This window comes from Ruegeria sp. AO1, assembly GCF_056535985.1.
Genome location: NZ_JBQFJC010000001.1, coordinates 2,872,724 through 2,928,222, shown reverse-complemented (window position 1 = coordinate 2,928,222; position 55,499 = coordinate 2,872,724). Strand labels below are relative to the sequence as shown.

Genomic DNA, 55,499 nt, shown 5'->3' with positions numbered 1-55,499 from the left:
CAGCTTGGCGTCCAGCACCTTGAGTTCGCCGCTGTCTGAGACGATCAGCGGGTTTATCTCCAGCATCTCCATGTCCTTCTCAACGAAGGCTTTGTAGAGGATGCCCATCAGGCGCACGCATTGCTTGACCTGCGCGCCTTCCAGACCCAGCGAGAACGCGATGCGGCGGCCGTGATAGGCCTGATAGCCGGTTACAGGGTCCACCGAGAAGGACAGGATTTTTTCGGGCGTGGACGCGGCCACTTCTTCGATATCCATGCCACCTTCGGTCGAGCAGACAAAAGAGATGCGGCTGGTCTGGCGATCCACCAGCAGGGCCAGGTACAGTTCACGCTCAATGCCGGAACCGGCTTCGATATAGATGCGGTTGACCTGCTTGCCCGCGGGGCCAGTCTGGTGGGTGACAAGAGTGCGACCCAGCATCTTCTTTGCTTCCTCGGCTGCTTCTTCCACCGACTTGGTCAGACGGACACCGCCTTTTTCACCTGCGTCTGCCTCTTTGAAGCTGCCCTTGCCACGTCCACCTGCATGGATCTGGGCCTTAACAACCCAAAGAGGGCCGTCCAGTTCACCGGCTGCGGTTTTGGCTTCCTCGGCGCGCAGAACCGCGCGACCGTCGGAGACCGGAGCGCCATAGCTGCGAAGAAGCGCCTTGGCTTGGTATTCGTGAATGTTCATCGAAATTGTCCCGTCTGACTACGATTAAACCGATATAGAGGTGTCTAGGGCGCAATTATAAAGGCTTTTTTGACCTCGGAGTGGTTTTTAGTGAAGATTTTTTCGATTTGTGATCACAGTATTTTAGGGTGTGATCACAAAATTCAACGGATTGACGTTTGATTCGAATCCACGTCGAAGGGAGTTTCAAAACCGCTTCAAAATAGGCGGTTGCGACGTTTGCCCTAACATTCCAGGCGGCGGATTAGTGACGTAATGGGCCCGCCGCATAAAAAAACCGGCCCCATTTAGGGCCGATTCTGAGATTGAGTCTTAGAGCGCTTAAGCCAGCGAGCCGTCGATACCTTTGCAAGCCTCAATCAGACCTTTGACGGCGTTGACCGAGTTTTCAAAGCCCGCTTGTTCGTCTTCGTTCAGCTTGATGTCGACGATACGCTCGATGCCGCCGGCGCCGATGACAGTCGGAACGCCGACATACATGCCGTCAACGCCGAACTCGCCGTTGCAATAGGCCGCGCAAGGCAGAACGCGCTTCTGATCTTTCAGGTAGGCTTCAGCCATTTCGATCGCCGAGGTCGCAGGCGCATAGAAGGCCGAGCCAGTTTTCAGCAGGCCAACGATCTCGGCGCCGCCGTCACGGGTGCGCTGAACGATTGCGTCCAGTTTCTCTTGCGTGGTCCAGCCCATCTCGACCAGATCGGGCAGTGGGATACCGGCGACGGTCGAATAGCGCACCGACGGCACCATTGTGTCGCCGTGGCCGCCCAGAACAAAGGCGGTGACGTCGCGCATCGAGACTTTGAACTCTTCCGAAAGGAAGTGTGCGAAACGGGCCGAATCCAGAACGCCCGCCATGCCGCAGACCTTGTTGTGCGGCAGGCCCGAGAATTCGCGCAGAGCCCAAACCATCGCGTCCAGCGGGTTGGTGATGCAGATCACGAATGCGTCGGGCGCGTGAGCTGCGATGCCTTCGCCGACCGATTTCATGACTTTCAGGTTGATGCCCAGCAGGTCATCGCGGCTCATCCCCGGTTTACGGGCGACACCTGCGGTGACGATGCACACGTCTGCGCCTGCGATGTCCGCATAGTCGCTAGAACCTGACATTGCGGCGTCAAAGCCTTCGGACGGGCCGGACTCGGCGATGTCGAGCGCCTTGCCCTGAGGCAGTCCGTCAGCGATGTCAAAAAGGACGACGTCACCGAGTTCTTTGACAGCTGCAAGATGCGCAAGCGTGCCGCCGATGTTCCCAGCGCCGATCAGCGCAATCTTGGGTCTGGCCATTTGGAATATCTCCGGTCGGTATTGAAATCGCGGGTTTGCTAGTCGTTAAATGGCATTTGCGCAAGGGTCCTGCGGCGCGGCATGCCACCGCATACCGTTTGCCATCCCCAATCCGGTTGCGCTAAACCGCCTGTGAATCAAGCCAATTCCCGGGACGCTGCATGTTTGAATTGAACCTGATGTTTTTTGCAGTCGCGATCCCGGCGGTGATTTTTGCAGGCATCTCGAAGGGTGGGTTCGGCTCGGGCGTTGCCTTTGCATCGTCGTCGATTCTGGCTTTGATCCTGACACCGGGGCAGGCGCTGGCTCTGATGCTTCCGATCCTCATGGTGATCGACGTAGCCACGCTGGGCCCCTATTGGAAACGCTGGAGCTGGCCAGATTCGCGTCTGCTGATCCTGGGCGCGGTTCCGGGTGTTCTGCTGGGCACCTGGCTATACCGCGTAACGGATGACGACCTGCTGCGCCTGCTGATCGGAGGGATCTCGATCGGGTTTGTGATCTGGCACGTCGCCCAAAGCAAAGGTTGGATTCGCGGTTTCACCCGCCGGTTGCCTGCGTCTGCAGGTCTGTTCGCGGGGCTTGTCGCCGGGTTTACCAGCTTTGTCAGCCATGCAGGAGGTCCACCGGCTGCCGTCTATCTGTTGTCCCAGCGCCTGTCGAAGACCGAGTTTCAGGCCTCGACCGTTTTGGTGTTCTGGGTGATCAACGCCGCGAAATTCGTGCCCTATGCCTATCTTGGCCTGTTCACATGGCACACGGCGCTGGCGGATCTTCTGCTGACCCCGTTCGCCATATTGGGGGCCTGGTTGGGTGTCCGGGCGCATTTCATGCTGTCCGAACGCCTGTTCTTTGGCATCGCCTATGTGTTGCTGACCCTGACCGGAGGCAAGCTGATCTGGGACGCACTGACTTAGGTGTTTGGCGGCAGGACATCGGCCATCTGCTCATAGGCCCGCCCCGAGGCTACAAGGCAGGTCATTCCGTCCGGCAGGGTCACCGTGATCGTCCAGCTGCCAGATTGGTCCGAGGCAAACAGCTCCATCACCGCACACTGACGGGCAATGCCGATCCCCCGACGCGTTTCGCCATAGGCTTCCGTAAGGCGCTGCAACACATCGGCCCGAGGGGCGCAGTTGCGGGCCTGCGCCTGAACCTGTTGCGCCGCGAGGACCATGATTCCCAGCCCGATTGTCATCTTCAAAACTGTCTTTTTCATCTCTGACCCCATCTGTCACCAGTCGTTCCAAGCCTGCGGGCAAGAGGGCGATATTGCGTTAAAGCAAAGAGCGTTGCGTCACTAATGCTGCGTTGCGGCGATTTTTACCTTGAACTTTCCTGAGAAAAATGCCCCTTTCTGCGCAACATTATTACAACGGGAGAGGCCAATGCACCCGCGTCAGCGCCCTTATCGCTCGGTTCTATACATCCCCGGTTCGCGTGACCGGGCCTTGGACAAGGCCCGCACCTTGCCGGTTGATGCCATTATCTTCGATCTCGAAGACGCGGTGGCCGCCGACGAAAAGGCCAATGCACGCGAGACCCTCAAGGCGGCGCTTGCCGCTGGCGGATACGGCCCTCGGGTCAAGATCGTGCGCATCAACGGGCTGGATACTCCGTGGGGTGCAGACGACGCGAAAGCCGTGCGCGAGATGGATGCGGATGCTGTTCTGTTGCCGAAGGTGAACTCGGCTGCAGATGTGGATGCTTTGGCCGCGATCACCGGGGACCTGCCGATCTGGGCGATGATGGAGACCCCGCGCGGTATGCTGAACGCAGCCGAGATTGCAGCGCATCCGCTGATGGCGGGCTTTGTGATGGGGACAAACGATCTGGCCAAGGACCTGCAAACGCGTTTCCGTCCGGACCGTCTGCCGCTGATGACCTCGCTTGGTCTATGCCTGCTTGCGGCCAAGGCCGAGGGGCTGATCATCGTTGACGGCGTCTACAACGCCTTCAAGGACACCGATGGTTTGGCGGCGGAATGCGAACAGGGCCGCGATATGGGCTTTGATGGCAAGACTCTGATCCACCCGGCGCAGATTGAGGTCACCAATGCAGCCTTCGCTCCGTCGGATGACGAGATAGACCTCGCCCGCCGCCAGATCAGCGCGTTTGAGGAAACCGAGGCGCAAGGGCAGGGTGTTGCCGTTGTCGACGGTAAGATCGTCGAAAACCTGCATGTTGTAACTGCCCGCGAAATTCTGGCAAAAGCGGAGGCGATTTCAGCTTTGCAAGCGGGGTAAGCCAGCATGGGCTTTGTTCTTCTGATCCTTGGTGTGGCGCTATGGTGGGCCGCACATCTGTTCAAACGCGTCCTGCCTGCGCAGCGCGCGGCCATTGGCGATGGCGGCAAGGGGGCTGTGGCGCTCGCGCTGGTGGCCGCGATTCTGCTGATGATCTTCGGCTACCGCATGACCGAGTTCATCTATGTCTGGGCACCGCCAAGCTTCATGACCCATATCAACAACCTGTTGGTGCTGATCGCGATCTACATGATGAGCCCAGCCCCCAAAAAAGGCCGTCTGCTGCATAAGCTGCGCCATCCGATGCTGGGCGGGTTCAAGCTATGGGCCTTTGCGCATCTGCTGGTGAACGGCGATTTGGCCTCGATCATCTTGTTCGGCGGGCTTTTGGCCTGGGCCGTGGTCGAAGTGATCGTGATCAACAAATCCGAACCCGACTGGACCCCTGGCGAACCCGGCACCTATGGCATGGACGCGATGTTCTTTGTTGCCTCGATCGTGCTGCTGGGTGTGATCGGCTATATCCACGGGCTGGTCGGCCCGTCTCCATTCGGATGATAAGGACCTGTACGAATGGCAAAACTCTATCGCCTCCTGACCGAGGAGGACACCTCGGCCTTCTGTCACAAGGTGTCGGACGCCTTGGCAAAAGGGTGGGAGCTCTATGGCGATCCCTCCTACGCCTTCGATCAGGCCAACAACGTCATGCGGTGCGCGCAGGCCGTGACCAAAGAGGTCGACGCGGACTATTCACCTGAGATGAAACTGGGGCAGCAATAATGGCAAAAACCAATCCGGGCCGCTTTTTTGAGGACTATTCCGTCGGGCAGGTGCTGCCGCACGCTGTCCCTCGCACCGTGACGGAGGGAGAGCGTGGCCTCTACCATGCGCTCTATCCTGCGCGCCATGCGCTGTATTCCTCGGATGAGTTCGCGCGGTCCTGTGGTTTGCAGGAAAGCCCGATTGATGATCTGGCGGCCTTCCACGTGGTGTTCGGCAAAACGGTGCCCGATATCTCGCTGAACGCAGTGGCCAATCTGGGATATGCCGAAGGGCGTTGGCTGTTACCGGTTCATGCGGGCGATACGCTGCGGTCGGTGTCCGAGGTGATCGGGGTCAAGCAGAACTCGAACGGCAAGACTGGCGTGGTCTGGGTGCGGACGCGTGGTCTGAACCAGTTGGACGAAGTGGTCATGGAATATGTCCGCTGGGTGATGGTGCGCAAGGCAAACCCGGATGCGCCAGCACCGGAAACACTCGTGCCCAAGTTGAAGAAAGTGCTGGAGCCAAGCGATTTGGTCATCCCCGAGGGGCTTGATTTCTCGAATTACGATTTCACCCTGGCGGGTGAGCCGCATCGTTGGGGGGACTATGAGATCGGTGAAACCATCGACCATGTGGACGGCGTGACAGTGGAAGAGGCCGAGCATATGCTGGCTACGCGCCTGTGGCAGAACACGGCCAAGGTGCATTTTGACCTGACCTTCCGCCCCGAAGGCCGCCTGATTTATGGCGGTCACGTGATCTCGATGGCGCGGGCTTTGTCGTTCAACGGTCTGGCCAATGCGCAGATGATCGTGGGTCTGAATGGCGGCGCACATGCCAACCCCTGTTTCGCAGGAGACACGATCAAGGCGTGGTCCGAGGTTCTGGACAAGGCTGAAACCGACGTGCCCGGGGTCGGAGCGATCCGCCTGCGCCTGGTGGCGACCAAAGGCGGCGCGCCGTTCGAGCTGCGCGGTGAAGACGGAAAATACACGTCGGACGTGCTGCTGGACCTCGACTATTGGGCCTTGATGCCGATCTAAAGCGTTTCGGGTTTACCTGAATCATCAAGTGACACGAATGTCCCGAGAACGCTGCAAGCGTGGCAGGGTATTCTTGTCACAGGTATAACCCGAAACGCTAAAATCGGGTTACAGTGATGTGAACACAGCGCCCGCAATCCGTGCTAGGGTGGCGGCATGTTGCTGCGTTTTCTCACCCTTTTCCTGTGCCTTACACGCCCCGCCGTGGCCTGTGATTTGGCGCTAGCCTTGGCGGTGGATGTCTCTGGCTCTGTCGATAGCAGCGAATATCGCATTCAGATGGATGGCCTTGCCGCAGGACTGCGTGACCCCGTGGTGTCCGAGGCCTTGGTACGCGGTCAGGCACAGGTGATGCTGGTGCAATGGACGGGCGAATCCCGCCAGCGGGTGACGATCCCGTGGACGAAAATCGACAGCTTTATCGCTCTGGAGAAGTTCGCTGATCAAGTTGCACAGGACCCAAGGGTCTGGCGAAACTTCTCAACCGCGATCGGAGAAGCTTTAGAGGCCACCCTGCTGCGGTTTGACGAAGTGGCAGAGTGCAGGCGACTGCTGATTGATATCTCGGGAGACGGAGTTTCCAACGAAGGGATTGAGCCGACGCAGATTCATGGCCTTCTGAAAGATCGAGGCGTGACGGTAAACGCAATTGCCATCGAAGAAAGCGAACCGGATCTGACGGCCTACTTCTTTGAGAACGTCATCTTCGGAGAGGGGGCGTTTGTCGTGTCGGCTTCGGGTTTTGCTGATTACCCGGAGCGCATACGAAAAAAGTTGCTGCGCGAGGTGACGCAGCAATCTGCCGGTTTTCGATGATCTGTAGGGATTCGTGATCACAATGCTTCTGCGTTGAAAACGCTAACATAGAATGATCGCATTGTATTTTGTGATCACACTTTTAAAGTGCGTGATCACAATTGGTCAAAATCACCGTTTTTGAGGCAATTTTACCTGTTTTTGCAGGTGCAGCACGTGACAGAAGCGCAAAAACAAGTAAAAAGTCTGGTAGCCAAAGTAAGAGGAGCCGCCATGGCCGATGTCAATCGGGGCAACCGCCCGCTCTCGCCACATATTATGATCTATCGCCCACAGATGACTTCCATGTCGTCCATCATGGTTCGGTTTTCCGGCCTCGGGGTGTTTGCCGTTGCCATTCTGGTCGTCTGGTGGCTGCTGGCAACGTCAACTTCGGAAAGTGCATTTGCGCTGATCGACGGGTTCCTGACCAGCTGGTTCGGCAAGCTGATCCTCATCGTCGCGACCTGGGCACTTTGGTATCACACGCTGGGCCGCCTGCGTCACGTTTTCTGGGACCTCGGCTACTGCCTCGACGTGAATACCTCGGAAAAACTGGGGATGGGCATGTTCATCGGGGCCACAGTCCTGACCATTCTCACCGTGCTTGTGGTTTAAGGAGACGGAGATGCGATATCTGACCGACCGCAAACGCGCGCAGGGCCTGGGCGCAGGGAAATCGGGAACACAAACCCATTGGCGTACCATGGTGCGCGCGATGATCCTGACCGTGCTGGTTCCCATATTTATCATCACCTTCGGACTGGGTCTCGGCGGCACGTATGAAGAGGTTCTGGCCTATTTCAGCCGTCCTTTCCCTGCGATTGTCACCGCCCTGACGCTAGTCGTGGGCCTGCAGCAGCTTATGTATGAGGCGCAGGAAACCATCGAAGACTATATCCATGGCATTCTTGAGAAAATCTCTCTCGTTGCGATGTGGGCGCTTGGTTACACGCTGATGGCTACGGGGCTGTTTGCCTTGGTCAAGCTGGCCCTGTGACGCGCGATAAGGAACAAGAACAATGACAGCAGCATATGAATATGAAACCCACGAATACGACGTGGTCGTCGTAGGTGCAGGTGGGGCCGGTCTGCGGGCGACATTGGGCATGGCCGAGCAGGGCCTACGTACAGCCTGTGTCACCAAAGTGTTCCCGACACGCTCACATACGGTTGCCGCGCAAGGTGGAATTGCCGCGTCCCTGTCCAACATGGGGCCTGACCATTGGCAATGGCACATGTACGACACCGTAAAGGGTTCGGACTGGCTGGGTGACACCGATGCGATGGAGTACCTTGCGCGCGAAGCTCCCAAGGCCGTTTACGAGCTGGAACACTACGGCGTACCCTTCAGCCGTACGGAAGAGGGTAAAATCTATCAACGCCCCTTCGGCGGTCACACCACCGAGTTTGGCGAAGGTCCCGCCGTGCAGCGCACCTGTGCAGCCGCAGACCGGACCGGTCACGCGATCCTGCATACGCTTTATGGACAATCGCTGAAAAACAACGCTGAATTCTACATCGAATATTTCGCCATTGACCTGATCATCTCCGAGGACGGGCAGTGTCAGGGCGTCGTCTGCTGGAAGCTGGACGACGGCACGATGCATGTCTTCAACGCCAAGATGGTTGTACTGGCGACCGGCGGCTATGGGCGCGCCTATTTCAGCGCCACCTCGGCCCATACCTGCACCGGCGATGGCGGCGGCATGGTGGCGCGTGCCGGTCTGGCGCTTCAGGATATGGAGTTCGTTCAGTTCCACCCAACCGGCATCTACGGCTCGGGTTGCCTAATCACCGAGGGTGCTCGAGGTGAAGGCGGTTACTTGACCAACTCTGAAGGTGAACGGTTCATGGAGCGCTATGCTCCCCAGTATAAGGACTTGGCGCCGCGCGACTATGTCTCGCGTTCGATGACGATGGAGATCCGCGAAGGTCGTGGTCACGGCGATGATGGCGACCATATTCATTTGAACCTGAGCCACCTGCCAGCCGAGGCGTTGGCGGAAAGGCTGCCGGGAATCTCGGAATCGGCACGTGTCTTTGCTGGTGTGGACGTTACCAAGGAACCGATCCCGGTTCTGCCGACCGTGCACTACAATATGGGCGGTATTCCGACGAACTATTGGGGTGAGGTTCTCAACCCCACCGCCGACAACCCAACCGCAGTTGTTCCCGGCCTGATGGCAGTGGGCGAAGCGGGTTGTGCTTCGGTCCACGGTGCCAACCGTCTGGGATCTAACTCTCTGATCGATCTGGTGGTCTTTGGTCGCGCGGCGGCAATCCGGGCCGGTAAAGTAGTGGACGCAGACGCGCCGAACCCTGTGCTGAATCAGGCATCGGTTGACAAAGCATTTGATCGGTTTGACGCCGTACGGAACGCCTCGGGCGCAGTCCCGACCGCTGACCTGCGGCTTGAAATGCAAAAGACCATGCAGCAGGACGCGGCTGTGTTCCGGACCGCCAAGACCATGGCGGAGGGCGTCGAAAAGATGACGGCGATCGCGGCTAAGATGGACGATCTGAAGGTTTCGGACCGGTCGCTGGTTTGGAACAGTGACCTGATGGAGTCACTGGAACTGACCAACCTGATGCCAAGCGCTCTGGCCACCATCGTGGGGGCCGAAGCACGCAAAGAGTCCCGTGGCGCACATGCGCATGAGGATTTCGCAGAGCGCGACGATGAGAACTGGCGTGTCCACACCGTCAGCCGGGTCGAGGGTAACAAAGTTGAACTCAGTTACCGTCCGGTGATCGTTGATCCTCTGACCAACGAGGATCAGGGCGGCATCAGCCTCAAAAAAATCGCGCCAAAAGCGCGGACGTTCTAAGTAGGAGCAACCATCAGGCAATGCGGTGCAAGCGCCACATACCCACCGACACGACCAACGCCCCTTTCGGGCGTGGTGAGGGGTGCTTGCCATGACAGTTGAACAGCTGCCTTCGGGTCCGCGAGACCCCAAGATCATCCTGATCGGCTTAAATCGCTGTGCAACCACGTCACTGCACAAACTGTTTCAGAACAGCGGCATCGCGTCGGTGCATTGGGTGGATGATCAGGGGTATAATCTGGCCCAGAAAATGGTGACGAATATCGCCATGGGTCGGAAACCGTTGGATGGGTTCGGCTCGGTCCGGGCCTTTACCGACATTGCCTTTGTGAATGCACGGTTCATGCTGGATGGCACGCGGTTCTTCCGTGAATTGCACGCCGCATATCCGGATGCCTATTTCCTGCTGAACACGCGCGATCGCGAGGATTGGATTTCGTCGCGCGCGCTGCACAGCAATGGCGGCTATCTCGAACGCTGCTGTAAGGCCAACGGGATGGGCGCAGACGAGGTGAAACAGGGCTGGCGCCGGATGTACGACGTACACCATGCCGAGGTGCAGGCCCATTTCGACGGGGACCCAAGGTTCCTGCGCTTTGATATCGACTGCGACGGCCCTCAGGCGATTGCCGACTGGTTGTCTGCGGACTTTGACGTGAATACTGCCCATTGGGGGCACTACAATCGAGGCGCGTCTGACCGCGCCCGGACAGGCTGAATGGAGAATTGACATGGTTCAACTGACCCTGCCCAAGAATTCCCGGATCACCACCGGTAAGACATGGCCCAAACCGGACGGCGCGAAGAACCTGCGCAAGTTCCAGATCTATCGCTGGAACCCCGATGACGGCCAGAACCCGCGTGTCGACACGTATTTCGTCGATATGGACACCTGCGGTCCGATGATTCTGGACGCGCTGATCAAGATCAAGAACGAGATCGATCCAACCCTGACCTTCCGCCGTTCGTGCCGGGAAGGGATCTGTGGCTCCTGCGCGATGAATATCGATGGGATCAACACGCTGGCCTGTATCTACGGCATGGATGAGATCAAGGGCGACGTGAAAATCTACCCGCTGCCGCATATGCCGGTGGTCAAGGATCTGATCCCCGATCTGACGCATTTCTACGCGCAGCATGCTTCGATCATGCCATGGCTGGAAACCAAGACAAACCGCCCCGCGAAAGAGTGGAAGCAGTCCATTGAAGACCGCAAGAAGCTGGACGGCTTGTATGAATGCGTAATGTGCGCCAGCTGCTCGACCTCGTGCCCGAGCTACTGGTGGAACGGCGACCGCTATCTTGGCCCCGCAGCTTTGCTGCATGCCTACCGCTGGATCATCGACAGCCGTGATGAAGCCACGGGCGAGCGTCTGGATGAGCTAGAAGATCCCTTCAAGCTGTATCGCTGCCACACGATCATGAACTGCGCCAAGACCTGCCCGAAGGGTCTGAACCCGGCAGCAGCGATCGCGCAGATCAAGAAGATGATGGTCGAACGCTCTGTCTGATCGACCGATGCGCTTGCCGTGCTGCGGCAAGCGCATGCCCCCTTTGCAAAAACGTCCGATGTCGTCGGTCCACCGACGCCGTATATTTGCGGAAGGGAGGAGTGATGAAATCAGGATCACTCCGATGAGTACACAAGCAAACACACCGAAAACCGACGCCAAGGAAGCTCTGACCTTGTTGGAGCAAGCGTGGGCGTATTACACGCCAGAACCGGTTGGCGCGCACGATCAACGAGAGCCTGAGTTGTTCGAATACGCCAACGCGGCGTGACACCGGCCTTGCCATTTGCGGCTGGAACGGGCCAAACAGATCTATGCCTGTTCTTCTGCTTCTTCTGGCCGCTGGGGTTTTCGCCTATTTCTTCTGGCGGTCCCGCACGTCTTCGCTGACACGCGACTGTCGCTGGCGATTGCATCGTGACGAAGATCTGTGGGTTTGTGCCTATTGCGGCGCGCGATCCGACGGTTCAGATCGTCCTTCGAAATGTCTGCGGCAATCAATCGGCAAATAGAAATCGGGCCGAGACATGCTCGGCCCGTTTCACTCTATGCTGCGTCCGGGAAGGCCGCTTGCAGTGCGATCTCGACCATGTCGCCAAAACTACGCTCCCGTTCAGATGAGGGCAGGGCTTCACCCGTCAGCAGGTGGTCCGAGACGGTTAGAACCGCAAGAGCACGGCATTTGTGTCTGGCGGCGAGGATATACAGCTCGGCCGCTTCCATCTCGACCCCCAGGATGCCGTGACGCACCATCTGTTCGTTCAGATCAGGGCGCTCATCATAGAACACGTCGGACGAATAGATCCCGCCCACATGGGTCGGCGTTCCCTTTGCTGCCGCCGCATTGGCCGCGGCCTGCAACAGGCCCCAATCGGCGCAGGGGGCGAAGTTCAGCTCCTTCATGATGCCTCGGGATGGCGTGCTAAGTGTGGTCGACGTCATTGCTAGAATAACATCGCGGACATTGACGCTGTCCTGCATACCACCACAGGAGCCGATGCGGATCAGTGTCTTTGCGCCGAAATCCCGGATCAATTCGTTCACGTAAATGGAAAGTGAAGGCATCCCCATGCCGCTGCCCTGAATGTTGACAGGGTTCCCTTTCCACGTACCGGTAAACCCGAGCATGCCGCGCACGTCACTGACCAACCTAACGTCATCCAAAAACGTTTCCGCCGCCCATTTCGCCCGATAGGGATCTCCGGGCAATAGAACGGTTTCTGCGATGTCGCCTTTTTCTGCGCCAATGTGGATTGTCATTTCTGAAACGACCTCTAATTCAGATTTCCAACTCGGCGATTTCGGTGCCGGAATTCAGCGCGTCATGCACCCATTGAGGTTTGCGCCCACGACCCGTCCAGGTTTGTTCCGGGGCGTTTGGATTGCGGTATTTCGCTTTTGATTTCTGTGACTTGGCGCTTCTTGGCCCGGTGTCCGAAAGCTCGGACAAGGAAAACCCGAATTCGGCTGCGGCTTTTTCGGCAGCTTCCAGAGCGGCTTTGCGCTCGCGCTTTTCAGCATCTACCAGGGCTTTATCTATATCGTCGCGCAATTGCAGAAGTTCATTGCGTGACACTTTTTCAAGCTCAAGTCCCATTACTTTTCCTCTTTCAGGCGTGAGTGGCTACGGTTGAAAAATACAAGCCGTATTTCCATACGCCGATATAGGCTATTCCCGGTATTTCGGGAATAGCCATCAAGAGTTTTTCAAAACGGGTGTTATTCGGCGGCGATTTCCTGCGGGTCCACCAGCGCGACGATGTCGCCCATGATTGCGTTCAATTCGAAATTCTTGGGCGTGTAGATTCTGGCGACACCCATTTTCTTCAAAGCGTCTGCGTCATCGTCCGGAATAATCCCGCCGACAATGACAGGCACATGCGACAGGCCTGCCTGTTTCAGGCGGGTTATTACGTCTTCGACAAGGGGCAGATGACTGCCAGATAGGATCGACAAGCCGATCACATGGGCATCATCCTCGGACGCGGCCGAGACGATTTCTTCTGGTGTCAGGCGAATGCCCTCATAGCTGATATCCATGCCACAGTCACGGGCGCGGAAGGCAATCTGCTCGGCTCCGTTGGAATGGCCATCCAAGCCCGGTTTACCGACCAGGAATTTCAAACGACGCCCGAGCCGGTCACTAACCGCATCGACCGAGGCGCGCAGGTCCTCCAACCCTTCGGTCTTGTTCGAGACCGAGCCGGACACGCCGGTTGGGCCACGGTATGTGCCGTAGACCTTGCGCATTTCCTCGGCCCACTCACCGGTGGTGACACCTGCTTTCGCTGCAGCGATTGAGGGCTCCATGACATTTGTACCGCTCTGCGCTGCCTCACGCAGTGCTGCCAAGGCCGCTTTGACCGCGGCGTCGTCGCGTTCCGCGCGCCAGTCGTTCAGACGGTCGATCTGCTCCTGTTCCACTGCCGGGTCCACAACCATGATCCCACCATCTTCGGTTTGCAGAGGCGAAGGTTCGCCATCCACCCATTTGTTCACTCCGACCACGATTGTCTCGTTCCGTTCGATGCGGTTCAGGCGTTCTGCATTGGAATCGACCAGTCGGGATTTCATGTATTCGATCGAGGCCACGGCACCGCCCATAGAGTCGAGATTGGCCAACTCCGCCCGCGCGCCTTCTTTGAGTTCTTCGACCTTGGCATCTACCGCCGGGTTCCCGTCGAACAGGTCTCCGTATTCCAGCAGGTCCGTCTCATAAGCCAGAATCTGCTGCATACGCATCGACCACTGCTGGTCCCAGGGACGGGGCAGGCCCAAAGCCTCATTCCAGGCGGGCAACTGAACGGCACGGGCGCGCGCCTTTTTCGACAGGGTCACGGCCAGCATCTCGATTAGGATACGGTAGACGTTATTTTCCGGCTGCTGTTCGGTCAGCCCAAGCGAGTTCACTTGAACGCCATAGCGGAACCTGCGGAACTTGGGGTTCTCAACACCGTAGCGTTGTTGAAGGATCTCATCCCAAAGATCGACGAATGCCCGCATTTTGCACATTTCGGTGACAAAGCGGATACCTGCATTTACGAAGAAGGAAATGCGTCCACATAGGGCAGGGAAGTCCTCGGCAGGCACACGCGGGCGTAGTTCATCCAGCACCGCAATGGCGGTGGCGAGTGCGTAGGCCAGTTCCTGTTCCGGTGTCGCACCGGCCTCTTGCAGGTGATAGGAACACACGTTCATCGGGTTCCATTTCGGCACGTTAGTATAGCAATACTCGGCCACATCCGCGATCATCTTCAGCGACGGCTTGGGCGGGCAGACATAGGTGCCGCGGCTGAGATATTCCTTGATCAGGTCATTCTGAACGGTGCCCTGCAGCTTTGAGACATCCGCGCCCTGTTCCTCGGCCACGGCGATGTAAAGCGCCAGCAGCCACGGGGCTGTCGCGTTGATCGTCATCGAGGTGTTCATCTGCTCCAGCGGGATCTGATCGAACAGCACCCGCATGTCGCCCAGATGGCAGATCGGCACGCCCACTTTGCCAACCTCACCCCGCGCCAACGTGTGGTCGCTGTCATAGCCCGTTTGAGTCGGCAGATCGAAAGCCACCGACAGGCCAGTCTGACCTTTGGCGAGGTTGCCGCGATACAGCGCGTTCGAGGCTTTGGCGGTGGAATGACCGGCATAGGTTCGGATCAGCCAGGGGCGGTCTTTCTGCATCTGCGTCATGGGCGGGCCTCGTGTTTCGGTGAGCAACAAAATTACGTCTACGGGTTCTAAATCGCAATTTTCAGGCATTGTCAATTCGCTGCGTTGCGGCATATGCGAATTGTCTAGATTGTGAGCCGTCTCGTTTGGTGGCAGTGTGGCCCGATGTTGAGAACCGTGGAACTTCCGCTGTGGCTATTCCTGTTGATCGTGGTCTTTGCCATGGTCACCTTTGCCTCGCATTTTCTGTTCCCGTCCGTCCGTTGGTTCTTTCGCCGCAGGCTTGAGAGGGCGGTCTCTCGGTTGAACAAGCGCCTGCAGCGGCCAATCCAACCGTTCAAGCTGGCGCGGCGGCACGACATGATCCAGCGGCTCATCTATGATCCTCAGGTCGGGCACGCGGTGCAGCAGCATGCCCATGACGAAGGTATCCCCGAAGCCGTTGCGTTCGAAAAAGCCCGCCGATACGCGCGTGAGATCGTGCCGTCCTTTTCGGCTTTTGCCTATTTCAGCTTCGCCATTCGCCTGTCCCGATTGCTGAGCAACGCGTTCTACAACGTGCATCTCAGCTATAAGGATGAAAGCGCGATCAAGGATATCGACCCCGAAGCGACGGTTGTCTTTGTGATGAACCATCGCAGCAATATGGACTATGTTCTGGTCACCTATCTGGCGGCGCAGCAATCCGCCCTGTCCTATGCCGTGGGCGAATGGGCGCGGGTCTGGCCGCTCAGCCGGTTGATCCGCGCGATGGGCGCGTATTTCATCCGGCGCAAATCGGGCAGTGAGCTGTATCGGCAGGTTCTAGCCAGCTATGTCCGCCACGCGACCGAAGCAGGTGTAACCCAGGCGATGTTCCCCGAAGGCGGGCTCAGCCTGACCGGGGCTTTGGGGCGACCCAAGCTGGGATTGTTGAAATACATCATCGACGGCACTTCGCCCGAGGGGCGCGATGTGGTGTTTGTGCCCGTGGCCCTGAACTATGACCGCGTTCTTGAGGACACGATCCTGACGCGTGCCGCCCTCGGAACCGATCGACGTTTTCGCGCGCGGATCGGGGTGATCACAAGCTGGGTTCTCAAGCAAATCTGGCGTCGGTTGATCGGTCGCTACAAGCGGTTCGGACTGGCCGCGGTTCGGTATGGTAAGCCGATCTCGCTGAAAGACTTCGAGGCACGAGCCGGTGATGACGTCATGACCGACCTCGCCCGCGCGTTGATGAAACGGATTGGCGCAGCGATTCCCTTGGTGCCGGGGCCGGCCGCGTGCTGGCTGCTGCGCGAGAATGGCCCTATGCCCGAACAAGAGGTGCGGAGTCGTATCCGTGCCCTCATGGAAGCCGATGGTCTGGCGCTGGCGGAATCAGAGGACGCCATCACCAGCGCTGTGGATCAAATGGTCGAACGGCGCATTCTGACCCTTGAAGACGGGGTTTTGAATCTGTCCGGGCAGCGCGAGGATCTTATGCAATACTACGCAGAGTCAGTGCCCGAACATGTGAAATCCGCCAATGCTGCGCTCGCGAAAGATGTTTCTGCACCCGCTGGGTCATAAAATTACAAAAATAGACCAAAGATGGTTGCAATGTTGCGCAACCCCTCCTATCCCTCTGTAGGAGAGGCGGCGATTCTGCGCCGCGGCAAAGATATTGAAAAGGAGGCCAGCATGGCTTTGGACACCGAAAGCGGTATCGCGTCGTACGAGGCACCCGAAAAGGACCTCTATGAAATGGGGGAAATCCCTCCTATGGGGTTTGTGCCCAAGCAGATGTACGCCTGGGCGATCCGCAAAGAGCGTCACGGAGAACCAAATACTGCGATGCAGCAGGAAGTGGTTGATGTTCCCGAGTTGGACAGCAACGAGGTTCTGGTCCTCGTAATGGCGGCGGGCGTCAATTATAACGGCGTCTGGGCTGCTCTGGGCCAGCCGATCAGCCCGTTTGATGGCCACAAGGCCCCCTACCATATCGCTGGTTCGGATGCATCGGGCATCGTTTGGGCCGTTGGGGACAAGGTCAAGCGCTGGAAGGTTGGTGATGAGGTGGTGATCCACTGCAACCAAGACGATGGCGACGACGAGGAATGCAACGGCGGCGATCCGATGTATTCACCGAGTCAGCGCATCTGGGGCTATGAGACCCCAGACGGATCGTTCAGCCAATTCACCCGCGTGCAGGCGCAACAGTTGATGCCGCGTCCCAAGCACCTGACCTGGGAGCAGGCCGCGTGCTATACCCTGACGCTCGCCACGGCCTACCGGATGCTGTTCGGGCACGAGCCTCATGACCTGAAGCCCGGCCAGAACGTTCTGGTTTGGGGAGCCTCGGGCGGTCTGGGCTCTTACGCGATCCAGTTGATCAACACGGCCGGTGCAAATGCGATCGGTGTGATCTCGGACGAAAGCAAACGGGATTTCGTGATGGGGCTGGGCGCCAAAGGCGTTCTGAACCGCAAGGACTTCAACTGCTGGGGTCAGCTGCCCACAGTCAACACGCCCGAATATGCCGAGTGGTTCAAAGAAGCCCGCAAGTTCGGCAAAGCGATCTGGGACATCACCGGTAAGGGCAACAACGTTGATATGGTGTTTGAACACCCTGGCGAAAGCACCTTCCCGGTGTCGACCTTCGTGGTGAAAAAGGGCGGTATGGTCGTGATTTGTGCTGGTACCACCGGGTTCAACTGTACCTTTGACGTGCGCTACATGTGGATGCACCAGAAGCGCCTGCAGGGGTCGCATTTTGCGCATCTGAAGCAAGCGGCAGCAGCCAACAAGCTGATGGTCGAACGCCGTCTGGACCCCTGCATGTCGGAAGTGTTCGCGTGGAACGATCTGCCCGAAGCGCATATGAAAATGCTGCGCAACGAGCACAAGCCGGGCAACATGTCGGTTCTGGTTCAGGCCCCGCGCACCGGCATGCGCACTTTGGAAGAGGTTCTGGACGCGCGTCCATAAGCCCATCCTGAAATATCTAAAAAAACACCCGCGAATCGGAACTCCGATACGCGGGTGTTTGCCGTCTTGGAGGGTCCTTTTTTGTTTCAACAGGTTGGAATTTTGGCCCTCACTATTTTTGGGGAGTAGAAACCGGTGAATAGGTCAAAAAGATCGCACATGTTATGGTTGTGTTAACACTTCGTTAACTGTTTCAGAGAGACCCTTATGGCGCAAAATGAGTGGATACTGGACGTATTGTCGGATCTCAACGCGTTCGCTGTTGCGAATGGGTTGACTGCCTTGGCCGAACAGCTGGACGACACCAAGCTGATCGCTGCAGCCGAGATCGCGTCCATGACAGATAAGGCACGGGCGCCCGCGGATGGGAACAGAACTCGACTTGGGTCAGATCCTGAAGGATTTGGAAAACACCGGCACGCTTGACGAGCTAGGCTCAGTCGCCATTCGCCTGCGCGACTGTCTGAAAGTCGAACATCTGACATATCATTGGGTGGATGCTGCTGGGGATCAGTACGGCTATACCACATATTCCGATGCCTGGGATGAACGGTATCGCGAAAAAAACTATCACCGCATCGACCCTGTGATACTGGGGTGTTTCCAGCGATTTCGCCCGGTTGATTGGAAATCGCTGGACTGGTCCGGCAGGGTGTCCAAAGCGTTTCTTCAGGATGCATTGGGAAATGGGGTGGGCAATCAGGGTTACTCGATCCCGATCCGAGGGCCGAACGGGCAGTTTGCGCTGTTCACCGTCAATCACAGTTGTGACGATGGCACTTGGCAGGATTTCATCTCGACTTTTGGCCGAGAATTGATTCTCGTGGCGCATTACATCAACCGCAAAGCACTGGAGTTTGAAAAGGACAGGCAGCCTGAAGCGACCCGAGGTCTGTCCCCGCGTGAAATTGATGCGATGACGTTGCTTGCGCAGGGCTTCAGCCGCGCTCAGGTTGCGCATTCGCTGTCGATCTCGGAACACACACTTAGGGTCTACATTGAAAGCGCGCGCTCGAAACTGGGTGCGCAAAATACGACGCACGCCATCGCGACCGCGCTCAGCCGTGGGTTAATAGTCGTTTAAGCAACGTACGGCCTTAGAACAGTAAATTAACCACGACTTCGTACCCCTTTCGTTCCTGCACAGGACGACAAGGGGAATTAGTTATGTTGCGTTATTTGTATGCTGATGAGCTGCATAAATTTCCAGCTTTGGCCGACGGGATGTTTCGCGATCGCGCGGATCAGTTCAAAACCCGGCTGGGATGGGACGTTTACGTCAATGAAAAAGGGGAAGAGCGGGATCAATACGATGATCTCAACCCGCTCTACGTGATTTGGGAGGAACCGGATGGCAGCCATGGCGGCTCAATGCGGGTTCTACCGACCACTGGCCCGGTCATGGTGAACGAGGTGTTCGGTCATCTCAACGAGGGCGAGCCGATCTGCAGCCCTCTGATCTGGGAGGTCACGCGCTTTTGCCTATCGCGCACAGCCAGCCCTCATACGGCGGGGGCTATTATGCTGAGCGGCGGTGAAATGATGGAGGGGTTCGGTCTGACTCATATCGCCGGCGTCTTTGATGCGCGGATGATCCGGATCTACCGCCTGATTGGGTCGTCGCCAATTGTGTTAGGGTCCGAAGGGAAAGGGCGCGATCAGATCTCGGTTGGTTTGTGGCCGTATTCCGCGGATGATTGCAACCGTGTGGCGGATCGGGCGGGCATCCCGCGCGAGCTTTCGCGCCTGTGGTTCAGAACCGCGTTCGGCCCAGCCAAACAGCACCGGTTTGCGCTGTCGGCCTAGGGCCTTGAAAACCCAAATCCGTATCTGGTGAAGGGTGGCGCGGCCCTGTAGGGTCGCGCCATGTCTTTGCCCAATGTGACCTTCTCAGAAGATCAGGCCGCCGCCTATGACAGCATCGCCGAGATGCTGCGCTCTGCCGGGGTGGACCTTGAAGATGATGCCCTGCTGAAACTGCCGGGACACGGTGAATCGGGTGTTATGGCCGTGATCGGCAAGGCCGGTTCGGGCAAGACCCTTTTGCTGGCGGAAATGTACAAGGCGCTGGCCGAGACGGGCGTTCACATCGTCTCAGGCGACTATGAAAGCCGCAAGTCTCGTGACAAGCGCAGTCTTGCGATTCTGGCCCCCACGAACAAAGCCGCGAGCGTTTTGCGCCTGCGCGGGGTACCCGCGACGACCATCCACCGGATTCTCTATACGCCCGTCTACGACCCTGAATATGAGCGCATCGCCGAATGGCTTGAGGGCAATGACGAACGGCCCGAAATCGAAGGCCTGACGGATGAGGCGCTGGACCGGGCGGCTGCCTTCTACCAGAACAACAAGTCGATCCCCGGTGCTTTGGCTGCCGCCGGTCTGCGCGGGTCGGATTTCATCACTGGCTGGAAGCGCCGGGAAGAGCCGCTGGACATCGGTTTTGTCGACGAAGCCTCGATGCTGGATGACCGCCAGTTTGATGATCTGAAGGAGATCTTCCCCACGTTGCTGCTGTTTGGCGATCCAGCACAGCTGGCGCCGGTCAACCAATCCGGCAGCATGGTGTTCGAAACCCTGCCCGAGCCGCGCAAGCTGACCCTGCATCGCATACACCGTCAGGATGCCGACAATCCCATCCTCGATCTGGCACATGCGCTTGCTGACCCTGCCATGGGGTTTGAGGATTTCGAGCGTCTGGTCGAAGACACCGCGCGTCGCGATGACCGTGTGGTCTGGGGGCAGAGGGTCGAGGTTGATCTAATGGCCCGGAGCCCGGTTCTGGTCTGGCGCAACGCAACGCGCATCCGTCTGATCCAGGCCTTCCGGCAGGTACATGGCGCCCCCGAGACGGAATTGCTGGAAGGTGAGCCGCTGATCTGCGACGGGATTGAGCTGCCTCTGAAACACCGCAAGAAACGGTTGGATCTTGAGGCGCGCGGCCTGATCAAGGGTGCTCAGGTGGTTTATCTGGGGCCGGGGCGAAAACCCGGTTTCTCGCGCCTGCATGTCATGGGGGCCGAGGACCCTCAGGTCAGTGCGGCGTCGATAGTGCAGATCGAAAAGCCGGATGAAGAGGAACCGTTCATCCCCTATGCCGCGCGTATGGGCGCGACCTTTCTGCATGGGGCGGCGGTGACCATCCACAAGGCGCAGGGCTCGCAATGGGATACGGTGCAGGTCTTTGCGCCGGACATCTACGCCGCGGCCCGCATGGGCCGGACCGAGGCCGGACAGCCCTTGTGGAAACGACTGGCCTATGTTGCCATCACCCGCGCGCAGGAACGGTTGATCTGGGTGGTGCGCAATCGCTTGTCCAAACCCACCCATCCTCTGCGCGTCGATGATCTGCGCGCGATACCGGCGGCGACCCTGACACTGGAGGCTGAAGAGACATGAAATCCATCCTCATAACCGGCGCAAGTTCCGGGATCGGAAAAGCCACGGCCGAGCTGTTTCTGGCCGAGGGCTGGACCGTCGGCCTGCTGGCCCGCAGCGAAGACAAACTGGTGGAAATGGCCGAAGGGCATCGCAATGCGATCCCTCTGGTTGCGGATGTGACCGATCCCGTGGCGGTTGCGCGCGCCTTTCGGTCGTTCTCGAACAGGGCCGAGCGGCTGGATGTACTGTTCAACAATGCAGGCATCTTCGCACCGGGCGGCACGATTGATGAAATCGCGTTGGAGGACTGGTACCAAAGCGTCAACGTCAACCTCAACGGCATGTTTCTGAGCGCGCGTGAGGCGTTTCGGATCATGCGTCATCAAACGCCGCAAGGCGGGCGCATTATCAACAATGGCTCAATCGCGGCGTATGTGCCGCGCCCGAACTCGGTGCATTACTCTGCAACGAAACACGCCATCACCGGGCTGACGCGCAGCCTGTCGCTGGACGGGCGTGATTTTGGCATTGCCTGCGGCCAGATCGATATCGGGAACGCCCGCACTCAGATGGTGCAGGGGCTGGTTGATGCTGCGGTTGCCGATGGTACGACGCCCGATCCGACCATGGATGTGGAAGACGCTGCCAAGTCGGTGCTGCACATGGCCAATCTGCCGCCCGAGGCCAATGTGCAATTCATGACCGTGATGGCCACGACCATGCCCTATATCGGCCGGGGCTGAGCGCTACTTTTCGCGCAGCAGACGGAAAGCCGTCGAGGCACCCCACCCTGCGGCAATTGCGATGACCAGTGACATCAGCCCGTACCAAACGGGCTGTTCGCGGGACATGTTGTAGAGAAACCGCTCCAGCCCCACTTTGCGCACGTCGATGGTGGTTTCGTATTGCGACACCACATTGCCGCCCCGCGTCAGGAAAATGCGCGCGGCATAGTCGCCTTCGGTCAGGTCGGCGGGCATGTCGATGGAAGTACGGAACAGGGTTTGTTCATCCACCGCAACCGTGTTTTCGCGGATCGAATACAGGCTCTCGCTCTCGCGAATGCGTATCACGGCATCGGCAAAGTCCTGAGCGGCCTCAATATGCATGGCCGCCCCGACCGAGCGGATGGCCCGTTCGATGGAAACCCGATAGCGGAGATCCTCGGTATTGGTGAGTATTTCTTTGAATGGCCCGCTGGTGGCTACCGCGTAAAAACTGGGGGCCAGATCGACCTCGACGCTGTCGGTGTTCACCCAGATTCCCAGCTTGCGCTCTTTTCGGCGCACGGTCAGAGGCTCGGATGGGCCTGCAACAGTGACGATCACCTCAAGCGGAGGGCCTTCGGGGATCGGGGCTTCGCGCTTGATGGCTCCGAAGATCAGAATCTCGGACCCGTCGAACGTTGCGGTAATGGCAACCCGGTCCTGGCTGAGGCCCAGGACCACCTGCTCTTCCGCGGCAGCGGCGGGCAGGCAGAACAGGCACAGGGCGGCGATCAATGAGCGGACCATGATCAGTGCCCCCCGCTGGCGCCAAGCGAATACAGCTCGGACGGTTCCAGAAGCAGATCAAGCGCCAGCTTGCCGCAGACGACCAGCACCAGCGCGGCCAGCAAAACCCGCAATTGCTCGGCTGGCATCCGGGCGCCGATCACGGTTCCGATCTGAGCTCCGATAACGCCACCGACCAGGAGCAGCACGGCCAGAACCACGTCCACGGTGTAGTTCGTTGTGGCGTGCAGCATTGTGGTGAAGGCGGTTACGAAAATAATCTGGAACAGGGATGTCCCGACCACAACCTTGGTGGGCATGCCCAGCAGGTAGATCATGGCAGGCACCATGATAAAGCCGCCGCCGACGCCCATGATCGCGGACAGAACGCCTACGCAGAGGCCGACCAGAACCGGTGGTATGACCGAGATATACAGGCCCGAGGTGCGAAAGCGCATTTTGAAGGGCATCGCATGGACCCAGCCGCGCTGACGGCGCTTGGCAGGTGCGCCTCCGCCCTTCTTGGCCTTGCGCAGGGCGCGCAGGCTTTCGACGAACATCAGGCTACCAATTACGCCAAGGAAGACGACGTAGCACAGGGTTACCAGCAGATCGACCTGGCCCAAGCTCTTGAGGTAGTTGAACACGACAACGCCAAGCGCGGCCCCGATAAGGCCGCCGATCAAAAGCACCGTGCCCATCCTGAAATCGACCGTCCTTCGCCTGAAATGTGCCAGAACGCCCGAGAAGGACGAGGCCACGATCTGGTTGGCTTCGGTCGCGACGGCAACCGCCGGAGGGATGCCGATAAAGAACAGAAGCGGCGTCATGAGGAACCCGCCGCCGACGCCGAACATGCCCGACAGAATGCCGACCATGCCTCCGAGCCCTAGCAATAGAAAGGCGTTTACGGAGACTTCGGCAATCGGAAGGTAAATTTGCATGGCATGCTCTAGTCGTATTGAGTTCGGCTGTGCAAAGCGGTGGACCCGCCGGCATCGGAAATGCGTGCAGCCTGAATATCGGGCGCTGCGGTCACAGGCCTACCACCCGTCTTTGGCAAATACGAGAGGAGGTTTGCACTCTTTTCTATCAGAGGAAACACGCACATACCCTCTTAGAGCGGTTGCGGCATGCAAAATCAACTCTGCATGCCGCTCTGCAGCGAACAGGACCCAGAATTGGCCCTGAACTGGACTTATCAGCGTTCTTTCACGTAGGGCTCGCCACCGGCGCGGGGCGGAACCGCCTTGCCGACGAAGCCCGCAAGAATCACCACGGTCAGGATATAGGGCAGGGCGTCCATCACCTGCACAGGGATCACGATGCCGCCCAAGTCGATATTCTGGAACCGCAGCGCGATGGCCTGAAGTAGACCAAACAGCAAACAGGCCCACATCGCGTGCCAAGGCCGCCATTTTGCAAAGATCAACGCCGCCAGCGCGATGAAGCCGCGACCGGCGGTCATTTCCTTGACGAACCCGGCCTGCAGCGCAGTTGCAAGATAGGCTCCGGCGATACCGCAGAGTACGCCGCAGATGGCGACAGCTGCAAAGCGCAGGCCGACGACCGAGACACCGGCTGTATCCACGGCGGCTGGGTTTTCGCCCACCGCGCGCAACCGCAACCCGAACCGGGTGCGATAAAGGATCCACCACGTCGCAGGCACCATCAGGAAGGCGATATAGACAAGGATCGAATGGCCCGACAGCAGTTCAGAATAGATCGGGCCGATGAAGGGCACTTCGCTCAGCGCTTCGGCGAAGGGGAAGTTGATCGGCTCAAATCGGCCTTGCCCGAACAGCGACGGGGTGCGCCCGCCTTGTTGGAACCAGCTTTGCGCGATCAGAACCGTCAGGCCAGAGGCCAGGAAGTTGATCGCCACGCCAGAGATCAGCTGATTGCCTCGGAACGTGATCGACGCCACGCCGTGTAGTGCCGACAAGACCAGAGACGACGCGATCCCCGCGAGCAATCCCAACCAGACCGAGCCGGTCACTGCAGCAACAGCCGCCGAGAAGAAGGCCGAGATCAGCATTTTGCCCTCAAGCCCGATGTCGAAAATCCCGGCACGTTCGGAATAGAGGCCTGCCAGACAAGCCAGCAGCAAAGGCGTCGCCAGACGGACGGTGGAATCGAGAACCTGGATCAGTGTTACGAACGAATCCATCACTGAGGCTCCTTCCGCAGGGCAAGGAACAGCTTTTCAAGCGGCATCCGCACCATGTTGTCCAACGCTCCGGTAAACAGGATCACCAGCGCCTGAATGACGACGATCAGCTCACGCGGGATGGATGTCCACAAGGCCAGTTCGGCACCGCCTTGGTAGAGGAAGCCGAACAGAAGCGCCGCGAGGAACACGCCGAACGGGTGCGAACGGCCCATCAGCGCCACGGCGATCCCAATGAAACCCGCGCCTTCGGTTGAGTTCAGAACCAGTCGCTCTGCCTCACCCATCACGTTGTTGATCGCCATCAGACCTGCCAGCCCGCCCGAGATCAGCATGGCGATGATGGTGATGCGAACCGGCGAGATCCCGGCATAGACGGCACCGGTTTCCGAATGACCATAGGCTCGGATCTCATAGCCCAGCCGGGTGCGCCAGATCAGCGCCCAGACCACGAAACAGGCGATGATCGCCACGAAGAACGAAATATTGGCAGGCGCTCCGCGGAACATCACGTTCTCGGCGGTTGAGAACATGGATTGGAAGGTCGGCAGGTGTACCGCCTCGGGGAAGCGCGCGGTTGCCGGGTCCTGCGAGCCTTGCGGGCGCATGACGTTCACGAGCATGTAGTTCAGGAAGGCAGCCGCGATAAAGTTGAACATGATCGTGGTGATCACGATGTGACTGCCGCGTTTGGCCTGCAGGTAAGCCGGTATCGCTGCCCATGCCGCGCCGAATATAGCGGCACCCAAACCTGCCGCGACCAGAGCGATACTCCAATGCGGCCATGGGATGTAGAGACAAACCATGGCAACGCCAAGACCACCGAGCATCGCCTGACCTTCGCCGCCGATGTTGAACAGCCGTGCGTGAAAAGCCACGGCCACCGCAAGCCCGGTGAACATGAAGTTGGTCGCGTAGTAGAGCGTATAGCCCCAGCCATAGGTCGACCCCAACGCACCTGTGACCATCAGGTTCACGGCCTCAACCGGGTTCTCTCCGATGGCGAGGATCACCAGCGCCGACAGGATCGTGGCCAACACCAGGCTGATGATGGGGATCAGCACGACGTCGGCCCATTTGGGCATTTTTTCCATCTTACGCGGCCTCTCCCGCAACACCGGCCATCAGCAGGCCCAGTTCTTTTTCATCTGTCTCATGGGGCAGACGCTCGCCCATGATATGTCCGTCAAACATCACGGCGATCCGGTCCGAGAGCGAGAAGATCTCCTCCAGCTCGACCGAGACCAGCAGGATCGCTTTGCCTTGGTCGCGCAGGGCCACGATCTGTTTGTGAATAAATTCGATCGCGCCAATGTCGACGCCGCGGGTCGGTTGGCCGACCAGCAACAGGTCTGGGTTCCGCTCGATCTCGCGCGCGACGACGATTTTCTGCTGGTTGCCGCCCGAAAAGCTTTTGGCGGTCAGCCAGCCATTCGGGGGACGCACATCGAATTTCTCGATCTTGGCTTCGGTGTCCGCGCGCAGGGCGGCGTTGTCCATGAACAGGCCGCGCTTGTAGGCCGGGTCACGGTGATAGCCGAAGGCAACGTTTTCCCAGGCATGGAAATCCATGATCAGACCTTCGCGCTGACGGTCTTCCGGTACATGCGCGATGTGCTGCGCGCGACGCGCCTGACCGTCAGAGCCAGCCCCGCTGAGGGGTAACGGCATACCGTTCAGCTTGATCGACCCCTGACTAGGGCGCATCCCACCCAGAACTTCCAACAGTTCCGACTGGCCGTTTCCCGCGACGCCTGCAATGCCGACGATCTCACCGGCGCGGACGGTCAAGTCGATGCCTTTGACACGTTCAACACCCGCCGCATCGAACACGCGCAGGTCTTGGACCTCAAGAATGGGTTTCCCGGGCTGCGCGGGTACCTTGTCGACCTGTAGCAGGACCTTGCGGCCCACCATCAGCTCGGCCAGATGCTCAGGGTTGGTTTCCGAGGTTTTGACCGTGGCCGTCATCTCTCCGCGCCGCATGACCGAAACGGTATCGGTGTTCTCCATGATCTCGCGCAGCTTATGCGTGATCACGATGATCGTCTTCCCTTCGGCCCGAAGACGGTCGAGGATGCGGAACAGCTGGTCGGCCTCGGCCGGGGTCAAAACGCCGGTGGGCTCATCAAGGATCAGGATCTCGGCCTTGCGATACAGCGCCTTGAGGATCTCGACCCGTTGCTGCAAGCCCACGCCGATCTCATCGATGCGCTTGTCGGGATCGACGAACAGCTCGTACTCTTCTTCCAGCGCTTTCAGCTCTTTCCGGGCTTTGGCCAGAGACGGGGCCAGCAGCCCGCCATCCTCGGCGCCCAGAACAATGTTTTCAAGAACGGTGAAGTTTTCGACCAGCTTGAAGTGCTGGAACACCATCCCGATACCCGAGGCGATGGCCGCCTGACTGTCTGGAATGTCGGTCTTGGTGCCGTTGATCCAAATCTCACCTCTATCGGCTTTGTAGAAGCCGTAGAGAATGCTCATCAGCGTGGATTTGCCCGCACCGTTTTCACCGATGATCCCATGGATCGTGCCGGGGGCGACGCTGATGGAAATGTCTTTATTGGCCTGAACCGGCCCAAAGGCTTTGGAAATCCCTTTGAGCTCAATGGCGGGGACTGTCATGTCTTGTCCTTGGGTTGCCGAAGGGCCGCGCGGTTCGCGGCAGAGTGGGAGGCGAGGCGGAGAAATCCCCGCCTCGCTATTGTATTAGAACTGCAATGCGGGGCAGCTGTCGTTGTCGTAGTAGCTGACGACAGTCACGTTGCCCGCGATGATGTCGTCACGCGCCTGATCGACGGCTGCTTTCATGTCGCCAGACACCAGCGACGCATTGTTGTCGTCCATCGCAACGCCAACGCCTTCCTCGGCTAGGCCCATGGCGAACACGCCGGTTTCGAGGTTTTCACCCGCTTTCATCGCGTCATAGACGGCCACGTCCACGCGCTTGAGCATCGAGGTCAGAACCTTGCCCGGGTGCAGGTGGTTCTGGTTGCTGTCCACACCGATCGACAGGATGCCTTCATCCGCCGCGGTCTGCAGAACACCAACACCGGTGCCGCCCGCGGCTGCATAAATCACGTCAGCGCCCTGGCTGATCTGCGCTTTGGTCAGCTCGGACCCTTTAACCGGGTCGTTCCATGCGGCTGGGGTGGTGCCAGTCATGTTGGCAACAACGTTGATGTCAGGGTTCACAGCCTTGGCGCCTTGCGCATAGCCGCAACCAAAGTGGCGGATCAGCGGAATATCCATGCCGCCGATGAAGCCGACAGTGCCCGATTCCGACGCCATCGCAGCCATCATACCAACGAGGTACGAGCCTTCATGCTCGGCAAAGCCGATCTGACGGATGTTCGGGGCGTCCAGCCAGGTGACGTCAACCGCAACGAACTTGGTGTCAGGATAGTCGCCGGCAACGGCGGACAGAGGATCGGCCATGGCAAAGCCCATGGTGATCACCGGGTTCGCGCCAGCTTCGGCGAAACGGCGCAGGGCCTGTTCACGCTGTGCTTCGGACTGAAGCTCAATCTCGCGATAGGTGCCGCCGGTTTCGTTGGCCCAACGCTGTGCGCCGTTATGTGCGGCTTCGTTGAACGACTTGTCGAACTTGCCACCCAGGTCAAAGATCAGAGCCGGTTCGGCCAGTGCGGCACCCGCGGTCAGAGCGACGGCGGCGGCAGCGCCCATCAAGGATTTCATCAGGGTCATTTGGTACTCCCGTTGTTTTTGTCGGTTCGAGGTTAAACTAGCCTCGTTTACCCACCTATAGCGAGCATAACCGTTGTGATGACGGGAATTAAGGCCGTATGCAACAGGCAGGGTCAACTGATTTTTGACCACTTGGTCTAAAAAATAGCGACTTTATTCAAGGCAGGGCGCGTTCCATCACAATTGCATCGCAATTTGAGACGGAATCGCGTGTATAATAGGCTTTTCGCCGCCCGCATGGGCTGTATCCGAAGCGTTCATAGAGCGCGATAGCGGCCCCATTGTCTGCCGCCACGTCAAGAATCGCGCGCGCCGCGCCCAGATCAGCGGCAACCGCATGCCAGTTTTTCATGCTGGCTGCAGCCAAACCCTGACGCTGATACAGGGGGTGAGTCGCGATGGTCAGCAACTCGGCCTCGTCCGCGATGACCTTAAACAGGGCAAAGGACTTGGGGTCTCCGACAACATGGGTGAAGCGGTTTTGCAGCAGGTCTTCGAACTCGGCAGCCGTCCACGGGCGCGCCTGTGTGAAGGCCGCAGCGTGGGTCAGGGCCATGTCGTTCGGGGTCATTCGTCCAGCAGCACAGGAGGGAGGTCGCGAGAAGGCGCCGCATCCGCGGGACGAATGTAGAGCGGTGCGGGTGGTTCCGTTTCCGTGCCGAACCTGCGCGCCGCGACATGGGCGATGGCCTGAACATGCGCGTTTGGGTCCGTGGCAGTGAAGAGGGGGCCAAGCCCCTCGGCCTCGGCCCGAAGCATCAGGCGTGGGCCTTCTGAGGTCTGTACATAGACCTGATCGCGCGGGGCCGAGATCGCGGGTAGGTGACCGTCGGGCACGTTCTCGGTCAAGGCATCAAAACCTGACACGCCGACGGCCGGGATGTTCAGACCCAATGCAAGCCCACGCGCCGCTGAAACCGAGATTCGAATGCCGGTGAAGTTTCCTGGGCCGATGCCAACACCGATGGCGTCCAGGTCTTTCCAGCCAAGACCGGCCTCAGACAGAACCTCCTCCAGCAGCGGCAGCAGGCGTTCGGCCTGCCCACGTGACATGGCCTCGGCCCGCGTGACAACAATTTCAGAGCCACGCAACAAAGCGGCCGCGCAATGCGCGGCCGATGTGTCAAATGCCAGAAGGGTCGGTTCAGACGGCAACGGGGCGAACCTCGGTCACTTCGGGGATGTAGTGGCGCAGCAGGTTCTCGATCCCCATTTTCAGGGTCAGGGTCGAGGACGGGCAGCCCGCGCAGGCCCCTTGCATATGCAGGTAGACCACGCCGCGGTCAAAGCCGTGGAAGGTGATGTCGCCACCGTCCTGAGCCACCGCTGGGCGCACACGGCTGTCCAGCAGGTCCTTGATCTGATCGACGATTTCCGAATCCTCGCCGGTATGTTCGGCATGGCCGGATGCGGGTGCCGCTTCGGCCCCCATGACGGGCTGGCCGGATTGGTAATGCTCCATCACCGCGCCGAGGATGCTTGGCTTGATATGGTCCCAATCGACGTCATCCGCTTTGGTCACGGTGACAAAGTCATTGCCAAAGAACACGCCGGTCACGCCGCTGACCGCAAAGATGCGCTGGGCAAGCGGCGATTTTTCGGCGGCTTCTGCGGATGGGAAGTCGGCTGTGCCTGCCTCAAGCACCGTCTGGCCGGGCAGGAACTTCAAGGTTGCCGGGTTCGGGGTGGATTCGGTCTGAATGAACATGAGGCAGCTCCGTTTTCGTTGCTTCTGATATGCGGGCAGCCGCCGTGGAAGTCAAGATTTGGAACCGTTCTAAATTGCGAGAGCGTGGTTTATCGCGTCAACCAACCGGTCATCACCCCAGAAAACCTCATCCCCGACGACAAAACTGGGTGCGCCGAACAAGTCGAGTTCTTTGGCGCGGCTGGATTGAGCAAAGAGCGCCGCTTTTACCTTTGGGTCTTGTGCGCTCTCTATGAAAGCGGCGGGCAGACCTGCGGCTGCAAGGCAATCGGTCAGTGTCGATGCGGCCGAGATATCGCGGCCTTCGCCGAACTCGGCCATGTAGACGGCACGGGTAAACGCGGCCCGCTGGTCTTGGGACGTGATGGCCACTGCCAAACGCGCAGCGGTCAGGGAATTCTGCGGAAACGGATCGGGGCGCTGAAACGGCAGCGCGCGCGCGGCGCATAAACGCTCCATATCGCGCCACATGTAGCGGCCCTTGGCGGGGTAGATCGTGAATGGAGAGGTATTCCAGCCCTGTTCGGCAAAGATGGGCCCCAAAAGAAAGGGCTGCCAATCTATGGGCACCCCCTTTTCAGCGGCCAGTTGCTCGATCCGCATCGCGCTGAGGTAAGAATAGGTTGAGGCGAACTCGAACCAGAACTGAACGGGTGCTGCCATGGTGCCTCAGGTAATCTCTTCCAGTTTTTCCTTGCTCAGATCACCTGGCACGATGGTGATCGGGATCGGCATGCTGCCCGAGTTTTTGGTCAGCTGAGTCACCAGCGGACCCGGCCCTTTCTTGTCGGTGCCGGCGCCCAGAACCAGGACCCCAATCTCCGGGTCGGACTGTACGTGTTCGATGATCTGTGCCACCGGATCGCCTTCGCGAATGGCCAATTCAGGCTCAACGCTCTGCTTGTCGCGCATCCATTTGGCGAAGACTTCGAAATGGGCGTGGATGCGTTCGCGGGCCTCTTCACGCATGGTTTCGGCCACACCAATCCAGTGATTGAATTCGTCCGGCGGGATCACGGACAGGATTGTCACACCGCCGCCGGTATGCGCGGCCCGCATCGCGGCAAAACGCATGGCGTTCAGGCATTCGCGGCTGTCATCCAGAATGACGAGAAACTTGCGCATTTGGGTCCTCTTGATTTTCTGGGATCATGCCCGACCGATAGCGTGCTGGCAACTCGGGTAAATCCCTAGCGCTCGCTTGCTGCCCAATCCCAGTAGAGCGCGCGGGCGCGACGTGCGATAGGGCCAACCTGATATTGCGTGTCGTCCAGAGCGGTCACAGGCGTCACCTTGTTCATGTTGCCGGACATGAACACCTCATCCGCCGCATGGAAATCATCAAAGCTGAGGACTGACTCATGTACGGTGAAACCATCGGCGCGCAGGTTCTTGATGTGCCGTGCGCGGGTGATCCCGGCCAGAAAGGTGCCGTTGGGCATGGGGGTAAAGACCTCACCGTCTTTGGCCATGAAGATATTGGCGGTGGCGGTCTCGGCCACATTTCCCATCGCGTCGGCGACCAGCGCGTTCGAGAACCCTTTGGAGCGCGCCTCAGTCAGCATCCGGGCGTTGTTCGGGTAGAGACACCCGGCCTTGGCATTCACCACGGCGGATTCCAGTACCGGACGGCGGAACCGGGTGGTCGTCAACCTTACCGAGGCCGTCTCGGGCGCCATTGGGATCTCTTCAAGACAGATGGCGAAACCGGTACTGTCTTTCTGGGGTACGATGGCCGTGACGTCTCCGTGGATGCCCCAATACATCGGGCGAATATAGACAGCCTGATCCGGGCCATAGGATTGCAGCCCCTCGCGCACCAGATCGACCATCTGTTCCGGCGTCACGGTCGGGGTCAGCATCAAAGCCTCGGCGGAACGGTTCACGCGGGCGCAATGGGCCAGCAGATCAGGGGCCATGCCGTCAAAGTAGCGTGCGCCATCAAAAACCGAGGACCCCAGCCACGATCCATGATCCGCCGCCCGCATGATCGGTGCGTCCCCTTCATGCCATTGGCCTTCGAAATAGGTGCGGATATTTTTGCCGACTGCCATAGCGCCCTCCCTCAGCTTTCGGCAAACCTAGGAGGGCGTCAGGCGAAGGTCCAGTGCAATCAGCGCGATGCAGCGCCGACCATGCCCACAATCTCGTAGGTTTGCTTCAGGATCGGGGCAGCAATCGCACGCGCCTTTTCCGCGCCACGGGCCAGGATCTGGTCAATCTCGGATTGTTCACCCATCAGGCGGGCCATCTCGGACGAGATCGGGGACAGTTTTTCGACCGCCAATTCCGCGAGCATCGGTTTGAACTCACCGAACTGCTTGCCGCCAACCTCGGCCAACACCTGCGCGGCCGAGCTGTCGCTGAGCGCGGCGTAGATATTGACCAGATTGCGCGCCTCGGGACGATCTTCCAAACCGTCGACTTCTGATGGCAGCGCGTCCGGATCAGTCTTGGCCTTGCGGATTTTCTTGGCGATTGTGTCGGCATCGTCGGTCATGTTGATGCGGCTCATGTCTGACGGATCAGACTTGGACATCTTCTTGGAGCCGTCACGTAGGCTCATGACCCGTGTGGCCGCCCCTTCGATCACAGGTTCTGTGACCGGGAAGAAGTCGACGCCGAAATCGTTGTTGAACTTGATCGCAATGTCGCGCGTCAGCTCAAGATGCTGTTTCTGGTCCTCACCCACAGGAACATGGGTCGCGTGATAGATCAGAATGTCCGCAGCCATCAGCGCGGGATAGGCAAACAGCCCCAGCGAGGCGTTCTGCGTGTTCTTGCCCGCCTTATCCTTCCACTGGGTCATGCGCTGCATCCAGCCCATCCGGGCGACGCAGTTGAAGATCCACGCCAGTTGCGCATGTTCGGGCACCTGGCTTTGGTTGAACAGGATGGATTGCTCCGGGTCGATGCCCGCCGCGATATAGCCCGCGCACAGTTCACGTGTGTTGTGTGACAAGGCAGCGGGGTCTTGCCAGACGGTGATCGCATGCAGGTCGACCATGCAATAGATGGTTTCGAACTCTGGCCCCTGCATATCCACAAAGCGCTTCATCGCGCCCAGATAATTGCCCAAGGTCAGCCCGCCCGAAGGCTGGATGCCGGAAAACACGCGCGGCGTGAATTGGGTCTGGGTCATCGAAGGGAACTCCCGTCTGGAAAAATCAGCCCTCGTCGCTTACCCATGAGGCCAAGGGACGTCAACAGCCGCGAAAGGCCAGCCCAATGAGCAGTGAGCATTATACACCCGCCGTGAACCCTCTGCCGCCCGTCGTGGTGGCCTTGGTTCTGTTCATCATGGGGATCGAGCTGACGTTTACGTTGGGCGCCCGGGGGCTGGTCGGAGGGCCGGGTGCGGTCGGGTGGAGGCTGGATGCGCTGCAGAGCTACGCGTTCTCGGCCGATATCTTCGATTGGATGATGCAAAACGGGCGCTGGCCGTTCGAGCATGTCATCCGCTTTGTGACCTATCCGTTTGTTTCGGGGAGTTTTACGCAAGCGGTGTTTGTCTGCGTTTTCGTGCTGGCCATGGGCAAGATGGTGGGTGAGGTTTTTGGCGGCTTTCCGATGCTGCTGATTTTCGTTTTGTCGGGTGTTGGTGGCGCGCTCGCCTATGCGCTGTTTCTGGACCCGTCATATCCGCTGGTCGGAGGGTTCCCTCCAGTTTATGGGCTGATCGGGGCATTTACTTGGTTGTTGTGGCGCAAGCTCTCGTTGGTTGGGGCCAATCAGGCACGCGCGTTTCAATTGATTGCGATGCTGATGGGCATTCAACTGCTGTTTGGCCTGATCTTTGGCGGCACAGGTGATTGGGTGGCCGATCTGGGCGGTTTTGCCACCGGGTTCGGTCTGTCCTTCTTTTTGGCGCCGGGTGGTTGGGAGCGGATCAAGGGCCGCATCCGGCGTGAGTGATCAAGACCGGCGCAGGGCCGTTTTGAACTCGGACAGTCTAAATGCCCCCAATAGGTGGCCGAATGCGAAGTAGCTGACCGCTGCAACCATAATCAGCGCAAGCAGAGCCAAATAGCGCCACCCGGGCACATCAAGCGTCCAGCCGAACAGTTGAATAGCGGCAAACAACACCACGCCCATCCCGACCGATGCCAAGATGATCCGCCCCGCGCGCCGCCGGAAGCGGTCGTCGAACCGCGTCTCATCGCCCATATTCCGCGCGCCAAAGGCCAGTAGGCCAACCATGGCCCAGCCAGCGGCAGAGGCCGCAATGGCAGGGGCAATCCATCCGAAAATCGGGTAAAGGCCAAAGGCAAGCGCCGCGTTGATGATCATTGCCACCAAAGCATAGTGGAACGGAGACCGCGTATTCTCGCGCGCGAAATACAGCGGTTGCAGCAGCTTCTGCAGCATGAATGCGGGTAGGCCGATGCCATAGATCGCAACGGCCAGGGCTGTGGCGGCTGTGTCCTCAGCGGTGAACTGGCCCCGCTGGAACAGGACTGAGACCAGCGGGTTCGGGATGATCAGGAAGGCTACGGTCGAAGGCAGGGTGAGCAGCAACATGAATTCTCCAGCCCGCGAAAACGCATTGCGCGCGCCAGCTTTGTCGTCCGCGCGCAAGCGGCGAGACAGGTCTGGTAGCAGCACGATTCCTATGGCAATCCCCACGACCCCCAGAGGCAGCTGATACAGGCGATCTGCCGCAAACAACCAGCTGACGGCTTTCTCAGTTTTTGAGGCCACAAGTTGCCCTACGACTAGATTGACCTGCGTCACGCCCATGGCCAAGGCGGCGGGTACGGCGATACGGACCATATTCCGCATCTCGGGTGTCAGATGCGGAAAACCAAAACGTATGCGGATACCGGCGCGTTCGGTGGCAAACCAGACCAACGCCAACTGCGCCACACCTGCCAAAGGGATCACGGCGATGAGCCAGCGAATGACCTCGCCTCCCGATATCGCGCCAGCGATCAAGGCGGTGCAGGCGAAGATGTTCAGAAGAACCGGCGCTGCGGCGGCGGCAGCAAACCGCCCCGTCGCGTTCAGAACGCCCGAAAACAGCGCTGCCAGTGACATGAAAAGAATGTAAGGAAAAACGACATAGCCATAGTCGACTGCCAAGTCGAAGCGCTCATCGCCGTAGAACCCCTCGGCCGTCAGCCAGACGAGGCCGGGCATGAAGACCATCGCCAACCCGACCAGGGCTAATACCGCAGCGATCAATAGGTTGAAAGCGTCTTGCGCGAACCCTTGCGCGTTCTCTCCGCCTTCTAGCCGCTTGGAAAACATCGGCACGAAAGCTGCGTTGAATGCGCCTTCGGCAAAGAAGCGGCGGAACATGTTGGGCAGACGGAAAGCCGCGACGAAGGCGTCCATCACCGGGCCGGGGCCGATGAACGCGGTCAGCAGGATTTCACGCAGAAAGCCCAGAATGCGACTGGCCAGTGTCCAGAAGCCGACTGTGAAGAAGCCGGAAAACAGCCGGATCTGCTTCATGACGCCGCTCGCTCGGCGCCCTCGGTTATGGCTTTGCGCAGTTTGGTCTCAAGCCCGCGCTGTTTGCTTTCCGAGTGGTATTTCAGCCCGAACATGTCCTTGACGTAGAATGTATCCACCACCTGCTCGCCATAGGTCGCGATCACGGCGTTGGCGATATAGACATTGGCCGCTGCCAGCGTGCGCGTCAGGTCATAAAGCAAGCCGGGGCGGTCGCGGGTATCGACCTCGATGATCGTGTAGATCTCGGACCCGTCATTGTCGAAGGTGATATGGGTCGGCACGTTGAAAGCGCGTTCGCGTTTCTTGATCTTGTCGCGCGATTTCAGCGCGTCGCGGGCCACGACCTCGCCTTTCAGCGTTTTGTGAATCATCTGGGTCAGACGCGGCAGACGGCTGGCTTCGAACGGGTGACCTTCGGCATCCTGTATCCAGAACGCATCCGTTACATAGCCATCCTTGGTCGTGTAGCTGCGGGCATCCACGACGTTAGCACCGACCAAGGCCAAGGCCCCGGCGATCCGCGCAAAGATACCGGGGTGATCACCCATGGCAAAGCAGGCGCGGGTGGCGTCTCGATCCTCGTCCGGGTGCAGGCGGATTTCCATCGCGCCGGGATCGCCGCTGTGTTCCAGCGCCCGTAGCATCTCGGCAAATTCCACATGGGTCGAGACGTTCAGGCCCTGCCAGTACGGAGCATAGTGCCGCCCGGTTTCCGTCTTCAGATCGGCCTTGGACCATTCGGCCAGTTCTGCGCGCAGAAGTTTCTTGGCCTCGGCCCCGCGATTGGCACGGTTCAGATCCTCCATGCCGGTTTCCAAGGCACGTTTGGTTTCCGCATGCAGCGCGCGCAGCAACGTTGCTTTCCAGTTGTTCCACGTATTGGGCCCGACACCGCGAATGTCACAGACGGTCAGCACGGTCAGCAGATCCAGCCGTTTGACCGTTTGCACAGCCTTGGCAAAATCCCGTACGGTCCGAGGGTCCGAGATATCGCGTTTCTGCGCCATGTCCGACATCAGCAGGTGATAGCGCACGAGCCATTCGACGGTTTCGGCGTCGGATTTGTTCAGCCCCAGCCTGGGTGCCACTTTCCGCGCGATTTGTGCCCCGAGGATCGAGTGATCTTCAGGCCGGCCCTTGGCGATATCGTGCAACAGCAGCGCAACATAGAGGACCTTGCGGTTCACGCCCCCTTCAAGGATCGAGGACGCCAGCGGCAGCGATTCAACAAGCTCTCCGCGTTCGATCTGGGCGAGGTTGACGATGCACTGGATGATATGCTCGTCCACCGTGTAGCTGTGATACATATTGAACTGCATCATCGCTACGATGGGTTCGAACTCGGGTATGAAGGCTGATAGCACCCCAAGTTCGTTCATCCGGCGCAGGGCGCGTTCCGGGTTGCCATGTTTCAGCATCAGGTCGAGGAAGATACGCTGGGCTTCCTTGTCGTTGCGCATATCTTCGTCGATCAGGTGCAGATTGGCCGTGACCAGCCGCATAGCATCCGGATGGATCAGCATGCCTGTGCGCAGGCCTTCCTCGAACAGGCGCAACATGTTCAGCTTGTCGGTCAGGAATGTATCCGGATCGGCAATGTCCAGACGACCATGAACCATGCTGTACCCGGGTTTGACCCGAGGGCGGCGGCGGAAAATCCGCTCCAGCAGCGGAGCGCCTTTCATGTGCAGGGCTTCCAGCTTGGTCAGGAAGATCCGTGTCAATTCCCCTACGCTGGTGGCATGGCGGAAATACCGCTGCATGAACACTTCGACGGCTCGCCGCCCGGCCCGGTCTTCATAGCCCATGCGCGCCGCGACCTCGACCTGCATGTCGAAGGTCAGCTGCTCGGTCGGGCGCCCCGTCACCAGATGCAGGTGCGAGCGTACGGCCCAGAGGAAATTCTCGGCCTCGGCAAAGGTCTTGAATTCATCGGGTGTGAACAGGCCCAGCGGGACCAGCTCGGCCACGTCTTGCACACCATAGATGTATTTCGCGATCCAGTAGAGCGACTGCAGATCGCGAAGCCCGCCTTTGCCCTCTTTCACATTGGGTTCGACCACATAGCGCTGGCCCTGTTTCAAGTGGCGCTCGTCGCGTTCCTGAAGTTTGGCCTCGATGAACTCGCGCTCGGTGCCCTTGAAGAGATCGGCCTTGAGGCGTTGGTCCAGTTCCTTGGCAAGATTTGTATCACCAGCCAGGTAGCGCTGTTCCAGCATTGCGGTGCGGATGGTGAAATCTTCGGTCCCCAGACGCAGGCAATCTTTGATGGTGCGTGAGGAATGGCCGACTTTAAGGCGCAGATCCCAAAGGATATAGAGCATGGATTCAATCACGCTCTCGGCCCAAGCAGTGATCTTGTAGGGCGTCAGGAACAGCAGATCGACATCCGATGCGGGTGCCATCTCACCGCGCCCATAACCGCCGACCGCCAGAACAGCGATACGTTCCCCCTGCGTCGGGGTGGCCAAAGGGTGCAGGTGCTCGCTGGCGGCACGCATCGCAGTGCCGACCAGACAATCCGTGAGGTAGGTATAAGACCGGGTCAGAGGGCGCGCGTCAAAGGGGCGGGCGGCAAACGCCTCGGCGATGGCAGCGCGCCCGGACTTTTGCGCCTCACGCAGAATGCGCACCGTTTCGGCGCGCAGCGCGGAGTTGTCAGTGCCTGCCTCGAACGCCGCAGCAAGCTGAGCGTCAACGCGGGCACTGTCGAAAATATCCTCTGGCGGGCAGATTAATGTGTTTTCAGGCACTGCGGTCAGGTGAGGCTGGTCAGAAACCGGCCCCTGAGAAGCTTTGAGGGGCAGGGTCAATCACAACCACCTGTTTGTTCTGGATCGTGGCAACCGCCAGACCGCGTTCATTGGTACCGTCCGAGCGCAGGCGGAAGATGCCGCCAACGCCCTGAAAACCGGCGCTCTGGGTCAGCGCAGCCCCGGTCAGAGCGTTCGATTTGCCTTGGCTAACGAGCGCCCCGATGGCGGCGATCCCGTCATAGGCCAGCCCGCTGATCGGATGCGGCGCTTCGCCATAGGTCGCATTGTAGCGCTGACGATAGGCCTGCGCTTTTGCGGGATCAGGCAGGGCAAACCAACCGCCCTGAACGCCGGGCAGTTCCAGCGTTTGGGCGGGAATGTCCCACCGTGTCAGACCGATATACTGGGAGGTTGACGGCGAAACCCCTGCTTCGGGCAGAAGCTGCGAGAACAAGGGCAGCGCGCCTGCGGTGGTTGCAGTCAGGAAGACCGAGTCCGCCCCCGTCGAATCCATGGCGGATTTGATGTTGGGCACCGCGTTGATCACGCCCTGCTGGGACCGGTCGTAACCGACGCTGCCAGCGTTGTTCATACTGCTGCTGGCGAGCGCATTGGCAATGGCTGAGCGGCCAGCTTCTCCGGCGGCGTCATTGCTGTGTACGATGATTGCTCCGGTCTTGCCCTGTCTTCCGCCATAATTGGCCAGTCGATTGGCCGTGTTCTGGAATGTCGGCCCCAGTACATATACATTTCCACCCGCGATGCTGGTGTTATTCGAGAAGGACAGGACGTTCACGTTGTTGTTCAGCACCGCAAGGCCGGCCGCGTTGGCGGCCTGTGCATAGACGGGTCCGATGATGATCTTGGCCCCATCCGCCACCGCCTGTTGCGCCACACCCGAGGCCGTACCCGCATTGCCTGCCGTATCATAGACACGCAGGTCGATTGTAACGTTCGGCAGGTCCGACATCGCCAGACGTGCTGCATTTTCAAGGCTTTGCGCCAGCGCCGCGTCACCAGACTGGCCTGATCCGCGCGGAACCAGAAGCGCAACGGGCACCGGTTCCGAGGTGTTGATCGAGGGGCCTCCGCCGACGCCGGTGGTTTCACATGCGGCCAGAAAAACGGCGGTGGTCAGGGCGATCGTGGTTTTGGCCAACTTGCTTACGGACTTGCAAACGGTAAACATCTAAAAGAAAACTCCCTGATCCGGCGGCTTGCGACGCTGCTGTTCTATCGAGCCGCGATAATAAACGTCACGCTGTGAGGGTCCAGCTTTGAATTTCCAAAACATAAGTTTGGCTGCTGGCCTGTATTTTGTTGCCACTCCGATCGGTACGGCGCGCGATATTACGCTCAGAGCGTTGGATGTGCTGGCCTCGGCCGACATGATCGCGGCAGAAGACACCCGCAGCCTGCGTCGGTTGATGGAAATCCACGGTATCCCCTTGGGCGGACGTCGCATACTGGCGTATCACGACCACAGCGGAGCGGGTACACGCGGCAAGATCATGGATGCTTTGGCCGCAGGGCAATCCGTTGCCTATGCGTCCGAGGCCGGTATGCCGCTGATCGCCGATCCAGGCTACGATTTAGGGCGACAGGCGGCCGAGGCTGGCTACTCCGTCACGTGCGCACCGGGTCCGTCCGCCGTGCTGACGGCGCTGACTCTGGCGGGCCTACCAACGGATGCGTTCTTTTTTGCGGGCTTTTTACCGAATGCGTCGGGCGCGCGCCGCAGCCGAATCGAGGCGCTGCGGGATATTCCCGGAACACTGGTGTTCTACGAATCACCCAAGCGCGTGGCGGGCTGCCTGTCCGATCTGTCCGACATCCTAGGCGCCGACAGGCAAGCAGCTTTGTGCCGCGAGTTGACCAAGAAGTTCGAGGAAGTCCGACGTGGGTCTTTGCAAGACCTGGCTGAGGCCTACCAAGACCAAACCCCCAAGGGTGAGGTCGTTCTGCTCGTGGATCGCAGCCATTCGCCAAGCGTTAACGAATCTGACGTAGAAGAGGCTTTGAAACAGGCCTTGCAAACCCATTCGGTTCGGGATGCGGCGGATTTGGTGTCAAAGATGTATGATCTTCCTCGACGCCCCATTTACCAGCAGGCCCTCAAACTGGGAAAGGGATGACATGACGCAGCGTGCGGTGCGGGGGGCGGTATCTTATCATGCGGGGCAATCTGCGGAATTGCGGGTTGCAGCCGACTACGAACGCCGTGGATTCTCGATCGCTCACAGACGCTGGCGTGGTGCCGGGGGTGAGATTGACCTGATTGCGCGGGGTGACGAAGGGCTCGTTTTCATTGAGGTCAAGAAAAGTGCCAGTTTTGACATGGCCGCGGCTCGGATCACCCCACGGCAGACCCAGCGCATCTGTGCATCTGCAGCGCAGTTTCTTGAAAATGAACCGGACGGGCAACTGACGAATGTTCGGTTCGATGCAGCGCTGGTCGATGGCACGGGCGCTGTTCAAATCATCGAAAACGCCTTCGGACCGGCCTAAGCCCCATTGAACCCCTCGGCCTGCTGCGCCATGTATCTGGCGTGAAGTTGAGGGACATGCCATGAAAATCGCCTTTCAAATGGACCCGATCGGGGCCGTGGATATCAACGCCGACAGCTCTTTCCGCCTTGCGGAAGAGGCGCAGACCCGCGGGCATGAGCTGTTCTTCTACGGGCCGGATCAATTGGCCTATCAGGAGGGGCGGATCACCGCGCGAGGACAAGACATGCAGGTTCAGCGCGTTGCCGGAGATCCCGCGGTCCTCGGTCCCGAGCGTGAAGTTGATCTGGCTGAGTTTGACGTGGTGTGGCTACGTCAGGACCCGCCGTTCGACATGCATTACATCACCTCGACGCATCTGCTGGATCGGTTGAAAGGTCAGGCGCTGGTGGTAAACGACCCGTTTTGGGTACGTAATTACCCCGAGAAACTGCTGGTTCTGGATTTCCCCGAATTGACCCCTCCGACCACGATTGCGCGGGACATGCAGACCATCAAGGGCTTCAAGGACAAGCATCAGGACATCATCCTTAAACCTCTTTATGGAAATGGAGGGGCTGGGGTGTTCCGATTGGATGCCAATGACCGCAACCTGACCTCGCTGTATGAGCTGTTCACCGGATTTTCGCGCGAGCCGTTGATTGTTCAGAAATTCCTGCCGGATGTGAAGAACGGCGACAAACGTGTGATTCTCGTGGATGGAGAGCCGGTAGGTGCCATCAACCGCGTCCCGGCCGAAGGTGAGACGCGTTCCAATATGCATGTCGGAGGGCGACCCGAAAAGATCGGTTTGACCGAGCGGGATCTCGAAATCTGCGCGGCCATAGGCCCTCTACTAAAGGAAAAAGGCCAGATTTTTGTCGGGATTGACGTGATCGGAGACTACCTGACCGAGATCAACGTCACCTCCCCCACCGGTATTCAGGAGCTTGAGCGTTTCAACGGTGAGAACATCGCCGAAAAGATCTGGCAGGCAATCGAGGCCAAAGTCTAAGCGCTACAGGCGTTGGGCGGCGCTTAGCTGTTCGATACGGTCCGTTCATTGGAATGCACGGTCGCACTGAAGGTCGAGTTCCGCGCTTGAACATGGCGCAAGCGGTAAGCTGCCGGACTTGTCTAAGACGACGGGCAATGATCAGTTCCGCCGTAATTTGTACCCCAAACAGCCTCGCAACAAACTGAGTGCGAACATCTAAGCCATGGCCCGTGCGCCGATCCGAAAACTTAGCGCTTCGGCCACGTGTGGTCGCCGGATATCAGGGGAGCCATCAAGATCAGCTAAGGTTCGCGCGACCCGTAGGATGCGGTGGAATGCGCGTGCTGACAGGCCGAACCGGTCGGCGACCTTGAGCAACAGCTCTTTGCCCTCAGCATCTGGGGCGGCGACCTCTTCCAGTAATTTACCCTCGATATCAGCGTTTTGACGTACGCCCTCGTGACCTTCAAACCGAGCGCTCTGAACGGCGCGGGCCTGCTCCACACGCGCGGCCACGGTGGCCGAACTGTCGCCAGACGGCGGCAGATCAAGGTCGGTGAACGCTACCGGAGGCACCTCGATGCGCATATCGAACCTGTCCATCAAAGGGCCGGAGATGCGGTTCAGGTAGTCTTCGCCACAGCCCGGTGCGCGGGAACAAGCGCGGGACGGATCGGTCAGGTACCCGCATTTGCACGGGTTGGCTGCCGCGACCAGCATGAAACGGCAGGGGTACTTCACATGGGCGTTGGCGCGGGCGACCATGACCTCTCCGGTTTCGATCGGTTGGCGCAGGGTTTCCAAAACGGTGCGAGGGAATTCGGGGAACTCGTCCATGAACAACACCCCGTTATGGGCCAGAGAGATTTCTCCGGGTTTTGCACCGCGTCCGCCGCCGACAATCGCCGCCATCGAGGCCGTGTGATGCGGTTCGCGAAAGGGCCGCGTCCGGTTGATGCCGCCTTCGTCCAATAACCCGCATAGGGATTGGATCATCGATGTTTCCAGCGCCTCCACCGGGGTCAAAGGTGGCAGTATTCCGGGCAGGCGCGCGGCGAGCGTGGATTTGCCCGATCCCGGCGTGCCGATCATGATCAAGTGGTGACGCCCTGCCGCAGCGATCTCTAATGCGCGTTTGGCACGTTCCTGTCCTTTGACATCGCGCAGATCGCGAGTGTTGGAGGACAGGCTGACTTCGCCCGGTGTGGCCGCAGCCAACGGGGCCTGACCGGAAAAATGGCGCACCACGTCGCCCAGCGAACCGGCTCCGATGACCTGAGTGGCGTCTACCCAGGCAGCCTCGGCGCTTGAGGCGCGGGGGCAGAGCAGGGCGCGATTCTCGGCCGCCGCCGTCATCGCGGCAGGCAAAGCGCCTACGACCGGAACCAGCGACCCATCCAAGGATAGTTCGCCCAAGGCAACAGTGCCCTCGGCCGCGTCTGCTGGGATGATCTCCAAAGCGGACAGGAGGGCGACGGCGATGGGAAGGTCGAAATGGCTACCCTCTTTGGGCAGGTCGGCGGGGGACAGGTTGATGGTGATCCGCTTTGACGGCAAGGCGATGGCCATGGAGCCAAGCGCACTGCGCACTCGATCTCGGGCCTCGGACACTGCTTTGTCCGGCAGACCGACGATTGAAAAGGCGGGTAGGCCCGGTGAGACGGCGCATTGCACCTCGACCGGGCGGGCATCAACCCCTTGAAACGCAACCGTGTGAGCGCGGGCAACCATGGCAATCCTATTCTTGGTTAACAGGACGTTGCTGCCATGGCCGAGGTTTAAGAATGGTTAACGGCTGCGCGCATTGCGGTGAATTTGGGCCATGCGCCCGGGTCGGCGACTGTTTTGTCGCGGCAGAACGTGTTGCAGAACCCCCAGCGTTGGCCGTCGAGGTCGAGGAAATCGGTGACCGGATCGCCGGAATACGGACAGTGCGCGTTGACCGAGGGGCCTTCTTCGGCGGGTCGTGCCTCGGACGGTTCTCCAACAGGCCAGTGGGCCGAGGGGGAATATTCCGGGTAGGGGTACGGATTGTATTGAACGGTCAGTCCCATCGCGCGCCATTGTCGGACCGATGTGTCTGACAGCAAGCTCAGGCAATAGTTGCGACTTTCGGCTGAGACTGGCAGATCATATCCAATGATCCGAGCCGCGACAGGGGTGTAGAAGACATCGGCCAGCGAGTAGGCTCCGAACAACGGCCCCTCTGACTGGCCCGAGATCGCCCGGGCATGCGCCCAAAGCGTCTCAATCCGGGCGAGGTCTTTCAAAGTGTCCGGTGACGGCTGGAAACCTTTCCAGACATGCGCCAACTGCATCGGGCACTCCCCGCGCAGCGTGGCAAAACCCGCGACCATTTCGGCGCACAGCCAACGGGCCGTTGCGCGCGCGGCTGGGTCTGACGGCCAAAGGCCAGCTTCGGGGTGCCGTTCAGCCAATGTCTCGGCCATCGCGAGGCTTTCGCCCACAACCGTACCATCGGGCAGACGCAAAGCAGGGACCAGGCGGGCCGGGGCAAGGGATTCCATATCCGCGGCCATGGTGCTGGAATAGAGGCCAACTAAGTGGCTGCGATAGGGCAGGCCGAACTTCTCGAGCATCAACCAGCCGCGCATGGACCAGCTGGAAAACAGGCGGTCACCGATAAAGAGATCATAGGTCATGATCAAAGGATGACGTAGCCGGAAGCGCTCGTAAATCAGTGATTTGTGACCTGCCGGATCACGGAAGATGATTGATGGCGCCGACGGACCATTCGCCCGCGTTATAGGCGATCTGGGTAACCGACAGGTTGTCGATCCGGTGTGAGAAAGCCTGTTGCGCCTCAATATTCAAAGCGCGCTGTACTTGCGTCAGGATCACTCCGAAATGGGCAACAATGACGAGATCCGCGCCCTCATGTGCGGCCATCAGCGCATCGACGGTTTTGTCGACCCGTGCGCGGACGTCGTTCCAGCTTTCTCCGTTCGGAGGGCGCACTTCGCCGGGATTGTCCCAATAGGCAAAGGCAAGCTCGGGGTCTTCGGCTTCGATCTCGGCGAAACCGCGCAGCTCCCATGTGCCGAAGTTGATCTCGCGCAGGTCAGGATGGTGGGGCAGACGCAGGCGCTGGCCTTGGATCGCCGTTGCCGTATCCGCGGCGCGCGACAGGTCTGATGAAACGACAACCGCGTCCGCTGGGATGTGATCGTGCAACCGCTGCAACGCGGCCTGATCGCTTAGATCAGCGGGCAGATCGGACCAGCCGACCATCGTTTTAGCATGGGTAGGACCGTGGCGGACCAGGTGCAGACGCGTCATGGCAAGTGTCCCTTCAAGACCATGGGCAGCCCCGCCGTGACTTGAATCACCAGGTCGGCCTGTGCTGCTAGCGCGATGTTCAGCCGGCCCTGTGCCTCACGGAACCGGCGGGCGAGAGCGTTTTCGGGCACGATGCCGTGACCAACCTCATTCGAAACGATAACAAGCTGCGCCTGGCAGCTGCGCAGGGCGCTCAGCAGTTGGGCGTGGGCCTGATCCAGATCGTTCTCGGCCAGCAGATGATTGGTTAGCCACATCGTGGCGCAGTCGATCAGGCAGGCGTGATCTGGGTTGAGTTCGGCCAAAACCGGAGCAACGTCCAGCGGTGCCTCGATGGTTTCCCAGCCGGACCCGCGTTGTTCGATGTGGCGATCGATCTTTTGCCGCATCTCGCTATCAAACACTTGTGATGTCGCAAGGTAGACCCGGTTTTTCCCTGAGGATACAACCAGTTGTTCAGCATAGGCCGACTTTCCCGATGCGGCTCCTCCCAGCACAAAGGTTAAATTGGCGGTCACAATTCTTACCTTTCTGGTGATCCACTTGGTGATGATCTGCGTATCGACCCTAAGTCGGCAAGGCAAGCCCGGCTGATGCCTGCAAAAAGGGAGAGTTTCATGGCACTGGACAACGCATCCGATTTCTCGATGTCCCGCAAAGCGATGAAGGCCGAACTGCTGGACGCGGAAACCGAATTGCAACTGGCCTATGCGTGGCGCGACAATCGTGACGAACAAGCACTGCACCGACTGATCACCGCCTACATGCGTCTAGCTATTTCAATGGCGGCCAAGTTCAAGCGCTACGGTGCGCCGATGAATGATCTGATCCAAGAGGCCGGTCTTGGATTGATGAAAGCGGCCGACAAGTTTGACCCGGATCGCGGTGTGCGGTTCTCGACCTATGCGGTGTGGTGGATCAAAGCCAGCATCCAGGATTACGTGATGCGTAACTGGTCGATGGTGCGGACCGGTTCGACCTCATCCCAGAAATCTCTGTTCTTCAACATGCGCCGCGTTCAGGCACGGTTGGAACGTGAAGCCGCCACCGAGGGGCAGGAGTTGGATCGGCATCAGCTGCACCAGATGATTGCCACGGAAATCGGTGTGCCCTTGCGTGATGTCGAGATGATGGAAGGGCGTCTGTCCGGCTCGGATTTTTCGCTCAACGCGGTGCAGTCAGCGGATGAAGATGGGCGTGAGTGGATTGATGCGCTGGAAGATGATCGTGAGCAGGCCGCCGAGGCGGTCGAACATCGCCACGACACCGAGCAGCTGCGCGAATGGTTGCTGATGGCGATGCAATCCCTCAATGACCGCGAAAGATTTATCGTGCGTGAACGTAAGCTGCGCGAACCGGCCCGGACCCTTGAAAGCTTGGGGAATGAGCTGGGTCTATCGAAGGAACGTGTACGGCAGCTTGAGGCCGCAGCCTTCACCAAGATGCGCAAGAACCTTGAAGCCCAATCGCGTGAGGTGCAACACTTCATCGCATGACAAGATTTGCGATTCTGTTGTGTGTGCTGGCGTTTACAGCCAGCGCGGTGCGCCCGGTCCAAGCCGGTGAGTTGATCCCCGATGATGTCCTGGCAGCCATGCAGGACGCAGATGTGGTGATTCTTGGTGAAATTCACGACAATCCGCGTCACCACCTTGTGCAGACCGAGGCGTTGGGCGCGATCGCTCCGTCGGCTGTGGTGTGGGAGATGGTAACCGAAGAAGGCGCGCAGCGTCTGGCTCAGACAGCCGCCTCCAACCCCGAGGAATTGTCTCGCATCCTGCGCTGGGCGGAGTCTGGCTGGCCCCCACTGAGTATGTATTACCCAGTCTTTAAGGCGTCGGACGCGCCAGTCTATGGCGCCATGGTTCCACGCACAGCTGCGCGCGCCGCGATGGAAAAAGGTGCGGCCACGGCCCTTGGTGCAGACGCTGCGCGCTATGGCCTGACCGTTCCTCTGTCGCCAGAAGATCAAGCCGCGCGCGAGGCGGATCAACTGGCTGCCCATTGCGATGCTCTGCCAGCCGAAATGTTGCCGCAAATGGTCTCGATCCAACGTCTGCGAGACGCTGTGCTGACCCGTGCGATCCTGCGCGCGGACGAGGAAACCGGTGGTCCGATTGCTGTAATCACCGGCAATGGCCACGCTAGGACTGACCGGGGTATCCCGACCTTTCTGTCGCGCCTGAAGCCGGGGCTGAAGGTCTTCGTTTTGGGTCAGTCTGAAGGTGGCGCAATCGACGGGACCTTTGATGCGGTGATCGACAGCCCGGAAATTGAGCGTGAAGACCCCTGCAAAGCGTTTGAAACGCAGAATTAACCGCTGGAACTACCGGGTGGCCTTGCCTAATGTCGGGACCGATCGGGACGGGAAGGGCTGAACATGCTGGCATCCAAACGCATTCTACTGATCATCGGCGGTGGCATTGCGGCCTATAAGTCGCTGGACCTGATCCGACGGCTGCAAGAGCGCGGCGCGCAAGTCACTCCCGTTTTGACCCGCGCTGCCGAGGAGTTCGTGACGCCGTTGTCGGTCTCTGCACTTGCAGGTCAGAAAGCTTATCGCGATCTCTTCGACCTGACCGATGAGGCCGAGATGGGACATATCCAGCTGTCACGCTCGGCTGACCTGATCGTGGTTGCCCCAGCTACCGCAGATATGATGGGCAAGATGGCGGCTGGTCTGGCCAACGATCTGGCCTCTACCCTGCTGATGGCCACGGACACGCCGGTTCTGTGTGCGCCTGCCATGAATGTGCGTATGTGGGACCACCCCGCAACTCAGCGCAATCTGAAGCAGCTTCAGCAAGACGGCATCCGCTTTGTAGGGCCCAACGAGGGCGACATGGCCTGTGGTGAATATGGCCCGGGCCGGATGTCCGAACCGCTAGAGATCGTTGCCGCCGTTGAGGCGCAACTGGCCGACGGGCCGTTGAAGGGTAAACGCATCCTTGTGACCTCCGGCCCGACGCATGAACCCATTGATCCGGTGCGCTACATCGCCAACCGCTCATCTGGGGCGCAGGGGACTGCCGTTGCCCGCGCCTTGGCGGCGCTTGGGGCCGAGGTGGTTTTTGTCACTGGCCCTGCCGATGTTCCGCCGCCCCAAGGCGTGCAGGTCGTGGAGGTTGAGACAGCACAGCAGATGTCGGACGCGGTGGATGCGGCGCTCCCTGTGAATGCAGGCGTGTTTGCCGCCGCAGTTGCCGACTGGAAAGTGGCAACCGCTTCGGATCGCAAACTGAAGAAAAGCCGCGATGGTCTGCCGTCGCTGGACTTCGCCGAGAATCCCGACATCCTGAAGCGCGTCTCGCAGATGGGTACGGGTCGCCCTGATCTGGTTGTGGGCTTTGCAGCGGAAACCGATGATGTGATCGACAACGCGACGGCAAAGCGCGCCCGCAAGGGATGCGACTGGATCGTGGCAAACGACGTCAGTCCGGCAACCGGCATCATGGGGGGATCGGAAAATGCGGTCGTCCTGATCTCGGATCAAGGGGCCGAGAGCTGGCCGCGCATGGGCAAAGACATGGTCGCGGCGCGTCTGGCACAAAAGATCGCCGACGCGCTGGCCGGATAAGACAGAAGGAATACAGATGGTAGCTATCCGCGTGATCCGGGAAGAAGGGGCAGACGCCTCTGTTCCAATGCCTTCATATGAGACCTCAGGCGCGGCCGGGGCTGATGTGCGCGCCAACCTGCCCGAAGGTGCGTCGATTTTCCTGGAGCCGGGGCAGCGCGCCCTTGTCCCCACCGGCCTGCGAATCGAAATCCCGGCGGGCTATGAGGTGCAGGTCCGCCCGCGCTCCGGCTTGGCATTGAAGCACGGCATCACCCTGCCCAATACGCCGGGCACCATCGACAGCGACTATCGCGGCCCGCTGGGTGTGATCGTCATGAACGCAGGGCAGGACCGGTTCGAGGTCACTCACGGAGAACGCATCGCGCAGCTGATCGTCGCGCCTGTAGTGCAGGCCACGTTTGAACTGACCGAAACCCTTGGCGATACCGCGCGTGGGTCGGGCGGGTTCGGCTCAACCGGGCGCGGCTGATGCTGCTGGTTCTGGTCCTTGCCGCGGGTCTGTGGGGCGTCGGCTATCTCGCGGGCGTGTCCCGGACGGCGCGTGTGACCTCGGTCAGTGTGCTTATGGTCGGGGTGATCCTGTCGCATCTGGTTTTGCCGAGCGGCCACCCCATGCGCGAAGCAACCGGAGGATCGGCGGCGCTGTGGCTGATGCTTGCCGGGGCGGCCGCTCTGGTCATGGTCTATGGCAAGGGGCTGAAAGCGCTGCGAAATCGGGCGCAGCCCGAAGCGGATCAGGCCGAGGCCAAACCCTCGGACCGGTTCACTGAGACAGAGCTGGACCGCTATGCACGCCATATCGTTCTGCGAGAACTGGGTGGACCGGGGCAGAAACGGTTGAAAAAGGCGCGCGTGCTGGTGATTGGGGCCGGGGGTCTCGGCGCACCGGCCTTGCAGTATCTGGCTGCAGCGGGTGTGGGCACGATCGGAGTGATCGACGACGACGTGGTCGAAAACGCCAATCTCCAGCGTCAGGTCATCCACCGCGATGCCGATATCGGAATGCCCAAAGTTTTCTCGGCCCAGCAGGCGATGGAGGCGCAGAACCCCAACGTCACCGTCCTGCCCTACAATCGGCGTCTGAGTGAAGAGATCGCGCGAGACCTATTGGGCGACTTTGATCTGATCCTGGATGGTACCGACAATTTCGAAACCCGCTATTTGGCCAATCGCACGGCCGTTGCGTTGGGCAAACCGCTGATCTCGGGCGCACTGTCGCAATGGGAGGGGCAGTTGAGCGTCTTCGACCCGACCAATGATGCCCCCTGCTATCAGTGTATTTTCCCCGAAGCCCCCGCGGCCGGTCTGGCCCCGTCCTGTTCTGAGGCGGGCGTGATCGGCCCCTTGCCGGGCGTGGTTGGCTCCATGATGGCGGTTGAGGCGATCAAGGTGATCACCGGGGCCGGCCAAGCGCTGCGCGGCGAGATGCTGATCTATGATGCGCTCTATGGTGAAAGCCGCAAGATCACTCTGTCCAAGCGCTCTGACTGCCCGATTTGCGGCGCCGGTGGTGAATAAACGCCGTGTTGCTCTGGATCATCCCACCGGCCCTTCCTAGGTTGTGGGCAAAGGAGATCTGAATGACCAACCCGATCCTGTCCGACTGGACCACTCCGTTCGAACTCGCCCCCTTTGCCAAGATTTCGGATGATGATTTCGCCCCCGCTTTGGATGAGGCGCTGCAGGCCCATAACGCGCAGATTGACGCGATCGCCACAAACGCCGAAGCCCCGAGTTTCGCCAACACGATCGAAGCGCTTGAGGCGGCGGGTGAGCAACTGGACAAAGTGCTGTCGGTTTTCTTCACAGTAGCGGGCGCGGACAGCAATCCGAAACGTGAGGAGCTGCAGCGGGAATTCTCGCCAAAGCTGGCGGCGCATTTTTCGGGGATATCCTCGAACAAGGCGCTGTTCAAACGCGTGGCGGACCTGTGGGCGCGACGTGATGATCTGGGCCTGAGCGACGAACAGGCGCGCGTGCTGATGCTGTCTCATCGCGGTTTCGTCCGGGCTGGTGCTGCGTTGGAGGGCGAGCAGGACGCCCGGATGCAAGAGATCAAGGCACGGTTGGCGTCACTGGGAACATCTTTCACCCAAAACCTGCTGGCGGATGAGCGCGACTGGTTCATGGACCTGTCCGAGGATGACCTGCAGGGCCTGCCGGATTTCGTTGTCGATGCCGCACGCGCGGCGGGTCAGGAAAAGGGCGCTGTTGGTCCAGTAGTCACCCTGTCGCGGTCGATCATTGTGCCGTTCCTGCAATTCTCCCCCCGTCGCGACCTGCGGGAAAAAGCCTATCGCGCATGGACCGCGCGCGGGGCGAATGGTGATGACACCGACAACCGCGACATCGCCGCCGAAATCCTTAGCCTGCGCGAAGAGCGCGCCAAGCTGTTGGGATATAACAGCTTTGCCGACTACAAGCTTGAGACGGAAATGGCCCGCTCGCCCGACCGCGTCCGCGACCTGCTGATGCAAGTATGGGAGCCTGCGAAGGCGCGCGCCGACGCAGATGCCGAGATGCTGACCGCGATGATGCAGGAGGATGGCGTCAACGGCCCTCTGGCGGCGTGGGACTGGCGCTACTACGCCGAGAAACGCCGCAAGGCCGAGCATGATCTGGATGAGGCCGCGCTGAAACCCTACCTGCAACTGGACCGGATGATCGAGGCCTCGTTCGCCTGCGCCAACCGTCTTTTCGGGTTGGAGTTCAAACCGCTGGACGTTCCGCTCTACCACCCTGATTGCCGGGCGTGGGAGGTGACGCGCTACGGCAAGCATATCGCGGTCTTCATCGGTGACTATTTCGCACGTGGGTCCAAACGGTCGGGCGCTTGGTGTAGCGCAATGCGGGAGCAAGCGAAGTTCCCCAAAGAACAGGCTCCGGTCGTGATCAACGTTTGCAACTTTGCGAAAGGCGATCCGGCTTTGTTGTCCTATGACGACGCGCGCACGCTGTTCCACGAGTTCGGGCACGCTCTGCATCAGATGCTGTCGAATGTGACCTATGAAAGCATCTCGGGCACGTCCGTGGCGCGCGACTTTGTCGAACTGCCAAGCCAGCTTTACGAACATTGGCTGGAGGTCCCCGAGGTTCTGGCCGAGTTCGCCACCCACGCGGACACAGGCGAGGCAATGCCGCAGGAAATGCTGGAGAAAGTGCTGAAAGCCGCGAATTTCGATCAGGGGTTCCAGACGGTGGAATATGTCGCCTCGGCTTTGGTTGATCTGGCCTTCCATGAGGGCGCGGCCCCGGCGGATCCGATGGCGAAACAGGCCGAGGTCCTGGAAAGCATCGGCATGCCCGCAGCCATAGGCATGCGCCACGCGACCCCACATTTCGCGCATGTTTTCGCGGGCGATGGCTATAGCTCGGGCTACTACAGCTACATGTGGTCCGAAGTGATGGATGCCGACGCATTCGAGGCCTTTGAAGAGGCCGGAGGTGCATTTGATCCCGAACGCGCCAAAGCTCTGGAAGACAACATTCTCTCCACCGGCGGCTCGCGCGAGGCTGAGGAGCTGTATCTGGCCTTCCGGGGCCGGATGCCGGGTGTCGAAGCTTTGTTGAAAGGGCGTGGCCTGATCGCAGCTTAAACCGTTATCCCCCGGTCCTTGGGGGGATCAATATCCCAGCTGGCGATCCACCAGATGCACAAACGGCTCGCCAGCTTCCCCGCGCCGGATATTTTCGACGATCACCTGCGCCGCCGTGACCGGTCGGGTTTCCGAGGCGATATGCGGCGTCACCGTCACGTTCGGATGCGCCCAGTAGGGGTGATCCGCGGGCAGAGGCTCAACCCGGAACACATCCAGCGTGGCATGTCCAATCTGGCCTGTGTTCATCGCCTTTAATAGCGCCTCATCGTCGATCAGAGGCCCACGCCCCGGATTGATGATCCGCGCGCCTTTGGGCATCAGCGAAAGGGTTTCGGCGTTCAGAGTGTTCTCGGTCGCCGGTGTGTCAGGCAGCAAGAGAACGGCGATCTCGGCCTTTGACAGAGCCTCTCGCAACCCATCTTCGCCGCTCAGGCAGGTTACTCCGGGGACGGCTTTGGGGGTGCGGCTCCATCCGGTGACTTTGAAATTCAATGCCGCCAGCGCTTGGGCAGCCTCCTGCCCCAATGCGCCAAGGCCCAGAATGCAGACCTGACGTTCGTTCGCCAATGGTGGCGCGTCAGGCGTCCACACACCGTCTTGCACTTTGATGTGCTGGTCCATCCCCAGATGATAGCGCAGCACATGTCCCACGACCCATTCGGTCATGCCTTGGGTCAGCCCGTGATCCACCATCCGCGCCAGTGGCACGGTCAGCGTTTCGTTCCCTGCGATCTTCTCAACCCCAGCCCAGAGGCTGAGAACCGCTTTCAGCTGGGTATAGGGCGTGAAATCCAGCAGCCCGCCGCTTGGGGCGTAGACGATGTAGTCCACCTCATCCTCGGGGAATTCGGTTGCAAGATTGAACGCGACGCCTGCCTTTTGCAGCCCCTCGGTCAGAAGCGGCTGGTACACCGGCCAAAGCTCAGGACGTGCGGAGAACAGGACATTGACGGGCATGGAGGGGCTTTCCGATCAGCGGGGGCGGTGGATATGGGCGCTTTGCACAACGCCGAAGGCGGCCATCAGAACCAGCATGGCCGAACCGCCATAGCTGACCATGGGCAGAGGTACCCCTACAACCGGAGCCAGCCCCATCACCATCGACATGTTGACCGCAAAGAACAGGAAGAAGTTCAGCGCGATCCCCATGGTGACCAGCGATGAGAACCTGTCTTTGGTCGACAGCGCCGTGACCATGCAGAAGATCAGGATGAGCGCGTAAAGCAGCAATAGGGTGATGCCACCGACAAAGCCGAACTCTTCGGCCAATGTCGTGAAGATGAAATCGGTGTGTTTTTCAGGCAGGAAGTTCAGCCGAGATTGCGTGCCCTGCATGAACCCGCGCCCATTCCATCCGCCTGATCCCAAGGCGATCTTGGACTGGGTGATGTGATAGCCCGCGCCCAGAGGGTCGGTAGACGGATCAAGAAACGTGTCGATCCGGCGGAACTGGTAGTCTTTCAGCAACTGCCACTCGGTCCCTCGGCTATTGAAAACAGCCGCAATCAGGCCGACGACCGCCGCGATCACGGCGGCGAAATAGGCCCAGTGTACACCGGCCAGAAACATCAACCCTCCGCCAGCTGCCAGCAGCAGGATCGAAGTTCCAAGATCCGGCTGGCGCAGTACCATGAAGGTAGGGATCAGGATCAGCACGACAGGGATCAGAACCCAAAGTGGGCGTGAGGTTTTGTGCGAGGGCAGCCAGTCATAGTAGGCCGCCAGCAGCATCACCAGCGCGACTTTCATGACCTCGGATGGTTGCAAACGCATGAACCCAAGGTCGATCCAGCGCTGTGCGCCCATGCCGATGGTGCCGAACAGCTCTACAAACACCAACAGTGCGATTGAAGCCAGGTAGGCCAGTACCGACATGTTGCGCCAAAACCAGATCGGCACCAGCGCGACGATGAACATCACTGTCAGGCCCAGCCCGAAACGTTCGATCTGGGGTTCGGCCCATGGCATCCACGAGCCACCCGCCACCGAGTATAGCATCAGGAACCCGGCACTGGCCGTGCTGATCAGCAACAGCGTCAGTGGCCAGTTCATATATAGGAATTTACGGAATCCCGATGGCGTGGATTTGACCGCATATTCAAGATAGCTCATGCGCGGTCCTTCTCGCTGGGGCGCGCTTTGGGGCGACGGTCGCCCTCGAGCCGTTTTTGCTGTTCCTTGATGCGCTCTCGATCTCCGGCTGGGTAGGCCTCGAGCGGCGGCGTGCCGTTGTAAAGCGCCTGAAGCATGATGTCGCGCGCGACCGGGGCCGCCGCCTTGGAGCCACCGCCGCCATGTTCAACCACAACCGCAATGGCGTATTTGGGTTTGTCGTAGGGGGCGAAGCTAACGAACAGCGCATGGTCGCGCCGTTCCCATGGCAGGTCCTCATTGCGGATCACTCCTGCCGCACGTTCCGCTTTGGTGATGTTGCGTACCTGGCTGGTACCGGTTTTACCCGCCATGCGGAGGTCATCGGCGATGATCCGGCTACGATAGGCCGTGCCGCGCCGGTCGTTTGAGACCGACCACATCGCCTCGCGGATGTAGTTCAGATTGGCCGGACTGATCTCAAGCGGCTCACCCGCGCCCGTTGGCTGTTCGACCCCATCAATCGAGCGGACCAGACGCGGTGTCACGGCCCGCCCCGTGGCGATCCGTGCGGTCATCACGGCCAGCTGCATCGGTGAGGCCAGCATAAATCCTTGCCCGATCGATGCATTGGCCGTATCGCCGATCAGCCAGTCCTCGCCATGAGTGCGTTGTTTCCATTCCTGATTGGGCGCCAGACCGGCACGCACGGCGGACATAGGGATGTCGTGCTTGATACCAAGCCCGAGGGTCCGCGCCATCTCTGAGATTTTGTCGATGCCAACTTTGATCGCCACGTCATAGTAGTAAACGTCGCAGCTGCGTTTGAGCGATGTATTAAGGTCGACCATGCCATGCCCCCCGCGTTTCCAGCAGTGGAAGCGGCGGCTGCCGACCTTGAGGTGGCCGGGGCAGTACACGGTGTTACCGGGGCCAACGACACCGGCCTCAAGCGCGGCCAAGGCGGTGACCATCTTGAAGGTCGATCCAGGTGGGTA

Annotated in this window: 57 protein-coding genes (2 of these 57 running past the window's edge); 28 read left to right on the top strand and 29 right to left on the bottom strand. The window is 59.5% G+C overall.

From position 1 onward, the window contains the following. On the bottom strand, window positions 1-678 hold the 5' portion of the coding sequence (gene sucC / locus ACR3FB_RS14540) for an ADP-forming succinate--CoA ligase subunit beta (RefSeq protein ID WP_170378977.1). It extends 516 nt beyond the left edge of the window; the window shows 678 of its 1,194 coding nt (coding positions 1-678); the start codon lies at window positions 676-678; its stop codon lies beyond the left edge, outside the window. 321 nt (window positions 679-999) lie between these two features. Then, complete coding sequence (mdh, locus tag ACR3FB_RS14535) at window positions 1,000-1,962, bottom strand: malate dehydrogenase (RefSeq protein ID WP_480565939.1); 963 nt, start codon at window positions 1,960-1,962, stop codon at window positions 1,000-1,002. A 161-nt stretch (window positions 1,963-2,123) separates the two neighbouring features. Here mdh and ACR3FB_RS14530 point away from each other — a divergent pair, with 161 nt between their 5' ends. Then, the gene (locus ACR3FB_RS14530; RefSeq protein ID WP_170661187.1) at window positions 2,124-2,879 is read left to right on the top strand and encodes a sulfite exporter TauE/SafE family protein; all 756 of its coding nucleotides are present in this window, start codon (window positions 2,124-2,126) and stop codon (window positions 2,877-2,879) included. Here ACR3FB_RS14530 and ACR3FB_RS14525 read toward each other — a convergent pair. After that, entirely contained in the window at window positions 2,876-3,181 is a 306-nt protein-coding gene (locus tag ACR3FB_RS14525) for a hypothetical protein (RefSeq protein WP_480565937.1), read from the bottom strand. The two genes, ACR3FB_RS14530 and ACR3FB_RS14525, sit on opposite strands and share 4 nt — an antisense overlap. A gap of 169 nt (window positions 3,182-3,350) precedes the next feature. Here ACR3FB_RS14525 and ACR3FB_RS14520 point away from each other — a divergent pair, with 169 nt between their 5' ends. The 11 genes from ACR3FB_RS14520 to ACR3FB_RS14470 all read left to right on the top strand — a co-directional run bounded on the left by ACR3FB_RS14520 (window position 3,351) and on the right by ACR3FB_RS14470 (window position 11,424). Then, window positions 3,351-4,208, top strand: coding sequence for an HpcH/HpaI aldolase/citrate lyase family protein (locus ACR3FB_RS14520; RefSeq protein WP_480565936.1), 858 nt, complete (start codon window positions 3,351-3,353; stop codon window positions 4,206-4,208). 6 nt (window positions 4,209-4,214) lie between these two features. After that, window positions 4,215-4,766: an NnrU family protein gene (locus ACR3FB_RS14515; protein ID WP_480565934.1), complete on the top strand. Its 552-nt coding sequence runs from the start codon at window positions 4,215-4,217 to the stop codon at window positions 4,764-4,766. A 15-nt stretch (window positions 4,767-4,781) separates the two neighbouring features. Continuing rightward, window positions 4,782-4,988 carry a DUF1737 domain-containing protein gene (locus ACR3FB_RS14510; protein WP_170378966.1) on the top strand — a complete coding sequence of 69 codons (207 nt, stop codon included), beginning with the start codon at window positions 4,782-4,784 and terminating at the stop codon, window positions 4,986-4,988. Beyond that, window positions 4,988-6,016, top strand: a complete 1,029-nt coding sequence (locus ACR3FB_RS14505; protein ID WP_480565932.1) for a MaoC family dehydratase — start codon at window positions 4,988-4,990, stop codon at window positions 6,014-6,016. Before ACR3FB_RS14510 ends, ACR3FB_RS14505 begins: the two co-directional genes overlap by 1 nt. A gap of 156 nt (window positions 6,017-6,172) precedes the next feature. Further along, window positions 6,173-6,832, top strand: coding sequence for a DUF1194 domain-containing protein (locus ACR3FB_RS14500; protein ID WP_425084301.1), 660 nt, complete (start codon window positions 6,173-6,175; stop codon window positions 6,830-6,832). A gap of 213 nt (window positions 6,833-7,045) precedes the next feature. Next, the gene (gene sdhC, locus ACR3FB_RS14495) at window positions 7,046-7,429 is read left to right on the top strand and encodes a succinate dehydrogenase, cytochrome b556 subunit (RefSeq protein ID WP_480565930.1); all 384 of its coding nucleotides are present in this window, start codon (window positions 7,046-7,048) and stop codon (window positions 7,427-7,429) included. A 10-nt stretch (window positions 7,430-7,439) separates the two neighbouring features. Continuing rightward, the gene (locus ACR3FB_RS14490) at window positions 7,440-7,811 is read left to right on the top strand and encodes a succinate dehydrogenase, hydrophobic membrane anchor protein (RefSeq protein WP_425084299.1); all 372 of its coding nucleotides are present in this window, start codon (window positions 7,440-7,442) and stop codon (window positions 7,809-7,811) included. Between the two features lie 22 nt (window positions 7,812-7,833). Then, window positions 7,834-9,642, top strand: a complete 1,809-nt coding sequence (sdhA, locus tag ACR3FB_RS14485) for a succinate dehydrogenase flavoprotein subunit (RefSeq protein ID WP_480565928.1) — start codon at window positions 7,834-7,836, stop codon at window positions 9,640-9,642. 91 nt (window positions 9,643-9,733) lie between these two features. Continuing rightward, the gene (locus ACR3FB_RS14480; RefSeq protein ID WP_480565926.1) at window positions 9,734-10,360 is read left to right on the top strand and encodes a sulfotransferase; all 627 of its coding nucleotides are present in this window, start codon (window positions 9,734-9,736) and stop codon (window positions 10,358-10,360) included. Between the two features lie 13 nt (window positions 10,361-10,373). After that, window positions 10,374-11,153: a succinate dehydrogenase iron-sulfur subunit gene (locus tag ACR3FB_RS14475; RefSeq protein ID WP_170462678.1), complete on the top strand. Its 780-nt coding sequence runs from the start codon at window positions 10,374-10,376 to the stop codon at window positions 11,151-11,153. A gap of 124 nt (window positions 11,154-11,277) precedes the next feature. Beyond that, the gene (locus tag ACR3FB_RS14470; protein WP_170468964.1) at window positions 11,278-11,424 is read left to right on the top strand and encodes a hypothetical protein; all 147 of its coding nucleotides are present in this window, start codon (window positions 11,278-11,280) and stop codon (window positions 11,422-11,424) included. Window positions 11,425-11,699: 275 nt separating this feature from the next. Here the strand turns inward: ACR3FB_RS14470 and deoD are convergent, their stop codons facing one another. The 3 genes from deoD to ACR3FB_RS14455 all read right to left on the bottom strand — a co-directional run bounded on the left by deoD (window position 11,700) and on the right by ACR3FB_RS14455 (window position 14,840). Then, on the bottom strand, window positions 11,700-12,413 hold the full coding sequence (gene deoD / locus ACR3FB_RS14465; RefSeq protein ID WP_480565924.1) for a purine-nucleoside phosphorylase: 714 nt from the start codon (window positions 12,411-12,413) through the stop codon (window positions 11,700-11,702). A gap of 19 nt (window positions 12,414-12,432) precedes the next feature. Then, window positions 12,433-12,750, bottom strand: coding sequence for an H-NS histone family protein (locus tag ACR3FB_RS14460; protein WP_480565923.1), 318 nt, complete (start codon window positions 12,748-12,750; stop codon window positions 12,433-12,435). Window positions 12,751-12,872: 122 nt separating this feature from the next. Next, window positions 12,873-14,840 (bottom strand): methylmalonyl-CoA mutase family protein, encoded by a 1,968-nt coding sequence (locus ACR3FB_RS14455; protein ID WP_480565922.1) that lies wholly within the window; start codon window positions 14,838-14,840, stop codon window positions 12,873-12,875. A 144-nt stretch (window positions 14,841-14,984) separates the two neighbouring features. Between ACR3FB_RS14455 and ACR3FB_RS14450 the strand changes: the two genes are divergently transcribed. From ACR3FB_RS14450 to ACR3FB_RS14425, 6 genes are all read left to right on the top strand, one after another. Further along, a complete protein-coding gene (locus tag ACR3FB_RS14450; protein WP_480565920.1) occupies window positions 14,985-16,373 on the top strand; it encodes a 1-acyl-sn-glycerol-3-phosphate acyltransferase in 1,389 nt (462 codons plus the stop codon). Between the two features lie 111 nt (window positions 16,374-16,484). Further along, on the top strand, window positions 16,485-17,771 hold the full coding sequence (gene ccrA / locus ACR3FB_RS14445) for a crotonyl-CoA carboxylase/reductase (RefSeq protein ID WP_170468948.1): 1,287 nt from the start codon (window positions 16,485-16,487) through the stop codon (window positions 17,769-17,771). 364 nt (window positions 17,772-18,135) lie between these two features. Continuing rightward, window positions 18,136-18,855, top strand: a complete 720-nt coding sequence (locus tag ACR3FB_RS14440; RefSeq protein ID WP_480565919.1) for a helix-turn-helix transcriptional regulator — start codon at window positions 18,136-18,138, stop codon at window positions 18,853-18,855. A gap of 83 nt (window positions 18,856-18,938) precedes the next feature. After that, complete coding sequence (locus tag ACR3FB_RS14435) at window positions 18,939-19,577, top strand: acyl-homoserine-lactone synthase (RefSeq protein ID WP_170639929.1); 639 nt, start codon at window positions 18,939-18,941, stop codon at window positions 19,575-19,577. A 60-nt stretch (window positions 19,578-19,637) separates the two neighbouring features. Continuing rightward, entirely contained in the window at window positions 19,638-21,170 is a 1,533-nt protein-coding gene (locus ACR3FB_RS14430; protein WP_480565918.1) for an ATP-dependent DNA helicase, read from the top strand. Continuing rightward, window positions 21,167-21,895 (top strand): SDR family oxidoreductase, encoded by a 729-nt coding sequence (locus ACR3FB_RS14425; protein WP_480565916.1) that lies wholly within the window; start codon window positions 21,167-21,169, stop codon window positions 21,893-21,895. Before ACR3FB_RS14430 ends, ACR3FB_RS14425 begins: the two co-directional genes overlap by 4 nt. Before the next feature lie 3 nt (window positions 21,896-21,898). On the opposite strand, the gene ACR3FB_RS14420 is transcribed toward ACR3FB_RS14425, so the two are convergent. From ACR3FB_RS14420 to trpS, 13 genes are all read right to left on the bottom strand, one after another. Beyond that, entirely contained in the window at window positions 21,899-22,666 is a 768-nt protein-coding gene (locus tag ACR3FB_RS14420) for a TIGR02186 family protein (RefSeq protein WP_170691471.1), read from the bottom strand. 2 nt (window positions 22,667-22,668) lie between these two features. Then, window positions 22,669-23,589 carry a sulfite exporter TauE/SafE family protein gene (locus tag ACR3FB_RS14415; protein ID WP_170691469.1) on the bottom strand — a complete coding sequence of 307 codons (921 nt, stop codon included), beginning with the start codon at window positions 23,587-23,589 and terminating at the stop codon, window positions 22,669-22,671. Window positions 23,590-23,846: 257 nt separating this feature from the next. Further along, on the bottom strand, window positions 23,847-24,815 hold the full coding sequence (locus ACR3FB_RS14410) for an ABC transporter permease (RefSeq protein WP_209252332.1): 969 nt from the start codon (window positions 24,813-24,815) through the stop codon (window positions 23,847-23,849). Next, entirely contained in the window at window positions 24,815-25,909 is a 1,095-nt protein-coding gene (locus ACR3FB_RS14405) for an ABC transporter permease (protein WP_480565915.1), read from the bottom strand. The genes ACR3FB_RS14410 and ACR3FB_RS14405 overlap by 1 nt, the downstream gene beginning before the upstream one ends. Window position 25,910: 1 nt before the next feature. Beyond that, a complete protein-coding gene (locus ACR3FB_RS14400) occupies window positions 25,911-27,440 on the bottom strand; it encodes an ABC transporter ATP-binding protein (RefSeq protein WP_480565913.1) in 1,530 nt (509 codons plus the stop codon). 84 nt (window positions 27,441-27,524) lie between these two features. Continuing rightward, window positions 27,525-28,523 carry a BMP family lipoprotein gene (locus tag ACR3FB_RS14395; protein WP_425084286.1) on the bottom strand — a complete coding sequence of 333 codons (999 nt, stop codon included), beginning with the start codon at window positions 28,521-28,523 and terminating at the stop codon, window positions 27,525-27,527. A gap of 157 nt (window positions 28,524-28,680) precedes the next feature. Then, window positions 28,681-29,094 carry a GNAT family N-acetyltransferase gene (locus tag ACR3FB_RS14390; protein ID WP_170661171.1) on the bottom strand — a complete coding sequence of 138 codons (414 nt, stop codon included), beginning with the start codon at window positions 29,092-29,094 and terminating at the stop codon, window positions 28,681-28,683. Further along, a complete protein-coding gene (tsaB, locus tag ACR3FB_RS14385) occupies window positions 29,091-29,678 on the bottom strand; it encodes a tRNA (adenosine(37)-N6)-threonylcarbamoyltransferase complex dimerization subunit type 1 TsaB (RefSeq protein WP_170661170.1) in 588 nt (195 codons plus the stop codon). The genes ACR3FB_RS14390 and tsaB overlap by 4 nt, the downstream gene beginning before the upstream one ends. Then, window positions 29,668-30,231, bottom strand: a complete 564-nt coding sequence (locus tag ACR3FB_RS14380) for a NifU family protein (RefSeq protein WP_170462695.1) — start codon at window positions 30,229-30,231, stop codon at window positions 29,668-29,670. Before ACR3FB_RS14380 ends, tsaB begins: the two co-directional genes overlap by 11 nt. Before the next feature lie 69 nt (window positions 30,232-30,300). Continuing rightward, window positions 30,301-30,894 (bottom strand): 2-hydroxychromene-2-carboxylate isomerase, encoded by a 594-nt coding sequence (locus ACR3FB_RS14375; protein ID WP_425084284.1) that lies wholly within the window; start codon window positions 30,892-30,894, stop codon window positions 30,301-30,303. Between the two features lie 6 nt (window positions 30,895-30,900). Further along, window positions 30,901-31,356: a universal stress protein gene (locus ACR3FB_RS14370; RefSeq protein WP_170378913.1), complete on the bottom strand. Its 456-nt coding sequence runs from the start codon at window positions 31,354-31,356 to the stop codon at window positions 30,901-30,903. Between the two features lie 65 nt (window positions 31,357-31,421). Then, the gene (locus ACR3FB_RS14365; RefSeq protein WP_480565912.1) at window positions 31,422-32,285 is read right to left on the bottom strand and encodes a branched-chain amino acid aminotransferase; all 864 of its coding nucleotides are present in this window, start codon (window positions 32,283-32,285) and stop codon (window positions 31,422-31,424) included. A 59-nt stretch (window positions 32,286-32,344) separates the two neighbouring features. Beyond that, the gene (trpS, locus tag ACR3FB_RS14360; protein ID WP_170528442.1) at window positions 32,345-33,373 is read right to left on the bottom strand and encodes a tryptophan--tRNA ligase; all 1,029 of its coding nucleotides are present in this window, start codon (window positions 33,371-33,373) and stop codon (window positions 32,345-32,347) included. Between the two features lie 86 nt (window positions 33,374-33,459). Between trpS and ACR3FB_RS14355 the strand changes: the two genes are divergently transcribed. Continuing rightward, window positions 33,460-34,146, top strand: coding sequence for a rhomboid family intramembrane serine protease (locus ACR3FB_RS14355; RefSeq protein ID WP_480565911.1), 687 nt, complete (start codon window positions 33,460-33,462; stop codon window positions 34,144-34,146). On the opposite strand, the gene murJ is transcribed toward ACR3FB_RS14355, so the two are convergent. The 3 genes from murJ to ACR3FB_RS14340 are packed head-to-tail and all read right to left on the bottom strand — an operon-like array spanning window position 34,147 to window position 39,636. Further along, window positions 34,147-35,688: a murein biosynthesis integral membrane protein MurJ gene (gene murJ, locus ACR3FB_RS14350; protein ID WP_480565909.1), complete on the bottom strand. Its 1,542-nt coding sequence runs from the start codon at window positions 35,686-35,688 to the stop codon at window positions 34,147-34,149. Further along, a complete protein-coding gene (locus ACR3FB_RS14345; RefSeq protein WP_480565907.1) occupies window positions 35,685-38,504 on the bottom strand; it encodes a [protein-PII] uridylyltransferase in 2,820 nt (939 codons plus the stop codon). Before ACR3FB_RS14345 ends, murJ begins: the two co-directional genes overlap by 4 nt. Beyond that, the gene (locus tag ACR3FB_RS14340) at window positions 38,464-39,636 is read right to left on the bottom strand and encodes a penicillin-binding protein activator (RefSeq protein ID WP_480565905.1); all 1,173 of its coding nucleotides are present in this window, start codon (window positions 39,634-39,636) and stop codon (window positions 38,464-38,466) included. The genes ACR3FB_RS14345 and ACR3FB_RS14340 overlap by 41 nt, the downstream gene beginning before the upstream one ends. An 88-nt stretch (window positions 39,637-39,724) precedes the next feature. Here ACR3FB_RS14340 and rsmI point away from each other — a divergent pair, with 88 nt between their 5' ends. The 3 genes from rsmI (at window position 39,725) to gshB (ending at window position 41,949) form a co-directional block, all read left to right on the top strand. Beyond that, window positions 39,725-40,582 carry a 16S rRNA (cytidine(1402)-2'-O)-methyltransferase gene (gene rsmI / locus ACR3FB_RS14335; protein ID WP_480565904.1) on the top strand — a complete coding sequence of 286 codons (858 nt, stop codon included), beginning with the start codon at window positions 39,725-39,727 and terminating at the stop codon, window positions 40,580-40,582. 1 nt (window position 40,583) lies between these two features. Then, entirely contained in the window at window positions 40,584-40,955 is a 372-nt protein-coding gene (locus ACR3FB_RS14330; protein ID WP_480565903.1) for a YraN family protein, read from the top strand. A gap of 61 nt (window positions 40,956-41,016) precedes the next feature. After that, on the top strand, window positions 41,017-41,949 hold the full coding sequence (gshB, locus tag ACR3FB_RS14325; RefSeq protein ID WP_480565902.1) for a glutathione synthase: 933 nt from the start codon (window positions 41,017-41,019) through the stop codon (window positions 41,947-41,949). A gap of 198 nt (window positions 41,950-42,147) precedes the next feature. Here the strand turns inward: gshB and ACR3FB_RS14320 are convergent, their stop codons facing one another. From ACR3FB_RS14320 to cobU, 4 genes are read right to left on the bottom strand one after another with little or no spacing between them, the layout of a single operon-like run. Further along, window positions 42,148-43,662 carry a YifB family Mg chelatase-like AAA ATPase gene (locus ACR3FB_RS14320; protein WP_480565901.1) on the bottom strand — a complete coding sequence of 505 codons (1,515 nt, stop codon included), beginning with the start codon at window positions 43,660-43,662 and terminating at the stop codon, window positions 42,148-42,150. A 47-nt stretch (window positions 43,663-43,709) separates the two neighbouring features. Beyond that, entirely contained in the window at window positions 43,710-44,594 is an 885-nt protein-coding gene (locus ACR3FB_RS14315) for a glutathione S-transferase (RefSeq protein ID WP_480565900.1), read from the bottom strand. A 58-nt stretch (window positions 44,595-44,652) separates the two neighbouring features. Next, window positions 44,653-45,231 carry a histidine phosphatase family protein gene (locus tag ACR3FB_RS14310; protein WP_480565899.1) on the bottom strand — a complete coding sequence of 193 codons (579 nt, stop codon included), beginning with the start codon at window positions 45,229-45,231 and terminating at the stop codon, window positions 44,653-44,655. Further along, window positions 45,228-45,749: a bifunctional adenosylcobinamide kinase/adenosylcobinamide-phosphate guanylyltransferase gene (cobU, locus tag ACR3FB_RS14305; RefSeq protein WP_480565898.1), complete on the bottom strand. Its 522-nt coding sequence runs from the start codon at window positions 45,747-45,749 to the stop codon at window positions 45,228-45,230. Before cobU ends, ACR3FB_RS14310 begins: the two co-directional genes overlap by 4 nt. Before the next feature lie 99 nt (window positions 45,750-45,848). Here cobU and ACR3FB_RS14300 point away from each other — a divergent pair, with 99 nt between their 5' ends. The 6 genes from ACR3FB_RS14300 (at window position 45,849) to ACR3FB_RS14275 (ending at window position 52,407) form a co-directional block, all read left to right on the top strand. Beyond that, window positions 45,849-46,727, top strand: coding sequence for an RNA polymerase factor sigma-32 (locus ACR3FB_RS14300; RefSeq protein WP_170378887.1), 879 nt, complete (start codon window positions 45,849-45,851; stop codon window positions 46,725-46,727). Beyond that, window positions 46,724-47,548, top strand: coding sequence for a ChaN family lipoprotein (locus ACR3FB_RS14295; RefSeq protein ID WP_480565897.1), 825 nt, complete (start codon window positions 46,724-46,726; stop codon window positions 47,546-47,548). Before ACR3FB_RS14300 ends, ACR3FB_RS14295 begins: the two co-directional genes overlap by 4 nt. Window positions 47,549-47,611: 63 nt before the next feature. Beyond that, window positions 47,612-48,808, top strand: coding sequence for a bifunctional phosphopantothenoylcysteine decarboxylase/phosphopantothenate--cysteine ligase CoaBC (gene coaBC, locus ACR3FB_RS14290; RefSeq protein WP_480565896.1), 1,197 nt, complete (start codon window positions 47,612-47,614; stop codon window positions 48,806-48,808). Between the two features lie 16 nt (window positions 48,809-48,824). Continuing rightward, a complete protein-coding gene (gene dut, locus ACR3FB_RS14285; protein WP_480565895.1) occupies window positions 48,825-49,280 on the top strand; it encodes a dUTP diphosphatase in 456 nt (151 codons plus the stop codon). Beyond that, entirely contained in the window at window positions 49,280-50,329 is a 1,050-nt protein-coding gene (locus ACR3FB_RS14280) for a HesA/MoeB/ThiF family protein (RefSeq protein WP_480565893.1), read from the top strand. The genes dut and ACR3FB_RS14280 overlap by 1 nt, the downstream gene beginning before the upstream one ends. Window positions 50,330-50,391: 62 nt before the next feature. After that, window positions 50,392-52,407, top strand: a complete 2,016-nt coding sequence (locus tag ACR3FB_RS14275) for a M3 family metallopeptidase (RefSeq protein WP_480565891.1) — start codon at window positions 50,392-50,394, stop codon at window positions 52,405-52,407. Between the two features lie 27 nt (window positions 52,408-52,434). Here the strand turns inward: ACR3FB_RS14275 and ACR3FB_RS14270 are convergent, their stop codons facing one another. The 3 genes in view from ACR3FB_RS14270 to mrdA are tightly spaced (at most 15 nt apart) and all read right to left on the bottom strand, a layout consistent with a single transcriptional unit that may run on beyond the window. Then, on the bottom strand, window positions 52,435-53,367 hold the full coding sequence (locus ACR3FB_RS14270; RefSeq protein ID WP_170661151.1) for a 2-hydroxyacid dehydrogenase: 933 nt from the start codon (window positions 53,365-53,367) through the stop codon (window positions 52,435-52,437). Between the two features lie 15 nt (window positions 53,368-53,382). Next, window positions 53,383-54,522, bottom strand: coding sequence for a rod shape-determining protein RodA (gene rodA / locus ACR3FB_RS14265; RefSeq protein ID WP_170462716.1), 1,140 nt, complete (start codon window positions 54,520-54,522; stop codon window positions 53,383-53,385). Continuing rightward, window positions 54,519-55,499: the 3' portion of a penicillin-binding protein 2 gene (gene mrdA, locus ACR3FB_RS14260; RefSeq protein WP_480565890.1), read on the bottom strand. It continues 969 nt past the right edge of the window; only the last 981 of its 1,950 coding nucleotides appear in the window; its start codon lies beyond the right edge, outside the window; the stop codon is at window positions 54,519-54,521. Before mrdA ends, rodA begins: the two co-directional genes overlap by 4 nt.

What these genes read in the sequence shown, in the direction of transcription:
- ACR3FB_RS14520 (WP_480565936.1), top strand. Translation starts at nt 3,351, where the DNA reads ATGCACCCGCGTCAGCGCCCTTATCGCTCGGTTCTATACATCCCCGGT.
- ACR3FB_RS14365 (WP_480565912.1), bottom strand. Translation starts at nt 32,285, where the DNA reads ATGGCAGTCGGCAAAAATATCCGCACCTATTTCGAAGGCCAATGGCAT.
- ACR3FB_RS14295 (WP_480565897.1), top strand. Translation starts at nt 46,724, where the DNA reads ATGACAAGATTTGCGATTCTGTTGTGTGTGCTGGCGTTTACAGCCAGC.
- ACR3FB_RS14410 (WP_209252332.1), bottom strand. Translation starts at nt 24,815, where the DNA reads ATGGATTCGTTCGTAACACTGATCCAGGTTCTCGATTCCACCGTCCGT.
- ACR3FB_RS14310 (WP_480565899.1), bottom strand. Translation starts at nt 45,231, where the DNA reads ATGACGCGTCTGCACCTGGTCCGCCACGGTCCTACCCATGCTAAAACG.
- mdh (WP_480565939.1), bottom strand. Translation starts at nt 1,962, where the DNA reads ATGGCCAGACCCAAGATTGCGCTGATCGGCGCTGGGAACATCGGCGGC.
- deoD (WP_480565924.1), bottom strand. Translation starts at nt 12,413, where the DNA reads ATGACAATCCACATTGGCGCAGAAAAAGGCGACATCGCAGAAACCGTT.
- ACR3FB_RS14355 (WP_480565911.1), top strand. Translation starts at nt 33,460, where the DNA reads ATGAGCAGTGAGCATTATACACCCGCCGTGAACCCTCTGCCGCCCGTC.
- ACR3FB_RS14510 (WP_170378966.1), top strand. Translation starts at nt 4,782, where the DNA reads ATGGCAAAACTCTATCGCCTCCTGACCGAGGAGGACACCTCGGCCTTC.
- ACR3FB_RS14470 (WP_170468964.1), top strand. Translation starts at nt 11,278, where the DNA reads ATGAGTACACAAGCAAACACACCGAAAACCGACGCCAAGGAAGCTCTG.
- ACR3FB_RS14375 (WP_425084284.1), bottom strand. Translation starts at nt 30,894, where the DNA reads ATGGCAGCACCCGTTCAGTTCTGGTTCGAGTTCGCCTCAACCTATTCT.
- ACR3FB_RS14430 (WP_480565918.1), top strand. Translation starts at nt 19,638, where the DNA reads ATGTCTTTGCCCAATGTGACCTTCTCAGAAGATCAGGCCGCCGCCTAT.
- ACR3FB_RS14420 (WP_170691471.1), bottom strand. Translation starts at nt 22,666, where the DNA reads ATGGTCCGCTCATTGATCGCCGCCCTGTGCCTGTTCTGCCTGCCCGCC.
- ACR3FB_RS14270 (WP_170661151.1), bottom strand. Translation starts at nt 53,367, where the DNA reads ATGCCCGTCAATGTCCTGTTCTCCGCACGTCCTGAGCTTTGGCCGGTG.
- dut (WP_480565895.1), top strand. Translation starts at nt 48,825, where the DNA reads ATGGTAGCTATCCGCGTGATCCGGGAAGAAGGGGCAGACGCCTCTGTT.
- ACR3FB_RS14435 (WP_170639929.1), top strand. Translation starts at nt 18,939, where the DNA reads ATGTTGCGTTATTTGTATGCTGATGAGCTGCATAAATTTCCAGCTTTG.
- ACR3FB_RS14475 (WP_170462678.1), top strand. Translation starts at nt 10,374, where the DNA reads ATGGTTCAACTGACCCTGCCCAAGAATTCCCGGATCACCACCGGTAAG.
- ACR3FB_RS14505 (WP_480565932.1), top strand. Translation starts at nt 4,988, where the DNA reads ATGGCAAAAACCAATCCGGGCCGCTTTTTTGAGGACTATTCCGTCGGG.
- ACR3FB_RS14425 (WP_480565916.1), top strand. Translation starts at nt 21,167, where the DNA reads ATGAAATCCATCCTCATAACCGGCGCAAGTTCCGGGATCGGAAAAGCC.
- ACR3FB_RS14440 (WP_480565919.1), top strand. Translation starts at nt 18,136, where the DNA reads ATGGGAACAGAACTCGACTTGGGTCAGATCCTGAAGGATTTGGAAAAC.
- ACR3FB_RS14460 (WP_480565923.1), bottom strand. Translation starts at nt 12,750, where the DNA reads ATGGGACTTGAGCTTGAAAAAGTGTCACGCAATGAACTTCTGCAATTG.
- trpS (WP_170528442.1), bottom strand. Translation starts at nt 33,373, where the DNA reads ATGACCCAGACCCAATTCACGCCGCGCGTGTTTTCCGGCATCCAGCCT.
- sdhA (WP_480565928.1), top strand. Translation starts at nt 7,834, where the DNA reads ATGACAGCAGCATATGAATATGAAACCCACGAATACGACGTGGTCGTC.
- ACR3FB_RS14315 (WP_480565900.1), bottom strand. Translation starts at nt 44,594, where the DNA reads ATGACCTATGATCTCTTTATCGGTGACCGCCTGTTTTCCAGCTGGTCC.
- ACR3FB_RS14275 (WP_480565891.1), top strand. Translation starts at nt 50,392, where the DNA reads ATGACCAACCCGATCCTGTCCGACTGGACCACTCCGTTCGAACTCGCC.
- ACR3FB_RS14300 (WP_170378887.1), top strand. Translation starts at nt 45,849, where the DNA reads ATGGCACTGGACAACGCATCCGATTTCTCGATGTCCCGCAAAGCGATG.
- ACR3FB_RS14405 (WP_480565915.1), bottom strand. Translation starts at nt 25,909, where the DNA reads ATGGAAAAAATGCCCAAATGGGCCGACGTCGTGCTGATCCCCATCATC.
- ACR3FB_RS14450 (WP_480565920.1), top strand. Translation starts at nt 14,985, where the DNA reads ATGTTGAGAACCGTGGAACTTCCGCTGTGGCTATTCCTGTTGATCGTG.
- ACR3FB_RS14280 (WP_480565893.1), top strand. Translation starts at nt 49,280, where the DNA reads ATGCTGCTGGTTCTGGTCCTTGCCGCGGGTCTGTGGGGCGTCGGCTAT.
- ACR3FB_RS14390 (WP_170661171.1), bottom strand. Translation starts at nt 29,094, where the DNA reads ATGACCCCGAACGACATGGCCCTGACCCACGCTGCGGCCTTCACACAG.
- ACR3FB_RS14370 (WP_170378913.1), bottom strand. Translation starts at nt 31,356, where the DNA reads ATGCGCAAGTTTCTCGTCATTCTGGATGACAGCCGCGAATGCCTGAAC.
- ACR3FB_RS14525 (WP_480565937.1), bottom strand. Translation starts at nt 3,181, where the DNA reads ATGAAAAAGACAGTTTTGAAGATGACAATCGGGCTGGGAATCATGGTC.
- ACR3FB_RS14515 (WP_480565934.1), top strand. Translation starts at nt 4,215, where the DNA reads ATGGGCTTTGTTCTTCTGATCCTTGGTGTGGCGCTATGGTGGGCCGCA.
- rodA (WP_170462716.1), bottom strand. Translation starts at nt 54,522, where the DNA reads ATGAGCTATCTTGAATATGCGGTCAAATCCACGCCATCGGGATTCCGT.
- sdhC (WP_480565930.1), top strand. Translation starts at nt 7,046, where the DNA reads ATGGCCGATGTCAATCGGGGCAACCGCCCGCTCTCGCCACATATTATG.
- ACR3FB_RS14455 (WP_480565922.1), bottom strand. Translation starts at nt 14,840, where the DNA reads ATGACGCAGATGCAGAAAGACCGCCCCTGGCTGATCCGAACCTATGCC.
- ACR3FB_RS14400 (WP_480565913.1), bottom strand. Translation starts at nt 27,440, where the DNA reads ATGACAGTCCCCGCCATTGAGCTCAAAGGGATTTCCAAAGCCTTTGGG.
- coaBC (WP_480565896.1), top strand. Translation starts at nt 47,612, where the DNA reads ATGCTGGCATCCAAACGCATTCTACTGATCATCGGCGGTGGCATTGCG.
- ACR3FB_RS14530 (WP_170661187.1), top strand. Translation starts at nt 2,124, where the DNA reads ATGTTTGAATTGAACCTGATGTTTTTTGCAGTCGCGATCCCGGCGGTG.
- ACR3FB_RS14340 (WP_480565905.1), bottom strand. Translation starts at nt 39,636, where the DNA reads ATGTTTACCGTTTGCAAGTCCGTAAGCAAGTTGGCCAAAACCACGATC.
- ACR3FB_RS14480 (WP_480565926.1), top strand. Translation starts at nt 9,734, where the DNA reads ATGACAGTTGAACAGCTGCCTTCGGGTCCGCGAGACCCCAAGATCATC.
- ACR3FB_RS14320 (WP_480565901.1), bottom strand. Translation starts at nt 43,662, where the DNA reads ATGGTTGCCCGCGCTCACACGGTTGCGTTTCAAGGGGTTGATGCCCGC.
- ACR3FB_RS14330 (WP_480565903.1), top strand. Translation starts at nt 40,584, where the DNA reads ATGACGCAGCGTGCGGTGCGGGGGGCGGTATCTTATCATGCGGGGCAA.
- ACR3FB_RS14395 (WP_425084286.1), bottom strand. Translation starts at nt 28,523, where the DNA reads ATGACCCTGATGAAATCCTTGATGGGCGCTGCCGCCGCCGTCGCTCTG.
- ACR3FB_RS14380 (WP_170462695.1), bottom strand. Translation starts at nt 30,231, where the DNA reads ATGTTCATTCAGACCGAATCCACCCCGAACCCGGCAACCTTGAAGTTC.
- ACR3FB_RS14415 (WP_170691469.1), bottom strand. Translation starts at nt 23,589, where the DNA reads ATGCAAATTTACCTTCCGATTGCCGAAGTCTCCGTAAACGCCTTTCTA.
- ACR3FB_RS14500 (WP_425084301.1), top strand. Translation starts at nt 6,173, where the DNA reads ATGTTGCTGCGTTTTCTCACCCTTTTCCTGTGCCTTACACGCCCCGCC.
- ccrA (WP_170468948.1), top strand. Translation starts at nt 16,485, where the DNA reads ATGGCTTTGGACACCGAAAGCGGTATCGCGTCGTACGAGGCACCCGAA.
- ACR3FB_RS14490 (WP_425084299.1), top strand. Translation starts at nt 7,440, where the DNA reads ATGCGATATCTGACCGACCGCAAACGCGCGCAGGGCCTGGGCGCAGGG.
- murJ (WP_480565909.1), bottom strand. Translation starts at nt 35,688, where the DNA reads ATGAAGCAGATCCGGCTGTTTTCCGGCTTCTTCACAGTCGGCTTCTGG.
- gshB (WP_480565902.1), top strand. Translation starts at nt 41,017, where the DNA reads ATGAAAATCGCCTTTCAAATGGACCCGATCGGGGCCGTGGATATCAAC.